The organism is Schaalia sp. ZJ405, assembly GCF_011038885.2.
Lineage (GTDB): Bacteria > Actinomycetota > Actinomycetes > Actinomycetales > Actinomycetaceae > Pauljensenia.
The window spans coordinates 229,599-287,269 of sequence record NZ_CP064952.1; the positions used below are offsets into that span (position 1 = coordinate 229,599).

Genomic DNA, 57,671 nt, shown 5'->3' on the forward strand with positions numbered 1-57,671 from the left:
GGTTGAGGTTCGTCATGGGGTCTTGTGGAACCAGTCCGATGCCGGATCCGCGCAGTTTCACCCAGTCTTTCATCGACAGGTTCGTGATGTCCTGGCCGTCGAACTCGACGGATCCGCCGGTGACTTTACCGGTTCCGGGTAGAAGACCAATGATCGCTGCCGCCGTTGTTGATTTCCCGGAGCCGGACTCGCCGACGATGGCAACTGTCTGTCCCGGGTAGATCGTCAAATTCGCGCCGCGCACGGCAGGAACGATGCCCGTGGATGTTGTAAACGTGACTTCCAGGTTCTCGATCTTGAGCAGAGGATTCTGATCGTCGGGATGAACCTGATCCGACGTGGTGTGTGCGTCGCTGTCAGGGGACGAGGACGGACGCTGCTGCGCATCGTCACCGAGCACCGTACGGGTCACCGCGTCTTCGAGGGCGGCCTCCTGCGGTGTGGGCTGAGTGGTTTCGTCGTGTTCGCTCACTTGCGTGCCTTCGGGTCAAGAGCGTCGCGGACCGCGTCGCCCATCATGATGAAGCTGAGAACGGTCATCGCCAGCGCGAGCGCCGGGTAGAAGAGCACCATCGGGCTGGTGCGCAGCGACGCGCGAGCGGCGGAAATGTCGTTACCCCATGAGACAACTGTGGGGGGAAGACCGATGCCCATGAAGGACAGGGAAGCTTCCGCAACGATAAAAGTACCTAATGCGACCGTCGCGTAGACGATGATCGGAGCCATTGAGTTGGGGATGATGTGGCTCATGAGGATACGGAAACGCGAGGCACCCGTCGCTCTAGCCGCGGTCACAAACTCTTCGTTCTTCGCCGTCATCACGGCGCCTCGGGTGATACGAGCGATCTGGGTCCATCCGAACGCAGCCAGCACGATGACAACCATCCACACATTGCGGTTTTCCTTGAACATCTGCATGAAGACAATCGCGGCAAGCAGCAAGGGGATCGCGAAGAAAATGTCGGTGATACGCGAGAGAAGTGCGTCGAACCATCCGCCGAAGTAGCCGGCAAGAGCACCGATTGTTGCGCCGATGAGCACGACGCATAGCGTGGTGACAACACCGACGGTGACCGAGGCGCGAGCTCCGTAGATCACGCGTGAATAGACGTCGCACCCTTGGCGGTCGAAACCGAAGGGGTGTCCGTCTGTGGGGCGTCCGAGCGAGTTTGACAGCTCACAGAATCGCGGATCCTGGCTGGTGAAAAGACCGGGGAAGAGCGAAATGATGATCGCGCTGAGAATAATGACTGCGGCAATCCAGAAGAGTGGTCTGCGACGGAGATTCTTCCATGCCTCGCCCCACATGGATGCGGGAGCGGAATCGTCGGGGACGGCATCGACTGCGCCAAGACCGGTTTCGTCGATGTCGGAGACGTAGTGCGCCTGCCCGGCGCGTGTGCGCTGAATGCTTGCGGAAGGAATGAGCTCACTCATAGCGGATCCTCGGGTCGAGAACTGCGTAGAGCAGGTCGACAATCAGGTTGGCGAAAATGTAGACAAGAACAAGAACGGTGGTTACCGAGACAACGGTTGCGGGTTCACCCTTGATGATGGCTTGCCACAGCGTGCCACCGACACCGGAAATGTTGAAAATTCCTTCGGTAATGATCGCGCCACCCATGAGCGCACCCAGGTCGCCTCCAAGGAACGTGGCGACGGGAATCAGTGAATTGCGCAGGACGTGACGGGTCATGACCTGTGATCCCGGAAGGCCTTTTGCTCGGGCGGTACGGACGTAGTCCGCGTAGACGTTCTCGGATACGGCCTGACGGGTGAGTCGGATGACGTAGGCCAGCGATACACCACCGAGCACGATGGCTGGCATGGTCAGGGACTGCCACGAGACGTTGGCCCCGACGGTCGTGGGGAAGATCTGCCACTTGACACCCAGAAGGAACTGCATGACAAAGCCCAGGACGAACGTCGGAACGGAGATCAGGAGGAGGGAGAAAACAAGGATTGTCGAATCAAAGATTCCGCCGCGTCGAACACCGGCGATCGTGCCCAGGATGATGCCGAAGACTGCCTCAATAGCTAAAGCGTAGACCGCAAGCTGGATAGTGATGGGGAATGCGTGTGCCATGACCTGGGAAACTGGCTGACCCGAGAACGTTGTCCCGAAGTCAAGCGTGAAGACTCCCTTGAGGTAGAGCAGGTATTGCATCCAGAACGGCTTGTCTAAGTTGTACTCGGCGCGGATAGCGTCAGCGGCCGCTTCGGTGAGGCCGCGGTCGCCACCGAGAGCTTGGACAGGGTCACCTGGCATCAGGTAGACCATCGCGAAGATCAGGAACGTAGCTCCGAAGAAGACCGGAATGGTCTGCAAGAGCCTCCGTCCGATATAGCGCAGCATGGACAGTCCTTCTCAAGATATAGGCGGAGTTTTTACTCCGTAACGGGCACTGGTGCGAGTGGGCACCAGGGGTGTTCAATCGTCTTTTGGAGATGACCACTCTGAATCATCATAGGGTAAACAAACAGCAAACTGCCTAATCGTCGAGTAAATGTCCTGATCAGGCGGTGTTGTGGTGCAGGGCGATTCTGCGAATTTCCTATGAAATACGGTGCTTGACCGCGATGGATGTGGGGTGTTCGACCTATGTGCGTGGCGTGGACTGATCTGCCGAGGATTTCGTCGATGAGTCCTTCGACAACATGAGTCAGCGGTGTGTTTCTCCGCAACTGATTCGCGTGAGGAAACCGAGGTCTTCTTCGACGACGTATTGCCAGAGGCGACATGAGGGAACACCGAAGAATTCGGATCTGGTGTATGTGTCGCATGAGACGGACGATGACCACGGCACACGGACTACAACACAAGGACCACGGCACATGCCGGGCGTTGAAAACCACGTGTGGCGAGTGGGATCACTCCCACTCGCCACACAGTGATTCAGTCACGAGTTTCCTTGACGGTCATCGCCGCAAAGAAGCACTGCCGGGGTGCTCAGTTGAGCGAACCCCGAGTATTCAGTTCTTCGTGATATCGGTGTAGACGGGGACTGAGTGCCAGTCGAAGGTGACGTTGTTCACGCCCTCGGCCCAACCGCCAACAACGTTGGCGTACCACAGCGGGATCACCGGGAGATCCTTGAGGAGGACTTCCTGGGCCTTGTAGAGGAACTCGTTGGCCTCGTCGACGGTGGGAGCTGACGACGCCTGTGCGAGGAGTCCGTCAAATTCCTTGCTTGAGTAGTCCGTGTCGTTCGAGCCTGCGCCGGTGGCGTAGATCGGGCTGAGGAAGTTCAACATGCTCGGGTAGTCGGCCTGCCAGCCGGTACGGAACGCGCCCTTGATGGTGCGGTTTGTGATATCGGTACGCAGCGACTTGAATTCGGGGTAGGGATTACCCTCGGCTTCGATGCCCAGCGCGTTCTTGATGGAGTTCGTAGCAGCATCGACCCATGCCTGGTGTCCGCCATCGGAGTTGTAGGCGATGGTGAACTTACCCGACCACGGGGAAATCGCGTCGGCCTTCTCCCACAGTTCCTTGGCTTTCTTCGGGTTATAGGTCAGGACATCGTTGCCGGAAATGGAATCCATGAAGCCGGGAATGACCGGGGAGGAGAAGTCCTTAGCCGGGGTACGGGTGTCCTGGAAGACCTTCTTCGTGATGGTCTCACGGTCGATCGCGTAGGAGATTGCCTCGCGACGGAGCTTGCCTTCCTCGCCGGAGAAGTGCTCAAGCGACTCCGGAATCGCGAAAGACTGGAAGATTGCGGCCGGCTGGTTTACGGAACGGCCCTTGAGATCGCCCTCGTAAGTGGAGAACGCTGAGTCCGGAATGGCGTCAAGAACATCGAGGACACCGGACTGGAGATCAGCGAACGCCGCATCCAGTGAGGCGTAGAAGACTACCGTGATTCCGCCGTTCTTCGGCTGACGCTCACCCTTGTAGTCGGGGTTAGCGACCAGTTGGATTCGGGAGTTGTGTTCCCACGCATTCTCGTCCTTGAGCTTGTAGGGGCCGTTAGCGATGGGCATTTCGCCGCCAGCCTCGGGGTTTTCCAAGGTGGAGTCGGGGAGGGGGTAGAACGCCGAGTAGCCCAGGCGCAGACCGAAGTCGGAGGTCGGCTCCTTGAGGGTGACGGTAAAGCCGTAGTCGTCCTCGTCAGCCTTAAGGCCGGTGAGCATACCAACACCTTCTTTGTCAGTGCCCTCGATGGGGACGAAGAAGTTGGTGTTGAGCATGGGGCTCTTGGGATCCGTGACCTTGTTCCACGCTTCGATGAAGTTGTGAGCCTTGACCTCGGTGCCGTCGGAGAACTTCTGGCCCTTCTTCAGCTTGATGGTCCACACGGAAGAATCCTCGTTCGGCTCAATGGACTCGGCCATGTCATTGTGAGCCTCGCCCTTGGCGTCGTAGTAAATGAGTCCGGCGAAGAGCAGGTCAACAAGCTTGCCGCCACCGACTTCGTTCGTGTTACCTGGGAGCAGGGGGTTCTGCGGTTCCGAGCCATTGACCGTGATGATTGCATCCGGTGTTGCTTCGACGGTGCCGCTTTGGGAACTGGAGCTACTGCCCGCGTTTCCTCCCGAGCATGCGCTCAGGCCGAGGGCGAGGGCGGCTGGGACAACCAGCCAGGTCCTCTTGAGGTTCATGGAAGAGTCCTCCTGTTGAATGGTTAACGTTCTGCACAATGCTTTGCAGAACATGTGAGGAAGATTAACCTGATTGTCTTGTGAAAGCCTTTCCTGTCCACCATATGTGCATTACGGTTTGGTCACGAAAGGTTACGAAATGGTCAAGTTGTGGTCTGGATCGCGGATGTGCGGCGGCGCACGCAGATTGTGACAGTGCCAGACGGACAGCACACACGCGTTGTGGGGCTCCGAAAAGAAAGGGAACCCCACAACGAAGAAGACCCGGTGTGTAGCCGGCGTTAGGACTCAGACGTCGTGGACGACCGGTGCCTCGTGGAATACGCTTCGCCCTCAAGCTCCGTCCCCGACGGTGCAGAAGCTGGGGTTGCGGCCTCAAGATTCGTGCCGCGAAGCTTCGAGATCCACCGCATGAGGTGGTAGATGAGGATCGCGGAAATCGACCCCAGCGCAATACCGGAGAAAGTCATCTGACCGGCAATCAGCGTGTAGTCAGCGATCGCAACAACCATCGCAACGGCGGCGGTGTTGAGGTTGACCGGATCGGAGAAGTCAACGCGGTTCTGAACCCAGATACGCACGCCAAGCATGCCGATCATGCCGTAGAGAATCGTCGCGGCACCGCCGAGGACGCCAGCGGGAATCGTGGCAATGATCTGACCGAACTTCGGCAACATTGACAACCCCAGCGCAGTGACGGCGGCGACAATGTACGCGGCGGTCGAGTAGACGCGAGTTGCTGCCATAACGCCAATGTTTTCAGCGTATGTCGTTGTGCCGGAGCCACCGCCCGTGCCGGCAAGGATCGTTGACAACCCATCAGCGGCCAGAGCGCGGCCGGTGATGTCGTCGAGGTTCTCCCCCGTCATTGCCGCCACAGACTTGACGTGACCGATGTTCTCCGCAGCAAGAACAAGAACAACCGGTACGAAAAGACCAAGCAGAGTGAAATCGAAAGACGGCGCTCTAAACGGAGGAAGCCCAATCCAGTCAGCTGACGCAATCGCATCAAAATTCACCTCGTTGCGAATGCAGGCGGTGATGTACCCGATGATGACGCCGATGAGGATGGAGAGGCGACCGATGATGCCCTTGAAAAGGACCGTGATGAGAAGAATGGACACAATCGTCACAACAGCCGTGACCGGAGCGGTCTTGACGTTATTCCACGCCGATGGGGCCAGGTTGAAGCCGATGAGCGACACAATCGCACCGGTCACCACCGGAGGCATCAGGCGGTCAATCCAGCGCGCACCCGCGAAGTGAACAACAAGACCCACGATGAGCAGCGAAGCCCCAGCGAAAATCACGCCACCTTGAGCAAGAGAGGCCTTCGCCTCGTCGAGAGTGCCACCACCGCCAGCGACATAGCCCGTGACGGCACCGATCGGAGCGATCAATGCAAAGGAGGAACCGAGGTAGGAAGGGAGGCGGCCCGACGTGATTCCCAGGAACAGGATCGTTCCAACGCCGGTGAAGAACAGCGTCGTTGACGGATCGAAACCCGTGAGAAGAGGAACAAGGAAGGTTGCGCCGAACATTGCGACGACGTGCTGAACACCAATGCCAATGGTGCGGGGCCACGACAGGCGCTCGTGAGGAAGAACAACTTCGCCCGGTTCAATGGACGTGCCATTGCCGTGCAATTTCCAGCTGAAAAAGCCAGACTTCTTTTCGCTCATGTGGGAGCAACTCCGATCAGGTTAATGGGCATGGAGCCGGTGAACCGGTCGGAATCTCAGGTTAGCCCGTCTACGGGTCAATCCAATGAATCCCTGAGATTTTGTGAGCCGTTCCCCATGTGATCATCGCGTATGGGATCCTAGAGGCGATGAGTGCATCACAATCACGCGACACAATGCCGACGAGCCGCCACGGACGCCGCTCGTCCTCGTCCCCTGACGACCCCTACGCCGAAGGGGCGCGGACGCGGGTGGAGAACGTCCCACTCGCGGAAGAATCCTCCCAATTTCCCGGAACGGAAAACGTCCCCCTGGCTCAAGTTTTCGAGGGGCCCGGGTATACCTCGCCAGCGCGGGTAACAAACGCGCTTGCTTACCACGCCCTCAACCTGACGATCGCCGGCGTGATCATCGCGGTGCTTCTGCCGGTTTCGCTCATCCTCGGGGTCGTCGCATTGATCAAAGCGCAGCGTCTTCCGCAGAAAATTGGTGAACGAGCCGCGCTCGGAGCAACCGTCGTGTCTGCGATCGCCCTCATTCTGTGGGCTCTCGTCATTTATCTCGGCATCGTTATGTGAAACGCCTCACCGGAAACATCGCTTTTCACGAAAGTACAAGTTCTCTACAGTACAGGTATGAAACCGTTCCTCCTGGTGTCCACTCGTCCCGAAGACGAGGCAATTGAATCCGAATATCGTTCATTCCTTGCGGCAACCGGCCTGGGGGAAGAGCAGCTTGAGCAAGTCCGTATTGACATGCTCGGCCTTCCCGACGTTGACGTCACCGCTTACTCCGGGATCCTCATCGGAGGGTCGTCCTACGGCACCACAACGCGCGACGAACAAAAAACGCAGACGCAGAAGATGGTTGACAGTGAGCTTGAGCGGCTCTTTGGTGAAATCCTGCGTGCACACACCCCGTGTTTCTCCAGCGGATACGGCACAGAAGTTGCCACCGTGTACATGGGTGGAAAAGTGTCGCGGAAATGGGCAGAAGACCCGCAGATCGTCGACATTCTCCTGACAACAGGATCGTGGGATGACCCGATCTTTGAGGGAATGACCCACGAATTCACCACCTTCGTTCGCCACAGCGAGGCCGTGGAAGTCGCTCCCGAGGGCGCGGTCGTCCTTGCGAAGTCCCTGAGTTGTCCCATCCAAATGATGCGCCTGACTCCGAGCTTCTATGCGACTCAGTTCAACCCCGAACTGGATTCTCCAGAAATCGAACGCACATTGCAGCGATACTCTGACGCGGGATACCCCGGAACAGATGACCCAGAAGAGCTTCTCCACATCGGACGCACGGGATACGGTGACCATCCAGCTGCGCAACTGCTGAAGAACTTCGTGAAAATTTTCGCCAGCGCCGCGTGACGCCTCGTCAGTGATTCGTGACCAATCCCATCGACTGAGCATCCACGCTGGTTCGCGTTTTTGGTGCAGCTCCGTTTAGGATGATCCGGTGCGCTCTTACGAACGCACATAGGAGGATTCGCCTAGTGGCCTATGGCGCACGCTTGGAAAGCGTGTTGGGTGCAAGCCCTCGGGGGTTCGAATCCCCCATCCTCCGCCCCGGCCCCCGGTTCTCGGTTGAGAATCGGGGGTTTTCCGTTGCAATCATTAGGAAAAGTCCTGGGTTAGCGGACTTTTCGTGTTGGTTTTTGGGTTGTTTTTCGTTGGTATGGCGGGGGAAAGTCGGTGTTGAAGTTGGTGGTTTCCAACTTGCGTCGCGGACATTTTGTGTTGGTCGGTGGGTGTGTTTTGGTTGTGGTTGCAGTGAATAGTTGGCGTTGAAGTTGTTTTTTCTGATCGTTGAGGAATGAATATTCCTCGATGTGAAGTTTGTGGTCTTGTGATGACGCGGTATGGGTACACGTCTCGTGGAACTCAACGGTGGAGGTGTCGCGCGTGCGGCGTGTCACGGGTGGGGCGCATTGATAACACCGCGAAGCTTCTTGAGCGGTTTTTGAAGTGGCTGACATCGGGTGAACTTCAAAAGAACATGCCAGGGGCGGGACGAACGTTTAGGCGTAAGAACGAACGCTTGTGGCAGTTATGGCCTTTTTGTCCCGTCGTTGACGAAGTCCACCCAGTCGTCTTCGTTGATGGCCTGCATTTGGGCCGTCAAGCGGTCGTGTTGATTGCCTGCACCAACGAACACGTGCTGGGCTGGTATGTGGCTCGTAGTGAGAACTCCAGGGCGTGGGGTGCGCTTATGAGCCGCATCGCCCCACCCGATGTGGTTGTCACTGACGGCAGTGGTGGTTTTGAGAAAGCTCGCCGCCAACATTGGCCCGACACTAGTGTCCAACGATGTGTCTTTCATGTATTCATGAACCTGACCACAGCCACCACACGCCATCCACGCCTACCAGCCTCTCAAGAGCTTCGCCAGCTCGCCCTAGCGCTGTTGAAAGCTAAAACACCCCAATCGGCACGCCAATGGATCCGCGACTACATGGACTGGCTTCGCCGCTGGGAGGCATTCCTTGCCCAACGCACCGCAACCCCCAATGGAACCCTCGAATACACCCATGCGCGCCTGGTTAAAGCCCGAAACTCCACCAACAAAATCCTCGCAGACAAACGCTTATTCACCTTCCTTGACGACGAATGGGACATCACCATGCCATCAACCAATAACCGCATCGAAGGAGCCATCAACGCACCCCTACGCCAAATGCTGCGCGATCACAGAGGCATGAGCCTAACCCGACGCATCAAAGCGATCTTCTGGTGGTGCTACATGCACAGCCCAAACCCGCTACCACCAGCACAACTCCTCAAAACCTTCCCCACTGACAGCGACATCGAAAACACCTACCACCACGCCAGACAACACCACCAAACCGCCACATCAATCCCCCAATGGGGCGACGCAATCGTCTGGGCAGAAATCCACCACACCACCCCATACACAAATCGATGGGACTAAAGCCCCAACACAACAATTGAAACCTAAACTACCAACACATTTTGTCCGCTAACCCAAAGTCCTGGTCCCGTGTTCTCTCTTGGTCACGTGTAGTCACGCGTGAACACAAAACTTGTGTCTACCATGTGGGTATGGCACGGTCGCTCCTTTTTAGCCCCATCACCGTTGGCGGCATAGACATTCCTCATCGTCTGTGGATGCCCCCGATGTGCCAGTACTCGGCGGCAGCTTCCGGCGACGAACTCGGTCGCCCCAACTCCTGGCACCTGGTTCACTACGGCTCGCGCGCCCAGTCAGGTGTCGCCGCCGTCATCGTTGAAGCAACGGGGGTTGTTCCCAAGGGGAGGATCTCCATCAACTGCCTGTCACTGCACAGTGACGATCAGATCCCCAGTTTTGCCGCGCTGGCAACGGTCATTCACGAGGCCGGAGCCGCGGCATTCATCCAGCTCAGCCATGCCGGCCGTAAGGCATCTGGCCGTCCCATGTGGGAAGAAGATCTGGGCCCCGTCCCTCACGAGTGCGGCGGGTGGACGCCGGAGGCTCCCTCGTCAATCCCCTTCCAGGAGGGGACAACCCCGCCACGTCAGCTTGACGAGGACGAGGTCGACGCGATCGCGGACGCTTTCGCCCAAGCTGCGAGGCGAGCAATGGAAGCCGGCTTCGATGGCGTGCAAATCCACGGCGCACACGGGTACCTCATCCATCAGTTCCTCTCTCCCGCATCGAATACACGTGACGACCAATGGGGTGGCGACTTTGAGGGGCGAACCCGATTCCTCCGCGAAATTGTTCGTCGCACGCGTGCGTCCGTTGGATCGGGAGCGCTGATGGTTCGACTGTCAGCTACCGACTGGGTCGAGGACGACTCCCATCCTGGTTCCCATTCATGGACGCTGGCGGATACTCTCCGCTTGGCTCCGCTTCTTGTCGAGGACGGTGTTGACATGTTGAACATGTCAACAGGTGGGAACGTCATCACGCCTGTCCCAGCCGGACCGGGATACCAGGTGGAGTCCGCGCGAATGACCCGACAGGCGCTCAGGGACGCGGGCCTGAACACTCCGATTGCCACGGTTGGTCTGATTCGCTCGGCGATGCAGGCGGAACAGATTCTCGTTGGAGGTGACGCGGACGTTGTTGAAATTGCTCGCCCGTTGCTCACTGATCCGATGATTGGGCATGTGTGGGCGGGCCAACTCCGGGCGGAGGCAACGCCGCTGCCCGCCCAGTACCGTCGCGGGGTCCGGCGGTTCATCTAGCGAGATCACGTGTACACTAAGACTCGGTCCTCCGCGTGACGGAATGATCCGAACCTCCCCAGGGCAGGAATGCAGCAAGGATAAGGGTCCGCTTTCGGGTGCGCGGAGGATCCTTGTTTTCGCGGACCTGGGGACGGTGCTCTCACTCGCCTAAGACATCGGATCAGTTCAATTCTTAGATCGCTGCTGCACGTGAATGCGTGTCGATTCGCGCAAGCTCCTCATCGCTGAAGTCGAGGGCATTCAACGCTCCGACGCTGTCGCGCAACTGCTCAGGCGACGACGCACCAACAAGAACCGTTGTGATCCGGGCGTCACGCAGCAGCCAGGCCAACGCCATTTGAGCCAGAGACTGTCCGCGTTCCTGAGCAATATCGTTCAACGCCCGCAGATGGGTGATGCGCTCATCGGTGAGGCTTCCGGCATCTAAATACCGCTGATCAGCAGCTCGGGATCCGGCGGGAATACGATCCTCCCCGAGGTACTTCGACGTCAGGAGTCCCTGAGCGAGTGGGCTGAAAACAGCCATGCCCAGCCCCAGATCACCACAGGTCTCAATGAGGCCGTCCTCGACCGTGCGATCAAGCATGGAATACCGAGGTTGATTGACGATCAGTGGCAGGTGAACCTCGCGCGCCAACTCAACTGCGCGACGAGTCTGCTGCGGGTTGTACGACGAAATCCCCGCGTAGAGCGCCTTGCCAGAGCGGACCGCCTGATCGAGGGCGCCGATTGTTTCCTCCAGCGGCGTTGTTTCGTCAAAGCGATGTGAGTAGAAAATATCGACGTAGTCGATCCGCATCCTCTTCAATGACTGGTCGAGCGAACTCAGCATGTATTTGCGACCGGACCCTCCTGCGCCAATGGGCCCCTCCCACATGTCGTAACCGGCTTTTGTCGTGATGATCATTTCGTCGCGATAGGGCCGGAAATCGTGGTCCATGTGGCGGCCAAAGTTTGCTTCGGCGCTGCCGTAGGGAACGCCGTAGTTATTTGCCAGGTCAAACTGGGTGATTCCCAGATCAAATGCGGTTCGCAGGATCGCTCGTTGACGTTCGATTGAGCGTTCATCACCGAAGTTGTGCCACAGTCCCAGCGAGATGGCGGGCATATCGAGGCCGGATCGTCCCGTGCGACGATACACGGCTCCGGGCGCGTTGTAACGGTCGGTAGCTGCCTGCCAGTGCGGGTCGAATTGCTGCTGCGCGACGGGGGTTCCAAGTTCGTCAATCGAGTGCGCCATGAGGATCCTCTTCTTCGTGGATGTTCATGCTGGGGGTGGTCAGCATGTGCTCTGGTGACATCAGTGTAGATGCTGGTCAGGCGGGGTGCCGTCCGGACATCTGCGGCGTGACCCATCCGCGATCGCGTCGACCTCGTCCTCGTCAAGTGCCGCCCGGGCATCTACGGCTTGACCAGTGGTTTGAGCCAAAATGAGGGCGCTTGTTGGTTCACCCACTGAATCCCATGATGACCGCGGCATGTATTCCCAGGAGGGCAGCGACCAACGACAATCCCCATGTGCCCAATCCCAGGACGACACCGGGGAGGATCTTCCCGTTCTTCCAAAGAGTCCACACGTCCATGACCGCTGTGGAAAAGGTTGTGAATCCGCCAAGGAATCCCGTCGATATAACCAAACCCAGAGGGAGCGAGGACGCGAGGACAACGCCGGTGAGTCCGGCGAGGAAACATCCGAAGACGTTGACAACGATGATGCCCAAATAGGGGGCGAGGGAGTGATCCTCGCGGCGCTTTAGCGCGAATGCTTTCACTGCGGTGTCGAGTTTCCAGCGACACACAGCCCCAAGGCCTCCGGCGAAGGGGAGAATGATCCATGCGATGACTGCGTTCACGACTGTTGTTGCCCTCCCTTTGAGGCGAGTGCGAAGCCGAGCCCCGCGCATGCAACCCCCGTGAAGACGAGGATGAATGAATGCAGGTAGGTGGCGGCGTCCAGATGTGAAGTCGCTGCGAGGATCATCGTTCCGTACGTTGTGAGGCCTCCGGCGAACCCTGTGGTGAGAAGGAGTCGAAGGCGCTCGTGCGTCGCCGAGGAAGGCGGGGACGAGGGCGAGGCTGACAGTTGTTCAATTGACGAGGACGGACCAGCCTGTTCACCCTCAGACGTTGAGGTTGACGTTGATGCCGGCGGTGCCGTGCAAACGCATCTGACGCAGCGGCATCGGATGATTGGGCCAATCGTGCAGAAACGGCACCTAAAAAGAAGGCGCCCGCAAGGTTGACTGCGATCGTTGACCATGTAACGAATGTGTGCGTATTCCATGCGGTGTGACGTGCGGCCTCGTCAAGAATGGCTCGAAGGAGAGTTCCCAGGCCTCCGCCAACGGCCACACACGCCCACGGTGGAAGGTTCACTATGCCGATGGGTATTCGATGGGCATTCGACGAAGACAGCATGCACTCAGTGTACGAAGCCGCTGCTCCGGGGCTGTCGACGATGACGCGCACCCGAATGAGGCTGTGATGTCGGATTGCTGTGAGCACGCGGCAGGAGAAGGACTGAGGGGTGCCTGCGAGAGATAATGTCTGAGTGAGCGAGCAATACGAATTCGATCAATCGGAGGGACACAACACCGTGATCGTGGGTGCGGGACGTTTTGCGCCGTCGCCAACCGGTGATTTTCACCTGGGTAATCTCCGCACGGCGATCCTCGCGTGGTCATGGGCCCGACTCACAGATCGGCGATTCCTCATCCGCATGGAAGACATCGACGCGCAGCGTTCCACCGATCAGGCCGCGCAGCGCCAGCTTGAGGATCTTGACCGCATCGGCCTCGATTGGGACGGCCCCGTCCTCGTCCAGACGACGCGAGCCGAGGCACATCGGCGTGCGCTTGCCACACTGCATGAGCGTGGACTTGTTTTCGAGTGCTACTGCACGCGCAAGGATATTCGCGAGGCCGCGTCAGCTCCGCATGTTCCCGCGGGTCACTATCCGGGAACCTGTCTTCATCTGAACGAGGACGAACGACAAGAGAAGCGTGAACAGCTAGCGGAACTTGGACGAGCTCCCGCTCTTCGTTTCCGCGCTCCAAGGGATCAATGGACAGTGGTGGATGAACTCGCCGGGGAGTATGCGGGCACGGTTGATCATTTTGTTGTCCAGCGGGCTGACGGGGTTCCCGCGTATAACCTTGCAGCAACGGTTGATGATGCGTTTGAGGGGATTGACCAGGTTGTTCGCGGTGATGACTTGCTTGCACAGTCGCCCGGTCAGGCGGCTTTGCTCTGGGCATTGGGAGCGCCTGAACCGACGTACGTTCATGTTCCTCTGGCTGTGAATTCATCGGGGGAGAGGCTCGCAAAACGCGATGGAGCGGTGACTTTAGCTGAACTTACCGATGAGGGATGGTCGGTTGGTGATGTTGTCGAATGGATTGGGGAGTCCCTGGGGGTTTCGAGGGCGCGGTGCGCCGCTGACATCGCGGAGGCTTTGGGGATTGAGGGGCTTCGAGCGATGTCGAGGGACCCGTGGGTCGTTGTTCCACCACGCGGACGGCGCCGCTGAGCTGCAACGCATCCCGCACCATCGGCCCCATCGTTGGTCCCCTGCGCGTGGAGGCGCTGACTCTCATGTTGAGGCATGAGGCTCTTGAACCGGGTGTCCTCTAACCGCGCACTGATTTTCCTACCTCGTCCTCGGCGCGCTTTCCACCAGGGAAAGCCGCTGTGACGTGGGTACGCGCGGTGAAGGAAACATGGCACACTGGGGGCGTGGATTTCTTTCAGAAACTTTTCGGAGTGCACGAGCCGACGCTCATGGTCATTGAGTCGGATCGGTGGCTGACGATCCCGCAAAGCGCAGAAGTTGACCGCGCGATCGAGCGGCGCGCGCGTAAAGAACGATGGAGCGATCATCGCGAGAAGCCCGGCCATGAGTTCCATTCCATCGCCTCGATCCGCGGGGGCGGGACTTCCGGATATCTTGAGATCCAGTCCCTTGGATATGTCCTGTGCAGCCTTTCGCACGAGGATTCTGCATCTGCGCTTGAGCAGATGCGTGCCGACAATGGCCTTCGGGCAACGTCCGTGCGTTGTCGTGCTTTTCTTGACGAGGACGAGCGCTGGTTGGTGTCGCTGAATCTTTGATCGGGCGCCCTTTGACGTTCTACGGAGTGCGGCAGATGCGGCGGCTGCCTAGTTTTCGGCACTTGTAATACTGCCTACTAGGTAGTATTATTTTCTTGTTGGTAGGAAACTCTGCCGACAAAGTAAACCCCCGGCGGCAACCGGGGGTGGTGAAGAGGAAGGAATACTGATGATGATCGAGATCATTAGAATTCTGATTGCTCTCCCAGCTTCAATAGTAGCACTTGTCACTCTGGTAGGTCTAGTCCTACCAGGTAAGGGTCGCCATCGTCGCTGATGAGTAATCCCCTCACCCGTCATGCGTCATGCGGTGGGTGAGGGCCTCATCGCCAATACCGAGGGAGGGGCCATGACGGTTCGGTATTTAGGTATTTCTGATCTAGCGGAGATCGCCGGCATTACCGTGGGCACAGCTAAGCAATACGGAAAAGAGGGGCGCCTCCCAGCCCCAGATGTACTGGTTGGGCTCGGTGATCGCGCGGTACGCGGCTGGAAGCACGAGACTGTCGAGGAGTGGATGAGTAACCGGCCTGGGCGTGGCCGTCGGGCCCACTAGCGCCGTCTGCTTTCGAGTATCTGGACTGATCCTCGACGCCTCTGGGTAGACGGGGTGACACGATGACGATTGCGAGACAAAAACGTCACACTGAAAGAATTCATTGCTACCTAAAGTGCTCAGAATGGCCAAAAAATGGCCTTTTTCGACCAAAAATGTCACAACGAATAGATTCACTGTGACGTCTGCGCCGTCTCGATATGCGTGAACAGCGTGAGTTAGGTGGGTCTGTACCGGTGTCACAGTGATGACATGCGCCATATGTAGAACTGATGTTGATGTGCTGAATCTCGGAGTATAGTCAAAACTACACACATCTATTCAATATCTTATACACTTTGAGCCATGAGCAACGCACTAGTTCAAGAGAATGTTTCGCTGTCTGAGATCGTCGCCGGGAATGTCCGGGCTGAGGCGGCGAGGCGTGGTTTCACACAAAAGACGCTGGCAACGGCAATGGGACTGCCGCGAGCAACAATGTCGGGAAGATGGAACGGACGCTATCCGTGGTCGATCGATCAACTGGGAGAACTCGCGGATATTTTCGGGTTGTCCGCCGATGAATTTTTCAACGTGCACAGTGGTGAAATACGCAGAACCCCGTCCGGTGGATCGCACCGAGCGGGGCCGCTGCGCGCTCGAAGGGACTCGAACCCCCAACCTTCTGATCCGTAGTCAGATGCTCTATCCATTGAGCTACGAGCGCATCGCCGTTTGGCTGATGAATACTTTACGCGTGTCAGGAGCAAATGAGCAAAACGAGATCATAGGCGATCCGTCACACCGGCTACTGTCGTTGAAAAAACATAGACGTTCTGTCAACCAGGGGTGTTGAGGGACTAACCGGGAGAGTGAAGCGGCCTGTTCCCCAGTCCAAACCGTGTGCACCTCAGACCTGTGCGAGGCAGTCGCAAACGAGCAGGTGGCCACGATTTGAGGCAATGTAACACGAAATTTGGGGCACTCTCATGCGCAACTTATGCTTGGGATGCTTGTGTCCCACACCGACACTTCCCACACGGGAACGGTCCTGCCACAAGTCCACGCATATCCGAAAACTCACGGAGAACGACATGATTGACCTTCAGGGGGTCCGTAAGGTCTACCCCGTCAAAGGCGGCAACGAGGTCGTCGCCCTCGATAATGTGACGCTGCATGTCGAGCGCGGCTCCATTCACGGAATCGTCGGGCAGTCCGGCGCAGGCAAGTCGACACTCATTCGGTGCCTCACTGCCCTTGAACAACCAACGGACGGATCGATCATCGTTGACGGACTCGACCTCGCCCGCCTTCGAGGGCAAGAATTGCGCGAAGCACGCCGAAGAATCGGCATGGTTTTCCAATCCGCTAACCTGCTCGACGCTCGCACCGCAGCTGAGAACATCGGCTACCCACTCAGACTTGCGGGAGTAAAGACCGAGCAACGCAGTGCGCGTGTCAACGAACTCCTTGAGCTTGTCGGTCTTGCAGGACGCGGTGACTCCTACCCGTCCCAGCTATCGGGCGGTCAACGTCAACGCGTCGGAATCGCCCGAGCGCTCGCGGACCAGCCGAAAGTTCTCCTGTGCGATGAGCCAACGAGCGCCCTCGACACAGAATCGACCCGTCAGATTCTGTCGCTCATCCGCGAGGTCCGCGAGGTCGCCGGGGTGACGGTTGTTGTCATCACCCACGAAATGGCCGTTGTTCGCGAGATCTGCGATTCGGTGACCTTGCTCGGCCACGGAAAAGTCATCCAGTCAGGAACGGTTGAAGAGGTCGTTGAAGACCCGACCAGTCCTCTCGCAAAAGAACTCGTCCCCGCGCCGTCTGTTGACGACGCCGACATGCGCCCGGACACCACTCTGCTCGACGTCATCTTCACGTCACATCCGGGTGTGCCCACGGGCGCGACGGTCCTGAGTCTGGCCGCTTCAATGGGCGCTGACGTGACCGCTGGAACTTTCGAATCGATCGGAACGACGCAGGTTGGGCGGCTCGCATTGTCGGTCCCGAGCTATCACACAGACAACATCATTTCCCAGTTGCGCGACAACAAGATCCACGCCGAGGTGAGGCACTCGTGATCGCAATGGACACACTTTTCGCTACGGCGCCCCGAATTTCTCACACGCTGGTGCACCCCGCGTCCGCCCTCGTTCATCACAATGAGACACTGACGCAGGTGAGCACCACATTGACGACCCTCCTTGGAACCGGCAAAGGGGACCCAACGTGGTTGGATAACCCGGCGCTCACCAAGCAGTTCGTCCCCGCGATCTACGAAACCCTACTCATGCTGGGCTTCTCCACCTTCTTCACGGTACTCATCGGTCTGCCCCTCGGTTTGCTACTGGTGTACACGGGAAAGACAGGGCTGACACCGAATCGCCCGGTCTACGAGGCACTGAGCCTCATCGTCAACGTCGTCCGATCATTCCCCTTCATCATCGGAATCATCGTTCTCATCCCATTAACTCGTCTCATCATTGGCAAAGCACTGGGCTGGGAAGCAACGGTTTTCCCCCTGACCGTCCTCGCGGTGCCATTTTTTGCCAGGCTCGTCGAATCAAATGTCCTCGCGGTGGATTCGGGCAAAATCGAAGCCGCCCAAATGATGGGCGCCTCGAACCTGCAGATCTGCTGGGGTGTGTACGTGCGCGAAGCGCTGCCGACGATCATTCAGTCAGTGACGACTCTGGCGATCACACTCATCGGCTACACGGCGATGGCGGGCGTCGTCGGCGGTGGCGGCCTGGGCCAGATGGCGATCAACTACGGCTACAACCGGTGGCAATACGACGTCATGGTGTCGACGATCGTCGTCATCATCCTCATTGTTCAGATCGTGCAAATGATCGGTGACCTGATTGCACGGGCCGTCGACCATACGCGCGGCTAATGTCGACCATACGCGCGGCTAGCGCGCTTCGCGGCGCGTGTTACACAGTCCTGAAATCTGCACCTCTCGTGGGATGAGTGCGCGAAGCGTCGCATGATAGGTACATGACGTCGCGTCGCATCCCACTCTGGGACGCACTCACCGCGCGGCGACGATCCCGATGGGTGTTCATTGAATCCCCAAAGGGACAACCAATCCAACCGGCTTTCGGGCCGGACACACAGAAGAGGAAAACCCATGCGTTCCATTCGTTCCATCCAGACGGCTGTTGCGGCCGTTGCTGCTGCGTCCGTCATCGCGCTTGCCGGCTGCTCCGGATCCTCAGGTGACACCCCCGCCAAAGGTGCAGACTCCTCAGGGGCCGAGGCCGGCGCTGTCACACTCAAAGTTGGCGCATCGCCCTCGCCGCACGCGAAGATCCTCCAGTTTGTCAAGGACAACCTGGCGGCCGACGCCGGCCTGAACCTCGAAATCGTTGAATACACCGACTACATTCAGCCCAACACCGCGCTCAATGACGGTGACCTCGATGCCAACTACTTCCAGACCGTTCCCTACCTTGAGTTGCAGGAAAAGGAAAACGGGTACGAGTTCGAGGCCGGTGCAGGTATTCACCTTGAACCGCTGGGAGTTTTCTCCTCAAAGATCAAGTCTCTTGACGAACTCCCCGCTGGCGGAGAAATCGGGATCATCTCCGACGCTTCCAACCAGTCGCGCGCCCTGGCTCTGCTGGCAAAAGAAGGCCTCGTTGAACTTCCGGCCGATGGCACTGAGGCAAATGTCAACAATGTGAAGATCCTCAAGGACTTTACGTTCCGCGAGGTCGAGGGCCCGCAGCTGGTGCGTTCCCTTGAGGACGTCGACGCGGCCGTTATCAACGGCAACTTCGCTCAGGAAGGCGGTCTCAGCCTGGCCAAGGACGCGATCGTTGTTGAGTCGCCTGAGAACAACCCGGCTGTCAACGTCCTCGTGTGGAAGACGGGTGGAGAAAACGTGGATGCGGTGAAGAAGCTTGATGAGCTGCTTCGCTCAGACGAAGTGAAGAAGTACATCGAAGAGACGTGGACAGACGGCTCGGTCATCGCCGCGTTCTGATTCGGCCCAGTCGTCCTCGTCCCTCCTCGAAGACCCGCGTTGTGTGCTGCTCTCACCAAATGGTGAGGCTATCCCCAGGGAATTCACTGAGAACGCCAGTATCTTCAATCATCGGCGTGGATGTCGGTCATGCAGGAAGGACGATGATGCGCCGGAGTTCAGCGTCAATCACGCAGAGAACCGCTCGCTGAACACAACAAAGCCCTTGTGAGGTTGTCGGTCAACAACCCCACAAGGGCTTGTTTGTGTCACGGGAGTGAAGGTATCGCGGCCGTTCTGCCGCGTTCGTTCCTGACCTCAGTCGACGATTCCGTAGAGACGATCCCCGGCGTCGCCCAAGCCCGGGACAATGTAGGATTTCTCGTTGAGTTTCTCGTCAACGGCCGCAACGAACACGGACACGTCTGCGCGATCACCGATTGAACGCTCAAGTTCCTCAATGCCCTCTGGAGCTGCGAGCAAGCACACGCAGGTGACATCGCGTGCGCCGCGTTCGAGCAGGTAATTCGTGGCCGCGACCATCGTGTGTCCGGTTGCGAGCATCGGATCGAGGATGAAGCACTGGCGTCCCGACAAATTGTCTGGCAAACGGTTCGCATAGGTTTCAATTTCAAGGGTTTCGTCGTCGCGACGCATTCCGAGGAAGCCGACCTCAGCAGTTGGCAGCAGACGCGTCATCCCCTCAAGCATCCCCAGTCCAGCACGAAGCACAGGAACAACGATCGGGCGCGGTTCAGCGATTTTCTTCCCAACCGTCGGCGCGACAGGAGTGTTAATCGCCGTATCAGAAACAGCAACCTCGCGTGTTGCCTCGTAAGCCAGCAGCGTGACCAGTTCGTCGACGAGCTGGCGGAACGTTGCCGACGGGGTATTGCGGTCGCGAAGAACCGTGAGCTTGTGTGCGATAAGCGGGTGATCAGCAATAAGTAGACGCATGGTGTAAGGCTAACGCGTTTTCGCCCCCAGCGTGCCTATTGACGAGGACGGACGCGCGTCCTCGTCCCTCTCCCTCACCCGTTAACGGATGGTCAGTGGGAAGCGGCACGCGATCGAACTCCCGGAAGCACTTTGAGGCAGAGGAAGTGAGGAAGGAATCCCCTCACACGTGACGGTGAATTTTCGTTACCCTAGTCACGTGACAAACATTGAGCTGTACCGTGAAGCAATGAGTCGAGCCCTGTTCCTGGCGAATCGGGCGCGCGAGTTCGGCGACGTCCCCGTAGGAGCGGTCGTCATTGATTCGCTCGGTCGGATCATCGGACGTGGGTGGAATAAACGCGAGGCCGATCATGATCCGACGGCTCACGCTGAGGTCGTTGCCCTTCGGGAAGCGGGTGCTCGGCTTAAACGGTGGAACCTGGTTGGCTGCACGCTGGTTGTGACGCTCGAACCGTGCACGATGTGTGCTGGCGCGATCCTCGCATCCCGTGTCGACCGCGTGGTCTTTGGAGCGTGGGATCCGAAAGCTGGTGCTGCGGGATCTCTTAGGGACGTCCTGCACGATTCCCGGATGAATCACCGCGTCGAAGTGATCGGCGGAGTGCTGGGGACCGAGGCAACGGTGCAGCTTAAAGCCTTCTTCGAGGGGAAACGCGGAGTGTCCGCTGAGCTTCCCGGTCACGAGGCTCTCGCCGAAGAACCCGTTGTTGAACCACATTTCGACACCGTCGCCGGGTGGGTGCGAGACCCTGATGCTGAAGTTCACAGGGGTGGCAGCGCAGATTCCTCCGTTCCTTTTGCAGCACCGGATGCTCCGGACCAGTTGGCCACCGTGGCGGTTCCTGCACCGATGCCCCCGCAGAGCTCTCACGTTCACGCTGAGTCGGCGCACGAGGGGTCTGGGCCTGATGAGCGCGGACCTCGAGGCCCACACGAGCAGCGTTCCGAAGCGGAGCAGGCGGGTGGAGACGCTCAGGTCGAGGAGGAGCAGGCAGGTCTGGTTGCTCATGCTGAGGTTGACCAGACGGGTCTGGTCCCTCAGGTCGAGGCGGTGTCGCCGCGCCTCATCGCCGGTGTTCCGATCCGTACCCGCCGGCGCCACTCAGGAAAGCACTAAGAAACCGGACGAGTGCGACGCGCGAGAACCGGTCGGGGTTAGTGCCTCCGACCGGTTCTCGCGGTTTTCACGCCCTCTTCTTCTTGCGTTCGTTGTAGAAACATCCGATTCCGGTGATCGCCAGAACGGGTGCAACGATGAAGTTGATGATCTGTAGGAACATGAAGGGGAGATAGTCGGCGTAGGCGACTCCCAGAGTTGCCACCATGTACACGCCGGTCGTTGTCCACGGAAGCATCGGCTCAATAAAGGTTCCATAGTCTTCAATGGAACGCGAGAGCACCTTGCGAGGAATCTTCGCCTCGTCATACTTCGGTCCGAAAGCAGAACCCACAATGAACGCCGTTGCGTACTGGTTCGACGAGAAGCCGTTGATAAAGGCCGAGGCAACAAGAGACGACAGGATGATGCCCGCGCGCGACTTAATTCGTGAGAATGCCTTGTTGACCACGGTCTGCATTGCGTCAATGACATCCATTGAACCAATGAACATGAACACGGCCAGGGTGATGAGAACCGCCGAAGCCATTGAATACAGGCCGCCGCGCGTCACGATCGCCTGAGCTTGATCATTGAGCGCAGCACCACCATCGGCCAGCATGTCGGGGGTGAAGCCATTCATCAGTGTTGACACGATGTTTGTGAATGATGTCCCTTGAACAAAGACCGCGAGGAGAGCTGCGGAAGCAATCGAAAAGAACAGCGTCGGGAGAGGAGGCTTGCGCCAAATCGCGCCGACGATGATCACGAGGATCGGAATGAGGATCAGCGGGTTAAAAACGAACTCGGAGGACAGTGCGTTTGCCGTGGGTTTGGTGAACTGGGAAATATCGGCATCGGTTGACGCGGGAACAATGAAACCTGCAACCCCGTAGAGCACAGCGGCAATGATGTACGACGGGCCGGTGGTGTTGAGCATGGAGCGCACATGGTCGTACACAGGAATCTGCGCACCCATTGCCGCCATATTTGTTGTGTCCGACAGCGGCGACATCTTGTCGCCGAAATACGCGCCGCCAATGATTGCTGCTGCGAGAAGCCCCATATGTGCTCCCGTTGCTGTGCCCACGGCAATGAGGACAACACCAATTGTTCCCGCAGATCCCCAGGACGTGCCGGTTGCCAAAGAAAACACCGACGTGATGAGGAAAGCAACGAGGTAAATCCACGCGGGGTTGATGATTTCCATGCCCCAGTACACGAGCATCGGAATAGTGCCCGACGCTGTCCACGACCCGATGAGCAGTCCGATGGACATGAGCATCCAAATTGCGGTGAGCGCCGTGAGTGTGCGCGCCCCCATCTTGTCGACGATCTGGTCGAATGAGAACCCGAGGAAGAACAGCAAACACCAGGTGCACAGCGCCCCCAGCGAGAACGTGAACTCCAACGGCCACGCTTCCAGCTTGAAAACCAAAGGTCCAATGACCATGCCCCACAGAATGAGGACGATCAGCAAAATAATCGGAGCCAGGGCGTGCCAGAACTTCACAGGCTTCTTTGGGCCAACGTGAGTTTTGTCAGAGCGCGGCTCTTGGGTGGGAACAGTAGCCGACAGGACATCGTCCTGCGGCACCGAGTTCTGCGGGTTACTCATAGTGACTCTCCATATGTTTTCGGCGTCATTGCCTGTTGTGTCCGCTGATCCCGTGTCACAGCGGCGGGGCATGTCATGATCCGCATGACATGTGATGGTCTATGTGATGAGCTGTTGCTCGGTCGTGTTCCGAAGTGGGAATTACTCTGCGCGTTCGTGATGAGCGTTGAGCGCAGTATCGACTGCCTGTCCAAACAGCGCTAGTGTCCAATGGTGATCGCCACAACCGTGGGGTATTCATCGTGTCGACCCTTCGGTGACGTGAACTCAATCCCCAACTCCGAAGTTAAACATTCAGTGTTATTCGGGGAAGACTCCTGGGCGCAGCGCGCCTCGTCCTCGTTAATGAGAGAGAAAGATACGGACTCGCCCGAGGCGAGGTTTACTGCCGAAACTGGGCGAATGTCGGCAGGCAAACTGAGTTGGACCCTCTGCTGTCCGCCCTCAACGATGGCAAAAACACGGTCATCTTTCGATGTCAGGTAGGCATTCTCCGAAGCGACCCAGCCGTTGGCGGGGCTTGTCTCGTAGATTGCCTCACCGTATTCATCCAGCCACGCCCCGATCTGGAGAAGACGTTCCTGCTGGAGAACGTCAATGCGACCATCCGCAGTTGGTCCAACATTCAACAGGAAATTTCCGCCCTGAGACACCGTGCGGACAAGCAGGTGGATGAGTTCAGGTGCCGTTGCATAGTCCTCAATGTTCTCCGCGCGGTTGAAACCATAAGAACCACCGATCCCTCGGGATTCCTCCCACGGATGATTCGTTCCGAAACCCTCAATGTCCTGGTATTCCGTCGAGTAGTAGTCGCCGTGGTTGCCCGGCATCCCCACATGCATCCGGTCATTGACAACCACGTCATCCCGGTTGGGAGCCTCGTTATACAGCCAACCGAGCAGCTGACGAGTCTGCGCGTACTCTTCGCTGAGATCCCACTCCCCGCCATCTGTGTAAATCAGCGATGGGGCATAACGCGTGTTGAAGTCTTTCCACTGCTCCTCGAGGATTTCCGTGGGATAGCGCTCCTCTGGGATTCCAAACATGTCGGCATCTTTTTGAGGAATAAAGAAACCACCGTCGCAGCGATGAGAGCGGTTCGTCTCCCAATCGATCATCGAATAATAGAGACCCATCTTGAGGCCGGCCCGGCGCACTGCCTCGGTCAGATCGCCAACGAGATCGCGATGCGGGCCGACATCCCCTGCGTTCCAGTTCTTCTTATGCGGGTTCTTGGTTGGCCACAGGCAATAACCCTCATGATGTTTCGACGTGAGAACGACGTACCTCGCGCCCGCACGCTTAAAAAGTTCAGCCCACTGATCCGGGTCGAAAAGCTCAGCCGTGAATTGCGAGGCGAAATCCCGGTAAAGAGCATTGCCGTAATGGCGCTCGTGGAAGTCACCGTCTGCGTTCCGATACGGACCATAGACGCTCGCGTAGTACCACTCCGCATAGGAACCAAACTGTTCGTTCGACAGCGTGCGCCACGCAGGAACAGAGAACACGCCCCAATGAATGAAGATCCCGAACTTTGCTTTGGGGAACCACGGCGGGCATGGGCGCGCATCGAGTTCCTCCCAACTGGGTACATCTGTCATCGGATCCGCTCCTTTGCGTGTTCATGCCGAGTCATCGTCGTCGCGAGGCAATTAGTTCAATTATGTACTGTTTTGGTCGAGATACGAAATAAGGGTTCCTCAAAAAGAGTGGAGAAAGGTGGACTGAGCAGCAGTTTCAGTCGAAGTGGTCGCCTGTGTGTGATGTGCGAAGGTGGGATGAGAGGTGTGCGTGCGGTCCGTTGTCGTCTCTGTTTTCATCCCTGGCTCCGGCTTCGTCCATCCTCCTAGTCCTTGCGGCCGTCGCTGTTCTCGTTCCTGCTGCCGTGATCCCCTCGCTCGTCTTCGCTTGGCGAGGCTGAACTGTGGAACTGATCGCACACGGAGACTGGAATTAGCGCCGCCTGAGCCTGTGGGTTAAACTTCCATCTTGTCTGGTGACGTGTCCGAGCGGCCGAAGGTGCAGCACTCGAAATGCTGTGTGGTTAATAGCCACCGTGGGTTCAAATCCCACCGTCACCGCAGTGTGATGTCTCGCGACATAGTTCCGGCTGTGTCGCGAGATGTTTTTTATTTTGTGTTGGTATGTCTGACTTATTGACTTATTGGCCATTTGGGGGTTCGGACAGTTTCTTGGAGTGAACCCCTGTGGTTGGACAGTGCTGATGTGAAGGGACTGTTATGAGTCAGAGGAGTAAGGAGCGGCGCTTGAAGGTGCTGCGTTTGTATGCCAAAGGGGTTTCTATTAGTGATTGCGCGCGTTTGGCTGGGGTAGCGTATGAAACTGCGCGTCGTTATTGTCGAGAAGCTGATGTGCATGGTATCGAACACGCGCGAAAAGTCCCGTCGTTTCGTACGTGGCCCATAGAATTGAAAACAGAAGTTGGATCACGTTGGCTTGATGGTGAGAGTGCGTCGGACTTAGCTCGCGAGTTTAAGTTGCCTTCAGCTTCGTATCCAGCGTTGTTTGGGCGGTGGTTGGAGCGTCAACATATGATTGATTATGAACAAAGAGCGCGAGCGGCAGGTGGGCGGGTTGTTCGGGCTCAAAAGGCTGGAATGGGGATTAGCCAGTGGGGTAAGTGGTTAGCTGAAGTTCGTCAACACATCGAGTCCGCCAAGCAGCAAGCAACTTGTGATGCCAAGCGTCAACAACTTGACGCGTTGCATGTGGAGATCTTGGAAAAATCTTGCGCTTTGAGGGAGGAGACTGACACGTGGCAAGCGTTCTTGATCCGCTTGGTCACAACCCTTAAAGCACACCATCGAGTATCAAGACTTTGTCGGATTGTTGGACTGGCCCGTTCAACGTACTACTGGGCGTTGAAGAATGCCTGTCGGATAGATGCTGATCTAGAGCTAGTCCAAGAAGCATATGCCTATGCTCATGGGCGTTATGGGTATCGGCGCCTCACCGACCTGATACGCATTGGTTTTGGGACTCATCAAGGGCGTTGCATGAACCATAAGAAGGTTGCACGTCTGATGCGCCGTGTCGGGTTACAAGGAGCCCAGCCCAAACGCAAACACTATAGGTCTTTCGCAGGAACACTTGCGTGTATTCCCAACCGTTTACAACGCCGCTTTAGTGCCTCAAAGCCTGGGCGATGTCTCGTCACAGACATTACACAGATTAAGTGGGGTGGAACCTGGTACTACCTTTCACCATTGACTGATCTGTTCAACAATGAAGTAGTGGCATGGCGTTTGAGTACCTCCCCAGACTCTGCTCTTGTCACAGGGATGGTTCGTGACTACAGCAAAACAAGGAATCTGCGTGAAACGATCATTCATACCGATCAAGGGCGCCAATACTTTTCTGAAGACTACCGCAAGCTCCTGCAAACCTTAGGTGTACGACAGTCAATGTCTCGGAAAGGAAACTGTCTGGATAACTCGCCAGCAGAAGCCTTCTTCGCCCGACTAAAAATCGAGCTTGGACTCTCCACAGGCACACGCGCCGGACAAGCAAGTCTGCGACGAATCATCACCGAATACATCCACTGGTCAAACACCCAACGAATCGTCAGCAGACTACACACCAGCCCACTAAAATACCGACAACAATACGAACTCGCTGTCTAACAAACAGGGTTCAGTCCAAACCAACACGCTTTGGCCAATAACCCCCGAATCCTTGCTGTGCGGGGGAACCTTGTGAGATACTAAATTATGACTATCGCTGAATGGATTGTGCTCGCGGTTCTCGTGCTAGTTGGATTTGCCATTTGGTGGCATTTCTCTCTGCGAAGGAGAATTGACAAGAGAATGCATGAAGCTCCGCCCGAAGAGCGTGAAGCTTTGATGAAAGTTCAACGAGATATTGATCGTGGCAAGGCGGCGCGCCAGGGATTCTTCTTCTAGGTACCGTAGACTGCGACTCGTCTACAAGGAATGTCTGATGACTGGGCTTGGCCAGGATCGCGCTAACCAGAGACCTGTGGCAGCCAAATTAGTTGATCCGTCTGTGTGAGTATTCGGTAGTCACGATAGGGCGCCCAACGCATGAACTTTGGGTTCGGACACGAGAGTTCTTCTCGGAGGTCTCTTGATACCCTAGTCTGCGCTCTGTGGGGCTACTCGTTCGAGAACGAGATCCGGGTCAAGGCCGGACGCACTCACTTCGATGAGTCTTTCACCACCCTCTCAGCACAATTGAATCGAGTAGTTCTTAGTGAGTGCTGGGATCTGTGCAGAGCTCTTCCCGATCGCATCCATTATCACTTCTTTCAACTGGACTCCGAAAACAAGCCAGATAGATGTTCGGCGTTGTCTACGCTTGCAGGGCAGCGTTCTCACATTCAAGACTTGGCTATTTGAACTCGAGATCCTGTTCTCCTTCATCCTCACGTAGGTCGACCAAGAGTCCAGGTCTGTCTGCTTCATCATTAATGCCGAATACAAGTTCGGTCGCATCGTCACGGTCGAAGTGCGTGGTTGGTGTGACGTCGGTGTTGTGACTTATTGGCCATTTGGGACTGCGGACGTTTTTTAGAGGGTTTTTGTGGTTAACGTTTTTGCGCGGTAGGCCCGGATTGTTAGCCCGCCGAGTTCGGTTTTGATTCTCGTGTTGTTGTACCAATCGACGTACCAGTCGATAGCTTCTTCAATTTCGGTGACCGTGGTTCGAGGCTACGTACTTTGGGTATTAAGCCTGAAACTTGCTGTGGAATAGGCGCTGACGAGCAAAGATACCTATGACGAGATGACTCACCCTAAATCTCAATCAAAGAACACTTGACAGCTGAGTGAGGGTGACTTAATGTCAAGGTATCCACGTTGAATTGGATACGTTGTGTAATATGAGCAAACGTCGCTCAACCTGCTACGTGCTTTCCCGTCGATGGTGATGGTCAAACATGAAAGGAAATGGCCGATGTTATATGTTCGATCGACGCCGCTCGTCACGATTATTCTCAAGAATAAGACTGTTATTGCTCAGGCGTTGAAAGCTGTGGGTGCTGTAGCTGCGGCGCACGTGCTTTTATACGGCGACTCGCGGCAATAGTGATTTTTCGGGAGGGGTCGATGGGGAATTTGTCGCGCTGGAAGCAGGCGTTGACTATCACCATAATGTCTACAATCTTTGTCTGGTCGATATTTATTGCATCCCATTATTCGATGGGTGTGAGACTGACTGCTCTATCGTATATCGTCTCCTTTTTCGTATATTTGCTCTGGAAAAAGGAGTCGTTGATTAAACTCACGCCTACGTGGCTCGCAGTTCTTGCTGTTTCTCTTGTTCTGTCAGTCTCCCTCTATCTTTTTTCTTCAGATGGGATATTTCGACTGCTGTCTACTGCTTCATCCTTGCTGACATTAATGCTTTTGCCACTTGCTTTCCTTTTTAATCAGCATAGTGATAAAAAGGATGATTCTCAAAGAGATGAATGAGCCGATATCGCATGATTGATGAACATCTCTCGCGCCTGCGTCTTCCCGCATCCCGGTGGGATGTGCGGCGTTGGCACAATTGACGTGTTGATGCCTCGGAAGATGCGGTGCGGCGGGAGCCCTATGGGTGCCGGTGCCACGCAGTTCGAGAGACTACGTGTTTGGTCGCCATTTCATAGCAGTGGGCCCGCACCCCATTTTGGGGTGCGGACCCACAGTTCTCATCGCCTAGAGGGATTTCTTCCCCGAATGACGTGTATGAGACGTGAAGATCAGGCGTTGACCAGGCCTGTGTAGTGTGCGCGAGCACGGTCGAAACGTTCGGCGACGTTCTGCCAGTTGACAACGTTCCACCAGGCCTTGACGTAATCGGCCTTGACGTTGAGGTAATCAAGGTAGAACGCGTGCTCCCACATGTCGATCATCAGCAGCGGAACCGTAGCGACGGGGATATTGCCCTGCTGATCGGTCAGCTGGAAGGTTACGAGACGCTGTGCAACGGTATCCCATGCGAGGACCGCCCAGCCAGAGCCCTGCAAACCGAGAGCCGCAGCTGCGAACTGTGCTTGGAACTTCTCGAAAGATCCGAAGAATTCGGTGATCGCGGCGGCAAGCTCGCCTTCGGGACGGCCGGACTCTGGCCCCATGTTTGTCCAGAAAATCGAGTGGTTGACGTGGCCACCGAGGTTGAACGCGAGGTTCTTTTCATGGAGGTTGATGGCGGCGAAGTCACCAGCCTCGCGAGCAGCTTCGAGCTTCTCGAGGGCGGTGTTCGCACCGGCAACGTAGTTTGCATGATGCTTATCGTGGTGCAGCTCCATGATCTTGCCAGAGATGTGAGGCTCAAGAGCTGAGTAGTCGTAGGGAAGCTCGGGAAGCGTGTAGATCGTCATGTCGCTCCTAACAGTAAAGATGATGGTGAGAAAGCAACCTCAAAGTAGGTTGTTCAACCCGGTCACAAATCTAGGTTATCGCCCTTTAGTCCTATTTGCCCAGGGTGGGGACGTGTTATGGCACTTGACACGTCTCCTCCGAGCGCGCCCTCGATACGTGTACACAATGAGTGTGCGCTTACCGGGCCGTCACATCCTGACGCGCCTGAATGAATGCGGCAACGCACGCCTCGACATCCTCGCGCGAATGCGCGGCTGACAACTGGACACGGATGCGCGCCTGTCCTCGGGGAACAACGGGGAACGAAAAAGCGGTGACATAGACACCAAGATCGAGCATCCGGTTGGCAATGTGCCCCGCGAAGCGGGCCCCGTCCTCGCCAGGGAACATCACCGCGTGGATCGGGTGGGTTCCGGGAAGAAGCTCAAATCCGGCCGTGGTCATCAGCGAACGAAATAGCGCAGACATGTTGTTGAGGTGGGTTCGCAAGTCATCGGATTGCGCGGCGATCCGCAGAGCCTCACGTGAACCCGCGACGATGGCTGGAGCAAGCGTGTTGGAAAACAGGTAGGGGCGTGCTCGCTGACGCAGCATATCGATGATCGCCTGATGGGCAGCAACGTAGCCACCCGAGGCGCCACCCAGGGCCTTCCCTAAAGTGCCCGTGAGAATGTCGACGCGATCCTCGACGCCGAACAACTCGGGGGTCCCACGGCCATGTTCGCCAACAAACCCCGTCGCATGGGAGTCATCCACCATGACGAGAGCACGGAATTCCTCCGCCAGATCGCAGATGCCCGGAAGCGGAGCATAGGAACCGTCCATAGAGAACACACCGTCGGTGACAATGACGACCTGTTCAGCACCGCCGTCTCGCGCCGCCGTGAGCTGGGTTCGCAGATCCTCCAGGTCGGCGTTGCGGTAACGGAAACGCGCGGCCTTGCACAGGCGAATGCCGTCGATCAGTGATGCGTGATTGAGTTCGTCGGAAATAATTGCATCCGACGCGGTGAAGAGAGCCTCAAAAATTCCACCGTTCGCATCGAAACAGGAAGAGAAGAGGATCGCGTCATCGGTCTTCAGGAATTCGGCGATGTCCTTTTCGAGGGCGAGGTGCTGGTCCTGTGTTCCGCAGATGAAACGGACTGATGACATACCAAATCCCCATCGATCAAGGGCGTCTTTGGCTGCTTGGGCGGGTCGGGGATCGCCGGCCAACCCGAGATAGTTATTGGCGCAGAAATTCAATGCCTCCCCCGCGGGCGTGCGAACCTTGGGGCCTTGGGGGGAGACGATGGCGCGTTCATGCTTGTAGAGCCCAGCGGCCTCAATGTCATCAAGAGCGAGGGTGAGTTTCGATGTCAGTGTGTCCATGAGATGTCCTTGGTGGTGAGGATGAATATGGGATGAACGGGGAAGTCATGACTTGAACGCGAAGATCAGGATTCCCAGTCGATGATGACTTTCCCCGCGGTTCCTGAAGCAGCGGCTGCGAAGGCCTCGTTCCATTGTTCGGGGGTGAAACGGTGCGTGATGATTGACCGCACGGCATCGCGTAGCTCCTTCGACGTTTCCATCATGTAGGTGGCCAGATACCATGTGTCGAACATTTCGCGCCCGTACACTCCCTTGATCGTCAACATCCGCGTGATGACGGCGTTCCAATTGATCGGGAAAGGCCCCTTGGGAAGTCCGAGCATCGCGATCGTTGCACCGTGGGTACACGTTGAAATAAGGGTGTCGAGTCCGCCGGGCGCCCCAGACATTTCAAGACCCGCATCGAAGCCCTCACGGATGCCCAGCCGATGCATGACCTCCGTTAGGCTGTCGCGCCCAATATCCACGGTGGCATCCGCACCTGCGCCTTTCGCTAAGGCGAGACGATCAGCCTGCATGTCTGTGATGACAACGTTGCGCGCCCCCGCGTGCTTTGCAATAGCGACGCACATGATCCCGATAGGGCCAGCACCTGTGATGAGGACGTCCTGGCCGGTGATTTCTAACTGCTGACAGGAATGGACGGCGTTGCCCAGCGGATCGAAAAGTGCCCCGAGTTCCGCGTCGATTGAATCGGGTTGCACCCAGACATTGCCTGCGGGAACAACGACATAGTCGGCGAATCCGCCGTCGCGGTTGACGCCGATGCCGATGGCGCGGATGCACATGTGTTTGCGCCCTGCCCGGCAGTTACGGCACCGCCCACACACAATGTGTCCCTCGACTGAGACCTTCTGACCAACGTGCAGCTCGTCGCGCTCGAATCCCGTGACCACGCCCGGGCCGATTTCAACGATTTCGCCAAAAAACTCATGTCCTAGCGTCTGCGGGGGAGTGAGTGATCCCGGAGCGCCGCCGTCCCAGTTGAATAGGTGGACGTCGGTTCCGCACAGCCCCGAACGCATCACGCGGATCTTGACCTCGCCGAAACCCGGGGTCGGTTGCTCAATGTCGAGCAGTTGCAGGCCGGGGCCGGCGGTCACTTTACGTAGGGCGCGCATGACAGCTCCTCTGTAGCCGTGTGGCATCGTCGGGAATGATATGAACATCATTGTCCTCTATCCCGGGTGCATCTGCGTCACGCGCGTGCTCGTCCTCGTCAATGACTCTCGGGGGACGAGGACGAGTCCGGCTCGCCCTGCTCACCGGACCACGGGGGCGCTGCGCGCGTAATCTTCGTAGGCTTGAGCGTATGAGTGAACAATCCGCACCCGTTCCCGCCCTCAACGTCGACCTTATTGCGCGACTGACAACGGATCTTCGCGCATCGAATTGGACTGTTGAGACACTTGACGGAATGCTCAGCCAGGGCGCGCGCGACGCGATGATGCGTGACCTGCGGGTTCCCGCACTGGTGGAACTTGAGGGGAAAGATCACCCTGCGGCGACGCTCACTCGCTTCTTCGTTCTGGGATCGAACGAACCCCGGGAACTCCTTTCTCAGGCGCTCCCGACCTTGGGAGCCTCGGGCCTCGTTGACCTGGGACTAGCGAGGCCGGTTGACTCCGCCGGCTGCACCTTGACCGCGCTCTTTGATCTACGACCTCACGCCGCAACGCTGCCCAACTCGAATGACGCAGACAACCCGCAGGCGGAACGCGACCACCACTGGTGGATCGTCTCAGACCTCTCAGAGGCGACTACCGGTCAACCACTTCACCCCGATCATGTCCTCGGGATTGGAGGGGCAACGATCAGTTTGCTCGGTCTGACGATGCGGACGCATGTTCAACGAGCCCTCGACGTGGGGTGCGGCTGCGGAATTCAGGCACTCTACCTGGCCACCCACTGTGACCACGTTGTTGCGACGGACCTGTCTGCCCGCGCATGCGCCCTCACTCAGTTCAACGCTGCGCTCAACGATGTTGATATTGACGTGCGCCAAGGCTCTCTTTTTGACCCCGTCAACGGCGAGGACTTCGACCTCATCGTCTCGAATCCCCCCTTCGTCATCACGCCGGAATCGGTGCGCTCCGCCGGTGCCGCTGGGATGCTTGAATACCGTGACGGCGGAATGGATCGAGACAACCTGATCCGCGAGATCATCAGGCAGTCTCCCACTCACTTGGCTCCAGGTGGAGTTCTTCAGATGCTGGCAAACTGGGAAATCCCCGCCGACTGTGATCCCGACACCGAATGGTCGCAGCGAATCGAGGAATGGCTTGACGGGCTCGGAGTCGATGCGTGGGTCGTGCAACGCGATGTCCTTGACCCTGCTCGCTACGTCGACATGTGGATCAGAGATTCCGGTGGACAACTGGTGTCACGCGAATTGTTCGAGGACACGTTTTCCACGTGGCTTCGCGACTTTATGCGAGCCGGAGTTGGAGCGATCGGCATGGGTTTTGTCGCTCTGCGACGCCCGCGTCATTCCGGCAGTGATGTCACGACTCGCACGGTGGGGGACCCGGTCCATCTATTTGAGTCTGAGCTGTCGGGAAAAGCCCCGCGGGGCCAGGACGTGGCGCACGTGCTCGGTTGTTTGCACCTGCCTGAAACACTGTGGGATCTGCGACTTGAGCGGGCGAGCGACGTGCGGGAGGAACGACACTATGTTCCCGGAGACCCCGATCCTAGTGTGCTGATCCTTCATCAGGGAGCGGGTCTTGGGCGATCGATCCGGGTGGGGAGTGCGACAAGTGCCGTCGTCGGGGCGTCCGATGGGGAACTTACTGTTGGACAAATCACCACGGCCGTCGCCACGCTCAGTGAGCGCGATATTGACGAGGTTCGCCGCGAAGTCGATCCGTCGGTGCGCGAACTCATTCGTGCGGGAATGCTGGAGATCGTCGAGGACGAGCTGCACCATTCACGCCCCCGACGCGCGATGGCCTGACGGTGACATCGATGAATGGGAGGACGTGAGTCGTCGTGGAAGACGTTGTTGCCCAGTTCGCGACGCATTGATGAACGAAGCGAAACCCCCAGGCGTCTGGATGGGTGCTGGAGTTGTCGGTGGTTGGTTGTATTGTCTCAGTGACAAGTCATCGCGGTGACGGTCGCTGCTCACACCCGGTGTGACGAGTGCCGCTGAGGTGGTCCTCGGCGTGACTCGGGGTAGCCTGTGGGCTGAATGTCGAAATCCTGTCACCATCGATTCGGAAGGCGAAAAATTATGGGAGCGTCGAAGCTGGTTATCGTGGAGTCCCCCGCGAAGGCAGCGACTATCGAGGGATACCTCGGCCCCGATTACCATGTCACCGCGTCGATTGGGCATATCCGTGACCTGCCGCAGCCAAAGGACCTCCCAGCGGATATGAAAAAGGGTCCGTATGGACGGTTCGCCGTCAGCGTGGACGATGGTTTTGTTCCGTACTATGCGGTGAATCCGGATAAGAAGAAAAAAATCACGGAACTCAAGCGTGCCCTCAAAGAGGCAGACGAACTCTATCTGGCCACTGATGAGGACCGTGAAGGAGAGGCGATTGCCTGGCATCTCCTTGAGGTTCTCAAGCCGAAAATTCCCGTGAAACGCATGGTGTTTCACGAGATCACTCGGGAGGCTATCGCCCGGGCGCTTGACAACACGCGCGAACTCGACACGGACCTTGTGGACGCTCAAGAGACCCGGCGTATTCTCGATCGACTCTACGGGTACGAAATCTCCCCGCTGCTGTGGCGCAAAATCCGCCCCTCCCTGTCCGCCGGTCGCGTGCAATCCGTTGCTACACGACTTGTGGTTGACCGTGAACGCGAACGCATGCGTCACATCAGCGCCGAATACTGGTCAATTGATACGGTCATCGAATCTGGCGGGCAGAGTTTTGCCGCCCGCGTTGTCTCCGTCGACGGGCATGCTGTTGCTACCGGATCAGATTTCTCTGAGCAGGGACAACTCTCCGATAAGGCCGTGAAAGCCGGCGCAACGCATATTGATGCCCAGCGCGCTCAGGCTCTTGCCCAGGCATTAGCGGCGTCGTCCTCGTCAATGATTGACTCCGTCACCCAGAAGCCCTACCGACGTCGGCCCGCTGCCCCGTTTACCACGTCAACGTTGCAGCAGGAGGCCTCGCGAAAGCTTCACTGGAATGCCGCGTCGACCATGCGGACCGCCCAATCACTGTACGAATCGGGTTACATCACCTACATGCGTACCGACTCCACCGCTCTGTCATCCCAGGCGATCTCGGCTGCCCGCAGTCAAGCGGCGGAACTTTATGGACGTGACGCTGTGGCTCAGTCGCCGCGGGTCTACGGCAAAGTAGCGAAAGGGGCGCAGGAAGCGCACGAAGCGATTCGTCCCGCGGGAGATCACTTCCGCACACCCGATGAAGTGTCCGGGATGCTCAGCCGCCAGCAGCTTGCCCTCTATGACCTCATCTGGAAACGAACTGTTGCCTCTCAGATGGCTGATGCCGTTGGCTTCACCGCAACGATTCGTGTCCTCACCGGGGTGTCAGTTGACGGGGAGCGTTACGATGTCATCTCCTCTGCTTCCGGCACGGTCATTACCGCTCCCGGATTCCGCTTAGCCTACGAAGAAGGTCGAGACAAAGGGCGGTACGACAAAGAAAGTGCCCGATCTGAGATCGTTCTTCCGCAGGTTAACGAAGGAGATGAAGCCAGCGTCGAGGACGCAACGGCCGAAGGACATCAGACGCAGCCCCCGGGGCGGTACACCGAGGCAACGCTGGTTAAAACAATGGAAGATCTGGGGATTGGCCGTCCCTCAACGTATGCCGCAACGATCCAGACCATCGGTGACCGCGGATACGTCACACATCGCGGTCAATACCTCGTGCCAACGTGGCTTGCTTTTTCGGTGACACGTCTCCTGGAAGACAACCTCGCCAACCTCGTTGATTACGACTTCACGGCGTCAATGGAGACGGATCTTGACCGGATTGCCGCGGGTCAGGAAGACCGTACAGAGTTCCTCACCCACTTCTTCCTTGGCGAGGACGGAACAGGAACCACCGGTGGTCTCCAACACCAGGTTGAGTCACTGGGAGACGACATCGACGCGCGAGCCGTCAACTCCATGAGCGTTGGCGAGGGCGTCGTTGTGCGTGTTGGACGCTACGGTCCCTACCTGGAAAAGACTGACGGTACACGGGCAAATATCCCCGATGGGATCGCTCCAGATGAGATGACCGATGAGAAGATCGCCGAACTTTTCACTCTCGCTGCTGATGATGGGCGTGAACTGGGACTTGACCCTGTGACCGGGCATATGCTCATCGCAAAGAATGGCCGATTTGGTCCCTATGTCACGGAGATTCTCCCGTCGGAAGACGATGCGGAAGAATCTGCGTCGGACGCCACAGAACAGGCAGCAAAGAGTGCGGGGACCAAAGGAGCGACTCGGCGGAAGAAGACCGCAGTGAAACCCCGTACGGCCTCGCTGTTTAAGTCGATGGACTTGGCCACCGTTACCCGTGATGATGCCGTGAAGCTCCTGTCCCTTCCCCGTGAAGTCGGTGTGGATCCGGTCTCCGGTGACGTTATCACCGCCCAGAACGGTCGCTATGGGCCGTACCTGAAGAAAGGAACGGATTCTCGGACGCTCTCGTCTGAGGAACAGCTCCTGACGATCAGTCTCGATGAGGCATTGGAGATTTATTCGCAACCCAAGACTCGCGGTCGGGGAGTGGCGAAACCTCCTCTACGTGAATTCGGTGAGGATCCGATCTCCCAGCGTAAGGTCGTTGTCAAGGACGGTCGATTTGGCCCGTACATCACCGACGGCGAAACCAATGTCACGGTTCCACGAGCGGAGACCGTTGAGGATCTCACTGAAGAACGAGCGTTTGAGTTGCTTGCCGATAAACGTGCGAAGGGGCCTGCGCCGAAGAAACGGGCAACAGCCCGCAAGACGACGACTCGTCGGACTGCTGCGAAGAAATCAACGACGCGTAAAACCAGTTCGCGAACAAAATGAAAAAATAAAAGTTCGTCGCGGATCGTCACCGCGGTGACCCAAATGCAGGTCCTCCGTGCGAGGATGTCATCATGGATCTAACGGAGGTAGGACAAACCATGACAGCCAGCGGGGTGTTCATTACATTCGAGGGCGGCGACGGTTCGGGAAAGTCCACGCAGATCCAGCGCGCTCGCACATGGTTTGAGGAACGCAACTTCGCGGTCATTGTCACGCGTGAACCCGGGGGGACGGACCTGGGGACACACCTGCGTCAGCTCGTCCAGAACGGTCCGGAGGATATTGACCCGCGCACTGAGGCTCTTCTGTACGCAGCTGATCGTGCCTATCACGTGTCCACAGTCATTCGCCCGGCGCTTGCACGTGGCGTCATCGTCCTGGCTGATCGCTACATTGATTCGTCGCTGGCTTATCAGGGTGCTGCACGTGAGCTGGGTACTGAAGAGATTCGGGCCCTATCTGCCTGGGCAACGCAGGATCTCAAACCCCATCTGACATTCCTCATTGACCTTCCCCCGGAGGTCGGCGCTCGGCGTAACACGGACGCCCCGGATCGGATGGAACGAGAATCAACAGACTTCCACGAGGCTGTGCGGCACGAATACCTGCGTTTAGCAGACGCTGAACCAGAACGCATTGTTGTGATCGACGGTGTTGGAACTCCTGATGAGGTCTTCTCGGAGATCCGCGGAGTCCTCAATGAGCGTTTCCCCGAGGATTCGAGCGCAGAAGATACGGAATCTGTGGAGCCAGGTCATCAGCAGCCGGGTGAAGAAAAAGCCATGCACACGCAGCAGACTGTTGAATCACCAGCGGATCGCAAGGACATCGGGTCACGCACAGAGCAACGTAAGCGACGGTCATCCCAAGCTCCGACGATGGTCGGATTCCTTGACGGTGGGGCGCAGGCAACACTGTGGGAACCCGCTGAAGATGGCACGCTGATATGACTGGTGAGACCTACGGAGTATGGAACGGCATCGTTGGTCAAGACGAGGTCGTCGCCACTTTGCTGAGTGCAGCCAACGCGGCGAGAGAACTTCTTCCGGAGGCAGGGAACAACGGTGATCACAGGCGAGAGTCGTCCTCGTCAATGAGAACGCCGGACGACCACGCGATGACACATGCGTGGCTGATCACTGGCCCCCCGGGTTCGGGACGTTCCGTTGCGGCCGCGGCGTTTGCGGCGGCGCTTCAATGCACGGGAGAGAAACCCGGCTGCGGAGAGTGCGCGGGATGCCGAACAACAATGATCAAAACCAATGCGGATGTTGCCTTCGTTGCCACCGAAAAGATGATCATTGATGTGAAAACGGCGCGAGGGCTGGTTGACCTCGCCCAGACATCGCCGTCGCAAGGACGGTGGCGTGTGATCATTGTCGAGGACGCGGACCGGCTGAATGAGGAAGGCGCGGCCGCACTACTCAAAGCCATCGAGGAGCCACCCGAACGCACAGTCTGGCTCCTGTGTGCGCCGAGCACAGAGGACATGCTTGCCACGATCCGGTCCCGATGCCGGCGGGCCACGTTACGGATTCCCCCCGTTGACGCTGTTGCTGATCTTCTTGTCACTGAAGGGGTCGCTGATCCGACGGTTGCTCTTGAAGCAGCACGTGCAGCGCAGTCCCATATTGGTCTTGCTCGGGCTCTTGCTCGCGACCCCGAAATGCGGCGCCGACGTCGGGAAATCATCACCGCACCCGTGCGCGTCAGGTCAGTTGGCGAGGCCGTTTACGCCGCGGAGCAGCTCCATAAAACGGCTATTGATCAGGCGAAAGCCCATACCGAGGAACGTAACGCAAAGGAAAAAGCCGAAGCGCTGCGTCAGCTGGGGATGGACCAGGATGACCAGGCCACAAAGCAGTCACGTGCTGTGCTTAAGGATCTCGCGGAAGAACAGAAACGACGCGAGAAACGATTGATTAATGACGAACTTGACCGAGCGATGCTTGACCTCATGTCGATTTATCGCGACGTGCTGATGGTGCAGCTAGGAACCGGTCAGACGCTGATTAATACCGATCTCGCCCAGACCGTTGAAGAGATCGCCGCAGATTCCCAGCCGGCACAGACAATTCAACGAATCTCGACGATCGAAACCGCCCGACGCAGGCTCATTGCTCATGGAAATGTCCTCTTGGTTCTTGAGGCGATGATCGTGTCGCTACGTCCGCAGCTCGAAGAATAGGCGGATTCTCAGGAGGGAAAGATGAGTAGACCAATCCCTCAATTCGATTGCGGTACGTCCATATCGTGTCCTTGAGCTACACCCCGTAGGCTGGTCACATGAATTCGCGTCGTTCGCTGCGTCTGGCCATTGGTGTTGCCGTTATTGCTGTCCTCGTTGTCGTCGCTATCGTGAGTACTCTGATTTGGCAGGGATTCCTTGCGACAGGTCAGGGGAAAGCACCAGGAGCTGGGGAAACGGACCATCCTGCTGATCCCGCGCAGGCGAAGACAATTACTGCAACACGGGTTGAGGATTTCTATAAGCAGCCGGTTGCGTGGCATCCCTGTACAGCCCAGCAGGTGACGTCGATGGAAGAGCAAGCGCCGCGCGACCTCGATCAGTACGAGTGTGCAGCACTGACTGCTCCGAAAGACTGGGATGATCCCGCTGGTGAACAGTTGTCACTGTCAGTCGCCATTCATCGATCTGGGAAAGAAGATGCGCCCGCGTTGTTCTTCAACCTGGGTGGCCCCGGAGGTGCTGCGGTCAGCTCGATTGTTCAGCAAGTGACATCAAGCATGGGAGAGGCTCTCGTCAAGACGTACGACATCGTCGCCCTCGATCCCCGAGGAGTTGGAGCCTCAACTCCCGTTGTCTGCATGACTGACGAGGAGCGCGACGCATACAACTCCGGAGACGGCGACGAAGCGATCGACAAGGACTCAGAGTCCCCCGATGAGATTGTGAAAAAGGCAGCAATCGAAGCCAAGAAGATCGCTCAGGGATGCGAGACCCATTCGGGTGATATTTACAAGCATATTGACACGGTGTCGGCCGCGAAGGATTTCGACATGACGCGGGCGCTGCTGGGCGAAGAAACCCTCAACTACCTCGGATATTCCTACGGGACATTCCTTGGGGCAACATATGCGGGACTGTTTCCCGAACGTGTCGGACGCTTCGTCCTCGACGGGGCGCTTGATCCGGCCGTTGACATTAACACGCTGTCGGACCTTCAGATGACCGGTTTCGAAGCGTCAATCGGGCATTGGGTGCAAGACTGCCTCGCGGGGGGAAGCTGCCCCCTCAAAGGAACCGCCGAACAGGGAATTACCCAGGTCTCGCGCTTCCTCAAAAGGCTAGAAACAGCACCGCTACCAACCAGCGATGAAGAACGCCCACTCACACAGTCCCTGGCGCTGACCGCGGTGATCGGAACGCTATATTCCACTCAGACCTATTCGGTACTGACGCAAGCACTAGATCAAGCAATGAACGACAACGACGGGTCGATGCTGCTGTACCTGGCTGACCTGTTCAATGAACGCAATGCCGACGGCACGTATGCCAGTGCATCCACGGATGCGCTCATCGCGATCAACAACCTGGACTACTCACCCAGCGGAACAGTGGATGAATGGGCGGATTCCGCTGAGAAAATTCGCAAGAAGCTGCGAGTTTTTGGCGAATTTGCCGGCTATGCGTCCGCTGGACTGTCCGCCTGGCCCACAGATCATGCTGCGCGCGCAAAGATCACAGCTGATGGTGCTGCCCCAATCGTTGTCATCGGAACGACCCATGACCCTGCAACGCCATACGTCATGGCTCAAAGCCTGGCCGAACAGCTGTCGTCGGGAGTGCTTGTGACCAACGAGGGATGGAACCACACGTCGTACTCGAAGTCCGCCAACGCGTGCGTCGTTAAGGCGGTGGAGAATTACTTCGTTCACGGATCAATTCCCGAGGACGGGCTTGTCTGTTCGGACTGATCCTGTGTGCTTGCTCTTGATGTTGGTGGGCTTTGGCTGGTTGGCTTAGTCGACTTAGCTGGTGAGCTTTGTTGGTTGACTACTTGGGTTGTTGGCGCTGCGCTGGTTGGTGTTGCTCCGACCGGGCCTTGACCAAGTTCTTTCATGACATTCGCCAGCATGTGACGGGATGCATTAGTTGGGAAGGTGCTCGTCGTTTGCCCGGACGCGGTCTGGCCTATTACAGTAGGCACGTTGCCTGAACGCCTCTCCTGTGGGGAACGGCAGGCGCCGCCACCTTAGCTCAGTCGGCAGAGCGATTCACTCGTAATGAATAGGTCGAGAGTTCGATTCTCTCAGGTGGCTCGAAAAATCCCGGAATATCAACGAAAAGTCGCTGTTATTCGCGAATTTATGAGCGCATCTTCCTATACATTTCAAGTCACCGGAACCAGTCCCAGGATCTGGACTCCAGATCCGCACATACTCTTCGACTGATGTGATTTATCTCCAGGGTACGATGACTATGCTTTCCGAAGCTTCCGCTTGTTTATGTTCGTCGTCACATTCCTCTGAGCAATAGGTTGATGTATCGAGCGCTTCAGGGTGATGATGGGGTACCTTCCGGACCTATAGGCCGCTGTACATGGAGTGTGAGATGACGAAGCGGTTCGCGGTTGTTTCTTTCACGGTGCTCGTCGGGGTGCTCACTCTCATCATTATCGGGTCGAGCCTGGTGAGTGCTGGAGACAATGATGTCCATAGTGTTCCGGCTGAATATGAAACGGCTGTTCTTAAAGCCGGGTCGGTGTGTCACGAGATCACCCCTGCGCTTATCGCCGCTCAGGTGGAAGCGGAATCGGGGTGGAATCCGCATGCGCGGTCACCAGCCGGAGCTCAAGGCATTAGCCAGTTTATGCCGACGACATGGGCGACCTACGGTAAGGACGGGGATGGTGATGGGGAGGCGGATATTTTCAACCCAACCGATGCGATCTATTCCCAAGGCGTGCTCATGTGTTGGCTCATTGATGAAGTTAAGACCTATAAGGTTCAGAGCAAGATCAGTGGTGATCCTGTATCGCTTGCCTTGGCTGCCTATAACGCTGGAATCGGAGCCGTTCTCCGCTACGAGGGAGTTCCTCCGTACCGTGAAACCCAGGCGTACGTGAAGAAAATCCCAGCCGCTGCGAGGAAGATCGAGTTGTCTATGACCAACACCGACCGGGAGTCTTCGGCCCCTCAAAGATGAACTCATTGTGATCAGTGCCGTGCAGCTTCGTCAATGGGTCAAAAGAAGTCATGAGAACCTCCCACGGACATGCCTTCACCCCTGATAGTGGATGCCTTACTCATACGAGGTGCGTGCTCCCACACCTCTGGCTACTACAACACTTGGCCGCGACTGTTTGTGGGGCCTTGACGTTTCACTGGCGAGGTCGACGTGCTGGGTTGGGATGACTGTGACAGATCAGGTTGTCCCCCACACCGGGGAGGACGATGGTTGTCTATAAGGAGGCTCGAATGTCTTGCGCCCAGGTCAAGCTTGATGAGCGGACGTCCTCAATGAGGTGATCGGACAGGTCGTAGTCTCCGATACGCCAATTTGAGACTACCTGAACCAGCTCAAGCTGGTTAGCAAACATTTCCAACTCGAAACCCGGATCACGCTCTTGGGTGAGCTCAAGGAGTTTGTCATCTGAGAATGGGCCGTTCTTGCGGATGCTGTAGACGTCAAGATAATCACGTGACAAGCGACGCGAATATAAGGCGCTAACCTTCGATGCGACAGCATCCTCGATGGAGATGACGGGGCCAACATCACGTGTTGTTGGGTTGGTCGAACGCCAGTCAACACCAAAATCGGCTTCCAACACTGTTTCGTTGCGCTCGAACTTCGCTTGCGCAAACGTCGACTGGATCTCACGAAGGAATGTCACTTTCCACCCTGCTTGTTCAACATGGGGAATGAGCGTTGAGAGTGCCTGCTTGAACAGTTCGGGTGAAAGCGTCGATGCGCCGAAGATGTCAATATCGCGTGTAGGGCGGTCCGTTAAACCGTATTCACGGATCGCACATGACCCAGCCAAAGCAAACGAATAATCAGCAAGATGCTCAAGAAGGAGCGTGGCGAGTTCTGTTTGGTTATCGGCTGACATCGGCCAGCTCCGGAAACTTAGACTCCCACAGGTTCCTTACACGATCAGAGGGGTGTATCAGGTGCCACAGTCGTCGAAGGTGTTCCTCGTTAAGAAACTCGCACAGTTCTTCTTTCGTTCCGCGATAGATGACCTCTTGGTATGCGCAGATCAAATCGTTATCTGTGTTGATCGGCAGTCGGCTTGTTGGTCCCCAATACACACTGATCGGCAGATCTAAATAACCCGACTTGGGGCCTTGAAGATCGCTGAGTCGATCAGGAGTCTCAATCGGAATTAAGTCCGCAAAGAAAATACGCGGAGCTTCACGTGTAGTTGTCATGTTTTGTCCTCCTTCCACTTCTCCACCCTTACAACTCAGGTTAAGTCATGTCACCCGCATTTGCGACCCCTCAAGCGGCTTCATTTCCACGCATCCGTCAAGCCTTTCGACCGCCATGTCGCGGCGCGCGCCGAGCAAGCACACGGGTTCAAGACCCGCAGGTGCTTTCCTAGGGCTATTGGCCTGTAGGTGAGGGAGTCTGAGTGAGCGCCATTCACGGCGCATATTCTTTAGGGAATGGCAGGACCGTTGACGGTCCAGGATCCGTTTTCGTCGGGGTAGACACGGCAGTGAACGACTCCATCCACATCGGTGACGGTCTGTGAGCAGTCAACTCCACCGCTGATTCCGTTGGGGTTGTAGTTGGGATCCCAGGTGCCAGAAGAACCACCGCCTCCGGTGTTTCCACCGTTGGTGTTGCCTCCCCATGAGCCGCCTGCGGTGTTTCCGCCCCAGGTGTTGCCGGTTGTGTTGCCGTTCCATGTGGTTCCACCGCCGCCCGTACCCGCACCTGTAGCACTGTTGGTGCCGGCTTGGGTTGCTTGGGTGTCTGCTTGTGCCTTCTCCCATGCGACTTTCGCGTCGGTGACCTTCGTGATGGCATCCTTGGCTTGCGTGGTCTTTTCACTCAAGGCCTTGGCGTGGTCGGCCTTGGTCTTCCACGACGCGTCTTGACCGACTTTCTTATTCACGAGTTTTTGTAGGTCATTGATGACGGTTTGTGCGCTGGTGCGGACCTTGTCGTCAGCGACTTTCTTTTCTGCGGCTTTGATCGCCTCATTACCTGCGGTGATTTGGTTGGTGGCGGCTTTTACTGCTGCGTCAAGCCGTGCTTGAGCATCCTCGTTTACTGCGGCGGTGAGATCTGAAATGGCTTTGTTGAGGGTTTTCGTGGCTTTCGTGCACTTATGAGCCTTGGTGGTGAGCGCGTCGGCCTCGTCAAGGCGCTCAGCTCGTGATGTGGGTGCTTCACCTGGTTTCACTGTTGGCATGGCTGCTTGTGCGTCTTTGACTTTGGCAACCACAGTCTGATCTTCGAGGGCGTCGCCGGTTTTGAGGAGAGCGTCAAGATCGTCAGTGGCGTTAATTGTGCAGGTTTTGACTGCCCGGTCGTGGGCTTCTTGCCACGTATCGAGTGCTTGATGGTCAAGGTGAATGTTCCATGCCCACACCCCAGCGGCTGTAGCCAAACCAGCCAACACGATGCCAGCAATTCCGATGGGCACCCACCGACGCTTCTTCACCGACGCACCCACGCCAGTGTCCACAGTGTCGCCATCCTGTGTACCTAAGAGTTCGTTCTCCATTGGTCCTCTATCGCCTCTGAAACATGCCTGTGATCGGAGTGAAGATGACTGAGCTGGAATGTCAAGCCCTCGGCGTGAAACTGTGCTTCGCACCTGTGTCTGTGGACAGAGATTTTCCTATCCACAGGGCGCTACGGATGGCTTCAAATTGACGAGGGCGATTGATAGTTTCGCATAAATCGGTGCACACAGACGCAACCGGTAAGCGATGGAACGAGGGCGGTGACGGAGCCGCGAGCGTCACCGTCGTTGCTGAACACGGGAAACACTCTCGGTGCTCGGCGTCCGAATCAGCACACGGAAAGGAATGACATGCCTCAATATGAACTCAAGAGGGGAGAACGCAGACCTCGTCAAACCCGTCAGTCACCTCAGTCCGATCAATCCCACGAGGCCCATAAACCCCGGCGACCGCAGGGGTTATCGCAGCTGAGGCAACGGTGGCGACGATGCTTCTCTCTCGTGTCTCGACTTGTGTCGATAACGATCGCGGGATTGAGTTGCCTCGGAATGATTTTCACCCTGTTCCTCACATCAGCTCACACAGCTCATGCGGATCTCATCGACGGGCCGGATGCCGGTCGCTACATCAGTGGCGTGGGTCCGGCGAACACAGGGATGTTTTTCCTCGGTGCCTTCGAGTCTCCGCGAAACGTTGAGTCGGGCTATCCGTCGTGGTGCATTCATATGTGGCGTCTTTTCCCAGATTCCTCCGACACAGCGACGATCACGACACTCTCGTCCTCGTCCCAGTGGGGACCGCCGGAATTGGACCTGACGACGGCGCAGATGGCGTGGCTTCTGGCGAAGTACCAGGCAGATACGACACCGAATGTTCGTGCGGCCCTGTCGTATCTCATCCACGTCAACTTCGAGCATGAACATCCCGGAAAGGACACTCGGCAGTCTGTTGCCCTCCTTGTCTCACTGGTACGTGACCAGGTGCCGGATGTCGATGCTCTGGCTCGCACCTACGTTACTCAGGCGCGCGCAAGCGCAGCGACGAAGTACATGAGCACTGTCATCACCGGTGAGGAACAGCGCGAAGGAACTATTGACAACATCTCTGCTCTGGGGGACTCGGGAGAGCGTATCGCGGGAGTCCCTGTGACGGTTTCTTTGACGGGCCCCGCTGTTTTCACCGAGACGGGCACGCAGACATGGACTGGAAAAACCGCAGCCTCGCCCCTGAGTTTGGCATGGCGTGCAACGGGCACCGGTGATGTCACGTATCAGGCGGAGTTCACACTTCCGGCACGAACAACGCTTTCCGTTGCCTCTGTTGCCAGAGACCGACAGGACACGGTGTCGTATGGGAATCGGCCGACAAGTGACGAGTCGGTGCTTAAAGACGTTGGTCGGACATGGAAAGTCGTTGGAGATTTCCAGCCGGTTGCGCAGTCGAGTGTTGGAGTTTCGCGCATCCTCGACCCGGGGCAGGAGTTTTCCGATTCTCTGACTGTTTCGGCTGATCCTTCGTATGGGAATGGCCGATGGATCGAAACTGACAGTGGTCCGGTGCCAGTAACTTTTGAGGGAACGGCATATTGGGTACCTCTCGTCCCGCCGGAAAAGACCACGGACATTCCTGAAAATGCCATGAAGCTAGGGACAGCGTCGCTGACGTTTACGGGGCCGGGAACGCTGAAGGCAACTGTGCGAAACACGAACGTTTCGTCGGGTTTTGTGACGTGGGTGTGGACAATGGTCAAAGCCAACCAGAAGGACACAGTGACTGACCACGGTAAACAAGTCCCAGCCTCCGAGTTCATTCATTCGGATTGGTCGGATAGTTTCGGTCAGGACGACGAGATTTCTTCCTTGCGGTGGCCAATCGACATTGATACGTCCATTGCCCCGAGGAAAACGAAGAGTGGCATCTATCTAGTGGATGACGTCTGGGTGCATGGATTCCCATCGGATCACCCGGATTTCTCCGGTGCGCGGGGGTTTGCGCCGGATGAAGCCTCGATTGTTCAGTCGTTGCTGTTCTTCCCCGAGGATCTTGAGGTGACAGAAGCGAATAAACCGCAGGCCCAGCTGATCGCCACGACAACTCTTCCGGCGAAAAACGGCTTCTATCCAACGGTGGGGAGCGGTGAATTTAAAGTTCTCCCCGATCACGTTGGCACCTACGTGTTCGTTACGTCATTTTCCGGGGATGACCGTGTGAAGGAGTTTGTCACGTCGGTGGAGGACGCAACAGAGCAATTCAGGGTCGAGGGCGAGGTCCCGACGGTACGGACAACGGCAACAGATCTGGCCGACGGTGATCACGAGATTGCTTCCGGCGGTCCGGTGACCATTAGGGACCGGGTGTGTTATACCGGGCTCCGCCCGGGCAAAGAATACGTTTTTGAGGCCTCGCTGATGGACCAAGAAACAGGCAAGCCAGTGGTTGATGGTCAAGGCGTCCCAGTATCGCAGACGGTAACGCACGCCCCAACGGCTTCGGATGACTGCACAAACGTTGACATCACAGTCAACGGCGCGATGCTTGTCGGTAAGTCGACCGTTGTGTTTGAGAAAGTCATGCACGAGGGACTCACCGTTGCAATTCATGCGGATATTCACGATGAAGGACAGACCGTCACAACGCCGAAACCCACGATCGGTACTCGGGTGAAGGATGCCTCAGACGGTGACCGGGTCATTGAAGCGAAACCGGGCGTGAGAATCGACGACGCCGTGTGTTTCTCCAGATTCCCTGAAGGCACCGAAGTGGAACTGCGGGGAACGCTGATGAATAAGTCGACGGGGAAACCTCTCGAAGTGTCGGGGAAGCCGGTGACGTCAACGACAACATTCACTGTTGACCACAGTCAGGGATGTCGGGATGTCTCGTTCACTTTCGATGCCTCCACCTTGGCCGGTGAAACGATCGTTGTCTTCGAGGAAGCATATATTCAGGGGCAGAAGTTTGCCTCCCACCGAGATATCAACGATCGTGAGCAAACGGTGACGGTCGCATCAAAGTCGGATCTTCCGGTGACGGGGAGTGAAGCACGGATGCTTCTACTCACTGCAATTCTTGCGCTCGCGGCAGGACTTGGCGCGAAGATGGTTCGTTCGCGAATGTCCTCCCTCGGGAAGTAGGTCCCGCGCATGTCACGAGATGATTGATGGGGAACGAGGAAGAGTCCGCTCACCGGTGTCGGTTGGATGAGGTGTCTGTGTGCGCCCGATGAACGAGGACGTGAGGGTGCCCTGACGGATGAATCAGGGCACCCTCACGGGGCGGAAAAATTCTGACGAAGCGTCGTCAAAGCAGTCGCGAGAGTGCATTAGCCTGAGGGGGTGTTGAGTGAAGAAACCCGACCGGTTGTCGTGCTGGTTAATCTTGGGACACCGAAGTCCCCAACGGCGAAAGATGTGCGGATTTACCTGCGTGAATTCCTGTCGGATCGACGTGTCATTGAAATGCATCCGCTGGTGTGGAAACCGATTCTTGAGGGAATCATCCTCAGGGTCCGTCCTCGACAATCGGCCGAGAAGTATCGGACGGTGTGGCTCGATGAGGGGTCGCCGCTACTGCATTACACCTCGCGCCAGGCCGAGCTGCTGGCTCAGGAACTCGGCGATGGGGTCAGGGTTGAGGTTGCGATGCGATACGGTGAACCGTCGCTTCGTGATGTCCTGGATCGCGTGTGCTCCCAGGGGCATCGACGTGTCGTGATTCTTCCTGACTACCCGCAGTATTCGGGATCGACAACCGGATCGATTAACGACGTTGTTGCGTCGTGGATTCACAAGAATCGCGATCACATGGAGTTCCGTTTGGTCCGATCATTCCCCACATCGTCGGCGTACATCGAGGCGCTGACCAACGCTCTCGAAGATCATTGGCATCGTCAGGGGCGACCGGATTTTGCCTCGGGTGATCGGGTGCTCACATCCTTCCATTCGATTCCCGTTGCCATGCATGAGGCGGGGGATCCCTATCGTGCGGAGTGTGAAGCAACGCGTGACGCGTTGGTTGAACGTCTCGGTATTCCAGCTGATGGGCTGCTTGGCACATATCAGTCAGTGTTTGGACCAGCGCAATGGCTGACACCGGCAACAATCGACACTGTGGAGCAGCTTGGAAGAAGCGGCGTGCGACGCGTCGACGTGATCTGTCCCGGATTCGTGGCAGATTGTTTGGAGACACTTGAGGAAATCAACCAGCTGAACCGTCAGACCTTCATTGATGCGGGTGGAACAGAATTCCACTACGTGCCGTGGGGGAATGAATCACCCGGGGCGGTGGCAACGTTGGCTCAGCAGGCACGTCGCCATCTTTCTGGCTGGCTCTAAACAACGGGCAGCTCGCGGGTCAGCGAGCTCAGAGGGTCTGTTGATTACGGGTGCCGGCACCCGATGACAGGCCAGGTCAATGCACGTCCCGTTGCCGCAGGGTACTGACGGGAGATGTTGATTATGGGTACCGGCTCTCAATGACGGGGAACGCCGATTTGGTTGGAAGTCGAACAGTTGAGTTGAGTGTCGCAGTGTTACACATGACCGATGATCGAAAGGCGGATCCTGTCAGGAGCGAGCCGATTTTACTCTGGAAGCATGAGCACGACGACCGATTCATCCAACCGGTGCTTCTCCGACGAATCTGCGTGTACCGGCCACCCACATTCTGCAACCCAGGTTTGGGGAACACGTGAATTCGCGTTCGAGACTCGGGCGATTCACGAGGGTTTCGCGCCCGACCCATTAACGGGGGATGTTGTTCCCCCGCTGCACGTGTCCTCCACTCACGTGCAGAATGCACCGGGTGACCTCAAGGAAGGCTTCGAGTACGGCCGCTGTGGGAATCCGACGACGAATGCCTTTGCGTCGGCTCTTGCTCGTCTTGAAGGGGCAACACACGGTTTTGTGTTTCCTTCGGGGATGAGTGCGGAGGACACCGTGGTTCGTCTGCTGACGCGTCCGGGAAGTCATATTGTTCATTCGACGGATGTCTATGGGGGTACGCATAAGCTCTTTTCAGTGGTGAAACCTGCGGAAGGATGGACGTCAACCAGCGTTGATCTGTCGCAGGGGGACGCGGCGCGAAAGCGTCTGGAGAGTGAACGACCGGACCTGGTGTGGGTGGAGTCGCCCTCGAACCCCTTCCTTACGGTGACGGATATTCGCTCCATCGCGGAAGTCACGCACAGGATCGGCGCGCTCTTAGTTGTTGATTCAACCTTTGCGACACCGTATCTACAAAGACCCTTGGAACTGGGCGCCGACGTCGTTGTTCACTCAACAACGAAGTACATCGGCGGTCATTCAGACATCGTCGGAGGAGCAGTCATTCTTCGCAACGGTCTAGAGATTCCGTCCTCGATCACCCCTCTGTTTGGTTCACGTGACGCAGCGGAGGAACTTCGATGTCTCCAGATGGCAATCGGTGCCGTTCAATCGCCGCGTGATGCTCACTTAGCCCATCGCGGCTTGAAAACGCTGGGGCTTCGCGTTGCCCGTCACTGCGACAACGCACTGGCGGTTGCACAATTTCTTTCAGCCCATCCGCGAGTTGCGGCAGTTCATTATCCAGGACTTTCAACAGATCCGGGCTACGACGTTGCTAGCCGCCAGATGCCTCGTGGGTGCGGTGGGGTTGTGTCACTCCAGCTGCGTTCCGAAGCCGAGGCACTTGCCCTGTGTACATCGACCCACGTGTTGACGCTTGCAGCATCGCTGGGGGCCGTTGAATCTCTCATCGAGCATCCGGCGATCATGACGCATTCGACGCGTGCGGGTGGAGGTGGGGGAGTGCCTGGGACGCTCGTTCGCCTGGCGGTGGGCTTGGAAGATCCCTCAGATCTCATTGCGGATCTTGATCACGCGTTGAATTCTCTGCCAGCATGATATTGACGAGAACGAGGCCGCGCCTTCCGTGGCGTTGTGCTATCCCGTTGCCTGACCTTGGGAGGATGGACAAAGAGCCTATTCGCACGTGATCCGGCATTTTCGTTGGACAGCTCATTGATTGAGAAGGAGAACAACATGATAACAATCGGTCTTTCTGACCTCGATGTTGCGCCGCTGGCGCTGGGTGGAAACACTTTCGGCTGGACGTCCAACGCCCAGGAGTCCTTTGCAGTTCTTGACGAGTTCGTTTCGCAGGGCGGATCGCTCGTGGACACGGCGGATGTGTATTCGGCGTGGGCCCCGGGAAATTCCGGTGGCGAGTCTGAAGAAATTATCGGGCGTTGGTTTGCGCGTTCAAGACGTCGTGACGATGTCGTCCTCGCGACGAAAGTTGCGAAGAAACCGGGCCTTGAGGGATTGGGTGCGCAGACGATCGCTCAGGCGGCGGATGAGTCGCTGACGCGTCTGAGAACGGACCGCATTGACCTGTACTATGCCCATGCCGAGGATCCAAACACCCCGGTGGAAGAATCGGTAGCAGCGTTCGCGGCGCTCCAGGCTGCGGGTAAAGTCCGCCACGTTGCGCTGTCGAACTTCTCCCCCGAGGCAATTGCTGCGTGGGTGTCAGCTGCGGATGATCAAGGGGTGGCACGTCCCGTTGCGCTCCAGCCGCACTATAACCTCGTCTTCCGCGCCGACTACGAGGGAGCGCTGCGTGAGGCGGCGCAGGAGTATTCGCTCGGGGTTATTCCGTATTTTTCGCTGGCGAGCGGCTTCCTGACGGGGAAGTATCACTCAGCCGCTGATGTCCAGGGAGCACGCGGCGGCATGGTTGAAGGTTATGCATCAGATCAGGCGTTTGCTGTGGTCGATGCGCTGCGAAGCATCGCTGCGAACCATTCGGTTGCCCCCGCGTCCGTTGCCTTGGCTTGGTTGGCCTCTCAACCAACGATCGCGGCTCCAATCGCGTCGGCGCGAACGGTGGAGCAGCTGCCCTCGCTCATTAACTCACTGTCTCTGACCTTGGATCCGTCTGAGAGTGAGCGCCTGACCTCGGTATCTCAGGGGCTGTAGTACCGGAAGATTCAAGGATTGTCTGCTGTGGCGGCTGTTCTTCAGTAGCGTCAGTATCTTCCGTATCGTCAGTATCTTCCGGAGCTCAATGCCCTGAGCATTGGCCGACGGGAGAACACGATCGCCGGCTGTGAATCGGGCTGCGTGCACGCGGCCTACGTGTCGGAGGTTGCGGATCGTTGCGCCCATGCGGTCGCGGCGACCGCACCTCCGATAGCCACACATGCGGGCACAAGAAGCTCGGCTCCCTGGTGAGTGAATTCAATCACGAGAATCAACCCGGTGAACGGGGCTTTCATTGAGGATCCAAGGAACACAGCTGCCCCAATGAAGACGAAGGCCGCAAGGGAAGTCCCCGGCCACATCAGGCTCCACAGCATCCCCGTGACGGCACCCAGACCCGCACCCAGAGCCACCGACGGAGTCAGAGTTCCTCCCCACCCTCCTGATCGGATGGTCACAAGTGTGGTCACGGCTTTTGCCAGCAGAGTAACGAGGGCGACGCGCAGCCCCAAGCCGCCAAGCCAGGCAGCGTCGAATTGTGTTTGGGCACTGGCTTGTCCATTGCCGAGGACGGACGGCACCCATATGGAGATCACGCCAACAGCAGTCAAAGCTAGAGGAAGCGTCCACAGGAGATGCGAGGATCGCGGTCGGGCGTTCTCGAAGGAATGGACGATCCGGCGGAATTGCAGCCCCGCCCAGCCGATGAGCGGCCCACAGATCAGAGCCCAGACGGTGAGTGAGAGCGTCGCAGAAACAGAAGGAACAGTATAGAAAGCTGCGGGGCGTTCCCATCCCGTTGTCACCAGCACAGCAATTGCACAGATCGTCAATGCGGGGGCAACTGTGCGGGCATTGAGCGTGACAAGCAGGATTTCGAGGGTATAGACCGCACCTGATAAGGGAATGGAATAGACGGCAGCGAGGCCGGCTCCGGCTCCACAAGCAACGATGATCCTGCGGTCACGGGAATCAAGGCCGAGGGTGTCGGAAATCCATGCACCCAGTGCGGCACTGACCTCTCTGGGCGCGACTTCGCGACCAATCGACGCTCCCAACCCGACGATGATGATCTGTGTGATCGCATGCCAGAGAGTGCGGAGCACAGGCATTCGCCGCCCGTGAACAGCCTCGGAAACCGAGACAATCGTGCGGTTTTTGCGGAAGAACAGGGTCCACGATAGCGCCGCGATCAGTCCGGCGAGAGCCAAGACGGTGACGCGATGAATGGGAGACGAAGCGGTGACCGCCTCAAGCAGTGTCCCAGAGGTCACGCCCCACGCGAGATATTCGACAAGATGTAGGAGGTGAATGCACACCCAGCCGACAATTCCAGCGACAATTCCGGTCAGGACAATCGCTGCGGCGAAACGCATGTTCGCACGCGTGAGTGATGAGTCTGCGGAACTGGGCATGGAACAACGGTATCGGAAGGACGCCAAGGGAGATGCCAGGACGTCCATTCAGCTTGATCAATCGAGAAAATGCGCAACGCGGGATCGACAGGGGCCGTACTTCCACAGGGCGCACGGATGACCCGTTGGAGAACGGCCGCATGTCGTGGGCCGCGTATTCCTTACAGATGTGACACAGGGGTCCCCGCGTCGGCGGCATCAAGTTGTGATGCAATTCGCTCGAAGATGCCGTGGAGGACCGCGAGCTCGTCCTCGCTCATCCCATCGAGGACGAAAGTACGGACGATGGATCGCTGAGTCTTCGCGGCAGCGCGGAGGGTCTTGCGCCCGGTTTCGGTGAGATGGACGAGGCCGCCTCGGCGATCTCCTTCGCATGCGGATCGAGCGACGAAGCCGCGGGCAACAAGGCGGTTGATTGTGTGGGTGAGGCGTGACGGACTAAAAACAACCTCGTGAGCAAGTATTGAGAGACGAATCCCCTGAGTGCCAGCTCGGGACACTTGCAGGAGCACGTTGTATTCAGGTAGGGACAGCTTGTGTGATGCTTTCAGTGCGGACCCGATCCGCTCGGTGAGCCTGTTTGTTGTGGTGAAATAGGCGTCCCACGCGCGTCCTTTGGCGTCGTTTCTCATCGCGTTTTCCACTCTGTCGTGTGGCCCGATAGTGCCGGTGCCACGGATCCTGTAGTCGATGGTGTCACCCAGAAACTGGATAATTAGTAGGTAATGGTTAGTTTAATACCACACAACCTCATGTTGAGAACCGATCCCCTTGTCATCTCAAGGGGAGAATAGTTGTTGACAAATCAGTCAAATGTCCTACATTATGCGCCGGTGAGTTCTTGGGGGGGGGGTGGATGTGGTCATCCTTTATGACTCTGACCTGCTTATTCGCACTTTTGTGTGGGCGTGAGATCCATCCTGCGCTGTGTTGCTGCCCCTGAGTGATGGGCCCAAGAATGTGGCGCTGTTCATTGTGCGGGCTACGGGATGTGGTGCATGGGTCGCGATGCGATGCGTGAGTCAGCGTGGGTGGATCGGGAGGGTGCGTGGCTCAGGAGACCCTCTTGGTGGAGCGATTAAATTGGCAGATAGTTCTGATCAATTGATTGATTGAAAGAAATGGAATAGTCCGATAGAATTCCCGCAAGCAGTCGGATGGAAAATCAATCACCAAAGAATAGACATCGAGGAGGATCAGAATGAAGAAGACGATCGTGGAGCTCATTGACGATATCGATGGAACCGTTGCGGAAAGGACAGTGCCCTTTGCCTTTAACGGTGTGACCTACGAAATCGATCTGTCATCGGAGCACATCGCCGAGTTCACTCAGGCGATGGAACGCTGGATCGGTGCGGGACGTCGTACCGGCGGTCGCGTTGTGGTGCGTTCGGGACAGCCGGTTCGTCAGTCGGAGGCATCGAAGATTCGTGAGTGGGCAAAAGACAATGGTGTTGAGGTGAACGAACGCGGCAGGATTCCCGCCGCCATCGTCGCTCAATATCGCGCATCGCAGAGCTAATTCACCTGCGCCCCATCAGGCGTGCGGCCACCCATTTTGGGGGGCCGCACGCCTTTTTGTTGCTGCATCGATTCCCATGTTTCTTCCCTAAGCAATTGCTCCGGACAATTACTCATCGCGCCGAGTGAATAGACCCCGGCGATTCACCCTTTGGGAAACCCGTGGTGCAGATGCGTGTCGTCGTCTTTTTCCTCGGATCGTGCGTGGTCACCATCGGTGGCGACGTGAGTTGCCTCCACGGGGTCTGGGAACCGCGGCGCATCTGAAACAGGTCCGGGCAATGGCGGGTGTTGTCTTCACTGGGACTGGGAACCGCGCGGCCTGAGGGGACAGATCTTTTAGCCGATGACAAGCGACACCTTTCGATGGAACAATAGAGGCATGACCTACACATTGGTGCTGCTCCGCCACGGCGAGAGCGAATGGAATGCAAAGAATCTGTTCACCGGATGGGTTGACGTCCCGCTGTCTGACAAGGGCCGCGCGGAAGCGTCCCACGGTGGTGAACTCCTCAAGGAATCCGGTGTCCTTCCGGACCTCCTGTTCACATCGATGCTGCGTCGCGCGATCATGACCGCGAACCTGGCTCTCGATGCCGCTGATCGTCACTGGATCCCCGTTGAGCGTTCATGGCGCCTCAACGAGCGCCACTACGGCGCTCTCCAAGGCAAGAACAAGAAGGAGATCCGCGACGAATACGGCGAGGATCAGTTCATGCAGTGGCGCCGTTCCTACGACGTGCCGCCACCGGCGATCGAAGCTGGATCGGAGTTCTCCCAGGATCAGGATCCGCGCTACGCCGGCGAACCAATCCCGATGACCGAGTGCCTCAAGGATGTCCTTGAGCGTCTCCTTCCCTACTGGGAGGAAACAATCGTTCCGGCAATCAAGACGGGCAAGACCGTGATGATTGCTGCCCACGGAAATTCGCTGCGCGCGATCGTCAAGCATCTGGATGGAATCTCAGATGACGACATCGCCGGTGTCAACATCCCAACGGGTATTCCGCTGGTTTACGAGCTGGACGAGGAAACCCTCCAGCCCGTGAAGAAGGGCGGTACGTATCTGGATCCCGAGGCCGAAGCGAAGATCGCGGCTGTCGCTAACCAGGGCAAGTGATCCCGGGGGCTGTGCACCGTCGGTGTGACAGCCTTCCGCGTTGAACATTTTGCGGGTGGTGTCCACGTGAGAACTCACGTGGACACCACCCGTGCTTCTTCTACGTGCGGAGGCCGCGCACTCGTCCTCGTTCAGTCAGAGGGATTCGGACGCCAGGTCCCCCATTGACCAAGAGGCGTGGTGTCGAGGACATCCCCGACACCGGCCTCAACGAATGCCCGATACGTATCATCTGGGCCTTCGGTAAAGTGCACCCATTGCGTGTTGTGCACGACGACTACCTGACGTGCCCGAAGAATCGTTGCCGCCTGGGCTGCTTGGGCTCCCGTCATTGACAGCGGCTGCCCAGCAAATTTCGATGGAACACTCGCACGGCCCGCATGAATGATTGCACCATCACACGGACCAAAACGTTCCGCGATATCACGCACAATATCCATCGAGGTGTTGTCGCCGCTGATGTACAGGCGCTGAGTATCGGATTCCAGGACAAATCCGATGACCTCGCAATTGACGAAACCTCTTTCGTCTCGCGCGCCGTCTTCGGGGCCGTGAATCGCGGGAACGGCATGGATCGTCACTCCACCAATGACGAGGTGCTCACCGGCAGCCAGGCCGAACGCATGCTCCCCGACAACAGCCGTCGCGTGATGTGGTGACACTGCATGACGTGCTCCGCGAGCAACATGCAGGCCCAAGGTATCGAGATTATCGCGATGATCGTGGTGACTGATCAGCGCGACATCAATGGGGCCGAGGTCGTCGACCTCCACTGCCGGGCCCTGCGTTTTGCGAAGGAGTCCGTAGTCCGTCGGCGGATCGAAAGTTGGATCGGAAATCCACCGGAGCTCACCGCAGTCGAAAAGTACGGTGGGACCACCGATGAGAAGGAAACCGGGTGTATGCATCCGCGTCTACCGTCCTGACAGTGAATGATTCATTTGAGCGATACCAATGGTGAGGTGGACCCGCAGCGAGAGAGTCCTTTGCGTCCTCCCTTTGGGAAGCACTGATTGTATCGGGAGGAATCAGAGTTCACTCGCCAGCCAGTCAATGATGTTTTTCGTGGGTTCCGACCGGGCACTTCGCCAACCCGTACCCGCCCAAAGAGAGAGCCGGTGAGCATCGTGTCGCTTCGCAGCTTCCTTGCGTATAGGCAGCGTTAATTCGCTGAGCGTTGGGAACTCCGATGGAGCGTCACGGTGACGATCGATAAAGCTATTGCGCAAAGACCGCGCAAGTCTGCCGGTGAATGCCCGTGTGAGAACCGTTTCAGTGAACTGGGCATCCCCCACAGCATCCCGATACGTCTGTGAAGTCCCCGCTTCATCTGCCCGGAGCAAAAGCGTCCCAACGGCCACGGACTGAGCACCCGCATCAAGCAGTTCTCGCACCATGAACGGCCCGTCGACACCGCCGGTTGCAACCACAGGCAGCGTTGTGCGCGACGTAATCGCCAGTACGAGATCGCGAGTGGAACAGTCATGAATTGGCCGCGACACATCGAAGGTTGCGCTATGCCCGCCCGCCCTCGGCCCCTGAACAATCAACCCATCGACCCCGAGCTCCTCCGCTGACTGCGCCTCGTCCACCGTCGTCACGGTTGCCACAACCGTGGACCCGGCAGTTTGTAGTGCTTTGATGCTGTGCGCATCCGGAAGTCCAAAAGTCAGCGACACCACGGGAACGGGGTTCTCAATGAGCATCCTGAGTTTCTCGGACCAATGGTCGTCACCGCTGCCGGAAGGAAATGCGAGAGAAATTCCCAGATCCTCGGCGTCTTCTCGGAGCTGGTCACGGTACTTCTCGACTTTTGCGCGATCGACCGGCACAGACGACGGAACGAAAAGGTTAACGCCGAAGCTCACGCCGAATTGACGCACCTGCGTGATCTCGTCATCAAGAGCTTGGGGTGTTTTGTATCCGGCAGCAAGGAAAGGAAAAGCACCTGCTTCAGCGGTGGCGCGCGCGAGCGCAACGGTGGAGATTCCGCCTGCCATCGGGGCGGCAATAAGTGGGAGATCGGAGTGAAAGAGAGAATGAGTATGCATGAGTCCTCCCGGGGTGAATGAGAATGTTTCCGCGCAGTCAACAACGGGCACTTTTGAGATTAGAGAATGTGTTGACGGGAAGGAAATGCCGGGTGGACATGACCTATGCTCAGTGAGTATGACGGTGAATCGTGAGGGAGATGTTGAACTCAGGCATCTGCGTGCCTTTGTTGCCGTTGCGCGCACACTGTCGATGACCGCTGCCAGCCGCGAACTCCACATCACGCAGCCGGCGCTGACACGGACGATTCAACAACTTGAACGCGTTCTCGGTGTGCAGCTCTTCGACCGATCGCCGCAGCATTTCGCGCTCACTCAATCAGGTCAATTCCTCAACGAAAAAGCTCAGCGGATCCTTTCCGACGTCAACGCGATGATTGACGGTGTGCGTGGGTTTCAGCGCGTACGCATCGGATTTTCCT

Annotated in this window: 49 protein-coding genes, 4 tRNA genes and 1 other RNA gene (2 of these 54 cut by a window edge); 32 read left to right on the plus strand and 22 right to left on the minus strand. The window is 57.3% G+C overall.

Annotation, left to right across the window (positions count from 1 at the left end; all coding sequences use genetic code 11):
• From G7Y41_RS00950 to G7Y41_RS00970, 5 genes are all read right to left on the minus strand, one after another.
• Positions 1 to 472, minus strand: the start of a protein-coding gene (locus tag G7Y41_RS00950; RefSeq protein WP_231367327.1) for a dipeptide ABC transporter ATP-binding protein. Its footprint begins 1,490 nt before the window's first position; only the first 472 of its 1,962 coding nucleotides appear in the window; the start codon lies at positions 470 to 472; the stop codon falls past the left edge of the window.
• Positions 469 to 1,437 (minus strand): ABC transporter permease, encoded by a 969-nt coding sequence (locus G7Y41_RS00955; RefSeq protein WP_165315724.1) that lies wholly within the window; start codon positions 1,435 to 1,437, stop codon positions 469 to 471. Before G7Y41_RS00955 ends, G7Y41_RS00950 begins: the two co-directional genes overlap by 4 nt.
• Positions 1,430 to 2,356 (minus strand): ABC transporter permease, encoded by a 927-nt coding sequence (locus G7Y41_RS00960; protein WP_165217202.1) that lies wholly within the window; start codon positions 2,354 to 2,356, stop codon positions 1,430 to 1,432. Before G7Y41_RS00960 ends, G7Y41_RS00955 begins: the two co-directional genes overlap by 8 nt.
• A 617-nt stretch (positions 2,357 to 2,973) precedes the next feature.
• Positions 2,974 to 4,605, minus strand: coding sequence for a peptide ABC transporter substrate-binding protein (locus G7Y41_RS00965; RefSeq protein WP_165315725.1), 1,632 nt, complete (start codon positions 4,603 to 4,605; stop codon positions 2,974 to 2,976).
• A 281-nt stretch (positions 4,606 to 4,886) separates the two neighbouring features.
• Positions 4,887 to 6,287: a uracil-xanthine permease family protein gene (locus G7Y41_RS00970; protein ID WP_165315726.1), complete on the minus strand. Its 1,401-nt coding sequence runs from the start codon at positions 6,285 to 6,287 to the stop codon at positions 4,887 to 4,889.
• Positions 6,288 to 6,436: 149 nt separating this feature from the next.
• Between G7Y41_RS00970 and G7Y41_RS00975 the strand changes: the two genes are divergently transcribed.
• From G7Y41_RS00975 to ffs, 6 genes are all read left to right on the plus strand, one after another.
• Positions 6,437 to 6,865, plus strand: a complete 429-nt coding sequence (locus G7Y41_RS00975; RefSeq protein ID WP_165315727.1) for a DUF4190 domain-containing protein — start codon at positions 6,437 to 6,439, stop codon at positions 6,863 to 6,865.
• Positions 6,866 to 6,922: 57 nt separating this feature from the next.
• The gene (locus tag G7Y41_RS00980; protein ID WP_165217210.1) at positions 6,923 to 7,663 is read left to right on the plus strand and encodes a glutamine amidotransferase-related protein; all 741 of its coding nucleotides are present in this window, start codon (positions 6,923 to 6,925) and stop codon (positions 7,661 to 7,663) included.
• 111 nt (positions 7,664 to 7,774) lie between these two features.
• Positions 7,775 to 7,859: transfer RNA gene (locus G7Y41_RS00985), tRNA-Ser, on the plus strand.
• Positions 7,860 to 8,108: 249 nt separating this feature from the next.
• On the plus strand, positions 8,109 to 9,224 hold the full coding sequence (locus tag G7Y41_RS00990; RefSeq protein WP_196819463.1) for an IS1249 family transposase: 1,116 nt from the start codon (positions 8,109 to 8,111) through the stop codon (positions 9,222 to 9,224).
• Positions 9,225 to 9,355: 131 nt separating this feature from the next.
• On the plus strand, positions 9,356 to 10,486 hold the full coding sequence (locus G7Y41_RS00995; RefSeq protein ID WP_165316434.1) for an oxidoreductase: 1,131 nt from the start codon (positions 9,356 to 9,358) through the stop codon (positions 10,484 to 10,486).
• 22 nt (positions 10,487 to 10,508) lie between these two features.
• Positions 10,509 to 10,604, plus strand: an RNA gene (gene ffs / locus G7Y41_RS01000) — signal recognition particle sRNA small type.
• A 57-nt stretch (positions 10,605 to 10,661) separates the two neighbouring features.
• Here the strand turns inward: ffs and G7Y41_RS01005 are convergent.
• Together G7Y41_RS01005 and G7Y41_RS01010 are read right to left on the minus strand one after the other, a co-directional pair.
• Positions 10,662 to 11,729, minus strand: a complete 1,068-nt coding sequence (locus G7Y41_RS01005) for an aldo/keto reductase (protein WP_165316433.1) — start codon at positions 11,727 to 11,729, stop codon at positions 10,662 to 10,664.
• A gap of 208 nt (positions 11,730 to 11,937) precedes the next feature.
• A complete protein-coding gene (locus G7Y41_RS01010; RefSeq protein WP_231367328.1) occupies positions 11,938 to 12,342 on the minus strand; it encodes a fluoride efflux transporter FluC in 405 nt (134 codons plus the stop codon).
• Between the two features lie 746 nt (positions 12,343 to 13,088).
• Here G7Y41_RS01010 and gluQRS point away from each other — a divergent pair.
• The 4 genes from gluQRS (at position 13,089) to G7Y41_RS10190 (ending at position 15,830) form a co-directional block, all read left to right on the plus strand.
• Positions 13,089 to 14,018 (plus strand): tRNA glutamyl-Q(34) synthetase GluQRS, encoded by a 930-nt coding sequence (gluQRS, locus tag G7Y41_RS01015; protein ID WP_165316436.1) that lies wholly within the window; start codon positions 13,089 to 13,091, stop codon positions 14,016 to 14,018.
• Positions 14,019 to 14,224: 206 nt separating this feature from the next.
• The gene (locus G7Y41_RS01020; protein ID WP_165316431.1) at positions 14,225 to 14,599 is read left to right on the plus strand and encodes a hypothetical protein; all 375 of its coding nucleotides are present in this window, start codon (positions 14,225 to 14,227) and stop codon (positions 14,597 to 14,599) included.
• Positions 14,600 to 14,948: 349 nt separating this feature from the next.
• Positions 14,949 to 15,155: a helix-turn-helix transcriptional regulator gene (locus G7Y41_RS01025; protein WP_165316430.1), complete on the plus strand. Its 207-nt coding sequence runs from the start codon at positions 14,949 to 14,951 to the stop codon at positions 15,153 to 15,155.
• A gap of 345 nt (positions 15,156 to 15,500) precedes the next feature.
• Positions 15,501 to 15,830 (plus strand): helix-turn-helix transcriptional regulator, encoded by a 330-nt coding sequence (locus G7Y41_RS10190; protein ID WP_165316435.1) that lies wholly within the window; start codon positions 15,501 to 15,503, stop codon positions 15,828 to 15,830.
• On the opposite strand, the gene G7Y41_RS01035 is transcribed toward G7Y41_RS10190, so the two are convergent.
• A tRNA-Arg gene (locus G7Y41_RS01035) sits at positions 15,789 to 15,861 on the minus strand. The genes G7Y41_RS10190 and G7Y41_RS01035 overlap by 42 nt on opposite strands.
• Positions 15,862 to 16,228: 367 nt before the next feature.
• Here G7Y41_RS01035 and G7Y41_RS01040 point away from each other — a divergent pair.
• From G7Y41_RS01040 to G7Y41_RS01050, 3 genes are all read left to right on the plus strand, one after another.
• A complete protein-coding gene (locus tag G7Y41_RS01040) occupies positions 16,229 to 17,221 on the plus strand; it encodes a methionine ABC transporter ATP-binding protein (protein WP_165316429.1) in 993 nt (330 codons plus the stop codon).
• A 98-nt stretch (positions 17,222 to 17,319) separates the two neighbouring features.
• Positions 17,320 to 18,036: a methionine ABC transporter permease gene (locus G7Y41_RS01045; RefSeq protein WP_231367329.1), complete on the plus strand. Its 717-nt coding sequence runs from the start codon at positions 17,320 to 17,322 to the stop codon at positions 18,034 to 18,036.
• Positions 18,037 to 18,273: 237 nt separating this feature from the next.
• Entirely contained in the window at positions 18,274 to 19,131 is an 858-nt protein-coding gene (locus tag G7Y41_RS01050; RefSeq protein ID WP_165316428.1) for a MetQ/NlpA family ABC transporter substrate-binding protein, read from the plus strand.
• A 297-nt stretch (positions 19,132 to 19,428) separates the two neighbouring features.
• Here the strand turns inward: G7Y41_RS01050 and upp are convergent, their stop codons facing one another.
• The gene (upp, locus tag G7Y41_RS01055) at positions 19,429 to 20,067 is read right to left on the minus strand and encodes a uracil phosphoribosyltransferase (protein ID WP_165217271.1); all 639 of its coding nucleotides are present in this window, start codon (positions 20,065 to 20,067) and stop codon (positions 19,429 to 19,431) included.
• 199 nt (positions 20,068 to 20,266) lie between these two features.
• Between upp and tadA the strand changes: the two genes are divergently transcribed.
• On the plus strand, positions 20,267 to 21,187 hold the full coding sequence (tadA, locus tag G7Y41_RS09995) for a tRNA adenosine(34) deaminase TadA (RefSeq protein WP_231367330.1): 921 nt from the start codon (positions 20,267 to 20,269) through the stop codon (positions 21,185 to 21,187).
• A 67-nt stretch (positions 21,188 to 21,254) separates the two neighbouring features.
• On the opposite strand, the gene G7Y41_RS01065 is transcribed toward tadA, so the two are convergent.
• Together G7Y41_RS01065 and G7Y41_RS01070 are read right to left on the minus strand one after the other, a co-directional pair.
• Entirely contained in the window at positions 21,255 to 22,784 is a 1,530-nt protein-coding gene (locus G7Y41_RS01065; protein ID WP_165316427.1) for a Na+/H+ antiporter NhaC family protein, read from the minus strand.
• Between the two features lie 200 nt (positions 22,785 to 22,984).
• The gene (locus tag G7Y41_RS01070; protein ID WP_165316426.1) at positions 22,985 to 24,385 is read right to left on the minus strand and encodes an alpha-L-fucosidase; all 1,401 of its coding nucleotides are present in this window, start codon (positions 24,383 to 24,385) and stop codon (positions 22,985 to 22,987) included.
• Positions 24,386 to 24,779: 394 nt separating this feature from the next.
• On the opposite strand from G7Y41_RS01070, the gene G7Y41_RS01075 reads away from it, so the two are divergent.
• Together G7Y41_RS01075 and G7Y41_RS01080 are read left to right on the plus strand one after the other, a co-directional pair.
• Positions 24,780 to 24,865: transfer RNA gene (locus G7Y41_RS01075), tRNA-Ser, on the plus strand.
• A gap of 159 nt (positions 24,866 to 25,024) precedes the next feature.
• The gene (locus G7Y41_RS01080; protein WP_231367313.1) at positions 25,025 to 26,428 is read left to right on the plus strand and encodes an IS3 family transposase; all 1,404 of its coding nucleotides are present in this window, start codon (positions 25,025 to 25,027) and stop codon (positions 26,426 to 26,428) included.
• A gap of 906 nt (positions 26,429 to 27,334) precedes the next feature.
• Here G7Y41_RS01080 and G7Y41_RS10195 read toward each other — a convergent pair.
• A complete protein-coding gene (locus G7Y41_RS10195; protein ID WP_165316157.1) occupies positions 27,335 to 27,454 on the minus strand; it encodes an IS3 family transposase in 120 nt (39 codons plus the stop codon).
• 265 nt (positions 27,455 to 27,719) lie between these two features.
• Here G7Y41_RS10195 and G7Y41_RS10140 point away from each other — a divergent pair, with 265 nt between their 5' ends.
• Entirely contained in the window at positions 27,720 to 27,851 is a 132-nt protein-coding gene (locus tag G7Y41_RS10140; protein WP_269207957.1) for a hypothetical protein, read from the plus strand.
• 658 nt (positions 27,852 to 28,509) lie between these two features.
• Here the strand turns inward: G7Y41_RS10140 and G7Y41_RS01095 are convergent.
• The 3 genes from G7Y41_RS01095 to tdh all read right to left on the minus strand — a co-directional run bounded on the left by G7Y41_RS01095 (position 28,510) and on the right by tdh (position 31,629).
• Positions 28,510 to 29,130 (minus strand): superoxide dismutase, encoded by a 621-nt coding sequence (locus tag G7Y41_RS01095; RefSeq protein WP_165217277.1) that lies wholly within the window; start codon positions 29,128 to 29,130, stop codon positions 28,510 to 28,512.
• Between the two features lie 178 nt (positions 29,131 to 29,308).
• A complete protein-coding gene (locus G7Y41_RS01100; RefSeq protein ID WP_165316108.1) occupies positions 29,309 to 30,505 on the minus strand; it encodes a glycine C-acetyltransferase in 1,197 nt (398 codons plus the stop codon).
• A 65-nt stretch (positions 30,506 to 30,570) separates the two neighbouring features.
• Positions 30,571 to 31,629: an L-threonine 3-dehydrogenase gene (tdh, locus tag G7Y41_RS01105; RefSeq protein ID WP_165217281.1), complete on the minus strand. Its 1,059-nt coding sequence runs from the start codon at positions 31,627 to 31,629 to the stop codon at positions 30,571 to 30,573.
• A 40-nt stretch (positions 31,630 to 31,669) separates the two neighbouring features.
• On the opposite strand from tdh, the gene G7Y41_RS10145 reads away from it, so the two are divergent.
• From G7Y41_RS10145 to G7Y41_RS01140, 8 genes are all read left to right on the plus strand, one after another.
• The gene (locus G7Y41_RS10145; protein WP_269207958.1) at positions 31,670 to 31,801 is read left to right on the plus strand and encodes a hypothetical protein; all 132 of its coding nucleotides are present in this window, start codon (positions 31,670 to 31,672) and stop codon (positions 31,799 to 31,801) included.
• Positions 31,802 to 31,820: 19 nt separating this feature from the next.
• Positions 31,821 to 33,464, plus strand: a complete 1,644-nt coding sequence (locus G7Y41_RS01110; protein ID WP_165316109.1) for a methyltransferase — start codon at positions 31,821 to 31,823, stop codon at positions 33,462 to 33,464.
• Positions 33,465 to 33,743: 279 nt separating this feature from the next.
• Entirely contained in the window at positions 33,744 to 36,509 is a 2,766-nt protein-coding gene (gene topA, locus G7Y41_RS01115) for a type I DNA topoisomerase (RefSeq protein WP_165316110.1), read from the plus strand.
• Between the two features lie 98 nt (positions 36,510 to 36,607).
• Positions 36,608 to 37,459 (plus strand): dTMP kinase, encoded by an 852-nt coding sequence (gene tmk, locus G7Y41_RS01120; RefSeq protein WP_165316158.1) that lies wholly within the window; start codon positions 36,608 to 36,610, stop codon positions 37,457 to 37,459.
• Positions 37,456 to 38,697, plus strand: a complete 1,242-nt coding sequence (locus G7Y41_RS01125) for a DNA polymerase III subunit delta' (RefSeq protein ID WP_165316111.1) — start codon at positions 37,456 to 37,458, stop codon at positions 38,695 to 38,697. The genes tmk and G7Y41_RS01125 overlap by 4 nt, the downstream gene beginning before the upstream one ends.
• 98 nt (positions 38,698 to 38,795) lie before the next feature.
• Positions 38,796 to 40,448, plus strand: a complete 1,653-nt coding sequence (locus tag G7Y41_RS01130; RefSeq protein WP_165316112.1) for an alpha/beta hydrolase — start codon at positions 38,796 to 38,798, stop codon at positions 40,446 to 40,448.
• Positions 40,449 to 40,720: 272 nt separating this feature from the next.
• A tRNA-Thr gene (locus G7Y41_RS01135) sits at positions 40,721 to 40,793 on the plus strand.
• Positions 40,794 to 41,085: 292 nt separating this feature from the next.
• Positions 41,086 to 41,679 (plus strand): lytic transglycosylase domain-containing protein, encoded by a 594-nt coding sequence (locus G7Y41_RS01140; RefSeq protein WP_165316113.1) that lies wholly within the window; start codon positions 41,086 to 41,088, stop codon positions 41,677 to 41,679.
• A gap of 256 nt (positions 41,680 to 41,935) precedes the next feature.
• Here G7Y41_RS01140 and G7Y41_RS01145 read toward each other — a convergent pair whose 3' ends face one another.
• The 3 genes from G7Y41_RS01145 to G7Y41_RS01155 form a co-directional block, all read right to left on the minus strand.
• A complete protein-coding gene (locus G7Y41_RS01145; protein ID WP_165316114.1) occupies positions 41,936 to 42,586 on the minus strand; it encodes a nucleotidyl transferase AbiEii/AbiGii toxin family protein in 651 nt (216 codons plus the stop codon).
• Positions 42,573 to 42,908, minus strand: a complete 336-nt coding sequence (locus tag G7Y41_RS01150; RefSeq protein ID WP_165316115.1) for a hypothetical protein — start codon at positions 42,906 to 42,908, stop codon at positions 42,573 to 42,575. The genes G7Y41_RS01145 and G7Y41_RS01150 overlap by 14 nt, the downstream gene beginning before the upstream one ends.
• Positions 42,909 to 43,138: 230 nt before the next feature.
• Positions 43,139 to 44,215, minus strand: coding sequence for a hypothetical protein (locus tag G7Y41_RS01155; RefSeq protein ID WP_165316116.1), 1,077 nt, complete (start codon positions 44,213 to 44,215; stop codon positions 43,139 to 43,141).
• Positions 44,216 to 44,725: 510 nt separating this feature from the next.
• Between G7Y41_RS01155 and G7Y41_RS01160 the strand changes: the two genes are divergently transcribed.
• The 4 genes from G7Y41_RS01160 (at position 44,726) to G7Y41_RS01175 (ending at position 51,139) form a co-directional block, all read left to right on the plus strand.
• On the plus strand, positions 44,726 to 47,311 hold the full coding sequence (locus G7Y41_RS01160) for a VaFE repeat-containing surface-anchored protein (RefSeq protein WP_165316117.1): 2,586 nt from the start codon (positions 44,726 to 44,728) through the stop codon (positions 47,309 to 47,311).
• Between the two features lie 204 nt (positions 47,312 to 47,515).
• Positions 47,516 to 48,511: a ferrochelatase gene (hemH, locus tag G7Y41_RS01165; protein WP_442984257.1), complete on the plus strand. Its 996-nt coding sequence runs from the start codon at positions 47,516 to 47,518 to the stop codon at positions 48,509 to 48,511.
• A 261-nt stretch (positions 48,512 to 48,772) separates the two neighbouring features.
• A complete protein-coding gene (locus tag G7Y41_RS01170) occupies positions 48,773 to 50,062 on the plus strand; it encodes a PLP-dependent transferase (protein ID WP_165316119.1) in 1,290 nt (429 codons plus the stop codon).
• Positions 50,063 to 50,200: 138 nt separating this feature from the next.
• Complete coding sequence (locus tag G7Y41_RS01175) at positions 50,201 to 51,139, plus strand: aldo/keto reductase (protein WP_165316120.1); 939 nt, start codon at positions 50,201 to 50,203, stop codon at positions 51,137 to 51,139.
• Between the two features lie 155 nt (positions 51,140 to 51,294).
• Here the strand turns inward: G7Y41_RS01175 and G7Y41_RS01180 are convergent, their stop codons facing one another.
• On the minus strand, positions 51,295 to 52,557 hold the full coding sequence (locus G7Y41_RS01180) for a chloride channel protein (RefSeq protein WP_165316121.1): 1,263 nt from the start codon (positions 52,555 to 52,557) through the stop codon (positions 51,295 to 51,297).
• A gap of 161 nt (positions 52,558 to 52,718) precedes the next feature.
• Positions 52,719 to 53,189: a MarR family winged helix-turn-helix transcriptional regulator gene (locus G7Y41_RS01185; RefSeq protein WP_165316122.1), complete on the minus strand. Its 471-nt coding sequence runs from the start codon at positions 53,187 to 53,189 to the stop codon at positions 52,719 to 52,721.
• 569 nt (positions 53,190 to 53,758) lie between these two features.
• Between G7Y41_RS01185 and G7Y41_RS01190 the strand changes: the two genes are divergently transcribed.
• Together G7Y41_RS01190 and G7Y41_RS01195 are read left to right on the plus strand one after the other, a co-directional pair.
• On the plus strand, positions 53,759 to 54,079 hold the full coding sequence (locus tag G7Y41_RS01190; protein ID WP_165217317.1) for a histone-like nucleoid-structuring protein Lsr2: 321 nt from the start codon (positions 53,759 to 53,761) through the stop codon (positions 54,077 to 54,079).
• A gap of 381 nt (positions 54,080 to 54,460) precedes the next feature.
• Positions 54,461 to 55,198 (plus strand): phosphoglyceromutase, encoded by a 738-nt coding sequence (locus G7Y41_RS01195; protein WP_165217319.1) that lies wholly within the window; start codon positions 54,461 to 54,463, stop codon positions 55,196 to 55,198.
• 131 nt (positions 55,199 to 55,329) lie between these two features.
• Here G7Y41_RS01195 and G7Y41_RS01200 read toward each other — a convergent pair whose 3' ends face one another.
• Both G7Y41_RS01200 and G7Y41_RS01205 read right to left on the minus strand, forming a co-directional pair.
• Positions 55,330 to 56,106, minus strand: a complete 777-nt coding sequence (locus G7Y41_RS01200; protein ID WP_165316123.1) for an MBL fold metallo-hydrolase — start codon at positions 56,104 to 56,106, stop codon at positions 55,330 to 55,332.
• Between the two features lie 120 nt (positions 56,107 to 56,226).
• Complete coding sequence (locus tag G7Y41_RS01205; RefSeq protein WP_165316124.1) at positions 56,227 to 57,249, minus strand: NAD(P)H-dependent flavin oxidoreductase; 1,023 nt, start codon at positions 57,247 to 57,249, stop codon at positions 56,227 to 56,229.
• On the opposite strand from G7Y41_RS01205, the gene G7Y41_RS01210 reads away from it, so the two are divergent.
• A protein-coding gene (locus G7Y41_RS01210) for a LysR family transcriptional regulator (protein WP_165316125.1) crosses the window boundary here: on the plus strand, positions 57,248 to 57,671 show its beginning. It continues 605 nt past the right edge of the window; 424 of the gene's 1,029 nt are visible here — the first part of the coding sequence; the start codon lies at positions 57,248 to 57,250; the stop codon falls past the right edge of the window. The genes G7Y41_RS01205 and G7Y41_RS01210 overlap by 2 nt on opposite strands.

Bases quoted from the DNA above. Each gene is read 5' to 3' on its own strand.
- G7Y41_RS00955 (WP_165315724.1), bottom strand. From the start codon at position 1,437: ATGAGTGAGCTCATTCCTTCCGCAAGCATTCAGCGCACACGCGCCGGG.
- G7Y41_RS00960 (WP_165217202.1), bottom strand. From the start codon at position 2,356: ATGCTGCGCTATATCGGACGGAGGCTCTTGCAGACCATTCCGGTCTTC.
- G7Y41_RS00965 (WP_165315725.1), bottom strand. From the start codon at position 4,605: ATGAACCTCAAGAGGACCTGGCTGGTTGTCCCAGCCGCCCTCGCCCTC.
- G7Y41_RS00970 (WP_165315726.1), bottom strand. From the start codon at position 6,287: ATGAGCGAAAAGAAGTCTGGCTTTTTCAGCTGGAAATTGCACGGCAAT.
- G7Y41_RS00975 (WP_165315727.1), top strand. From the start codon at position 6,437: ATGAGTGCATCACAATCACGCGACACAATGCCGACGAGCCGCCACGGA.
- G7Y41_RS00980 (WP_165217210.1), top strand. From the start codon at position 6,923: ATGAAACCGTTCCTCCTGGTGTCCACTCGTCCCGAAGACGAGGCAATT.
- G7Y41_RS00990 (WP_196819463.1), top strand. From the start codon at position 8,109: ATGAATATTCCTCGATGTGAAGTTTGTGGTCTTGTGATGACGCGGTAT.
- G7Y41_RS00995 (WP_165316434.1), top strand. From the start codon at position 9,356: ATGGCACGGTCGCTCCTTTTTAGCCCCATCACCGTTGGCGGCATAGAC.
- G7Y41_RS01005 (WP_165316433.1), bottom strand. From the start codon at position 11,729: ATGGCGCACTCGATTGACGAACTTGGAACCCCCGTCGCGCAGCAGCAA.
- G7Y41_RS01025 (WP_165316430.1), top strand. From the start codon at position 14,949: ATGACGGTTCGGTATTTAGGTATTTCTGATCTAGCGGAGATCGCCGGC.
- G7Y41_RS10190 (WP_165316435.1), top strand. From the start codon at position 15,501: ATGAGCAACGCACTAGTTCAAGAGAATGTTTCGCTGTCTGAGATCGTC.
- G7Y41_RS01040 (WP_165316429.1), top strand. From the start codon at position 16,229: ATGATTGACCTTCAGGGGGTCCGTAAGGTCTACCCCGTCAAAGGCGGC.
- G7Y41_RS01050 (WP_165316428.1), top strand. From the start codon at position 18,274: ATGCGTTCCATTCGTTCCATCCAGACGGCTGTTGCGGCCGTTGCTGCT.
- upp (WP_165217271.1), bottom strand. From the start codon at position 20,067: ATGCGTCTACTTATTGCTGATCACCCGCTTATCGCACACAAGCTCACG.
- G7Y41_RS01065 (WP_165316427.1), bottom strand. From the start codon at position 22,784: ATGAGTAACCCGCAGAACTCGGTGCCGCAGGACGATGTCCTGTCGGCT.
- G7Y41_RS01070 (WP_165316426.1), bottom strand. From the start codon at position 24,385: ATGACAGATGTACCCAGTTGGGAGGAACTCGATGCGCGCCCATGCCCG.
- G7Y41_RS01080 (WP_231367313.1), top strand. From the start codon at position 25,025: ATGAGTCAGAGGAGTAAGGAGCGGCGCTTGAAGGTGCTGCGTTTGTAT.
- G7Y41_RS10140 (WP_269207957.1), top strand. From the start codon at position 27,720: ATGTTATATGTTCGATCGACGCCGCTCGTCACGATTATTCTCAAGAAT.
- G7Y41_RS01095 (WP_165217277.1), bottom strand. From the start codon at position 29,130: ATGACGATCTACACGCTTCCCGAGCTTCCCTACGACTACTCAGCTCTT.
- G7Y41_RS01100 (WP_165316108.1), bottom strand. From the start codon at position 30,505: ATGGACACACTGACATCGAAACTCACCCTCGCTCTTGATGACATTGAG.
- tdh (WP_165217281.1), bottom strand. From the start codon at position 31,629: ATGCGCGCCCTACGTAAAGTGACCGCCGGCCCCGGCCTGCAACTGCTC.
- G7Y41_RS10145 (WP_269207958.1), top strand. From the start codon at position 31,670: ATGAACATCATTGTCCTCTATCCCGGGTGCATCTGCGTCACGCGCGTG.
- G7Y41_RS01110 (WP_165316109.1), top strand. From the start codon at position 31,821: ATGAGTGAACAATCCGCACCCGTTCCCGCCCTCAACGTCGACCTTATT.
- topA (WP_165316110.1), top strand. From the start codon at position 33,744: ATGGGAGCGTCGAAGCTGGTTATCGTGGAGTCCCCCGCGAAGGCAGCG.
- tmk (WP_165316158.1), top strand. From the start codon at position 36,608: ATGACAGCCAGCGGGGTGTTCATTACATTCGAGGGCGGCGACGGTTCG.
- G7Y41_RS01125 (WP_165316111.1), top strand. From the start codon at position 37,456: ATGACTGGTGAGACCTACGGAGTATGGAACGGCATCGTTGGTCAAGAC.
- G7Y41_RS01130 (WP_165316112.1), top strand. From the start codon at position 38,796: ATGAATTCGCGTCGTTCGCTGCGTCTGGCCATTGGTGTTGCCGTTATT.
- G7Y41_RS01140 (WP_165316113.1), top strand. From the start codon at position 41,086: ATGACGAAGCGGTTCGCGGTTGTTTCTTTCACGGTGCTCGTCGGGGTG.
- G7Y41_RS01145 (WP_165316114.1), bottom strand. From the start codon at position 42,586: ATGTCAGCCGATAACCAAACAGAACTCGCCACGCTCCTTCTTGAGCAT.
- G7Y41_RS01150 (WP_165316115.1), bottom strand. From the start codon at position 42,908: ATGACAACTACACGTGAAGCTCCGCGTATTTTCTTTGCGGACTTAATT.
- G7Y41_RS01155 (WP_165316116.1), bottom strand. From the start codon at position 44,215: ATGGAGAACGAACTCTTAGGTACACAGGATGGCGACACTGTGGACACT.
- G7Y41_RS01160 (WP_165316117.1), top strand. From the start codon at position 44,726: ATGATTTTCACCCTGTTCCTCACATCAGCTCACACAGCTCATGCGGAT.
- G7Y41_RS01170 (WP_165316119.1), top strand. From the start codon at position 48,773: ATGAGCACGACGACCGATTCATCCAACCGGTGCTTCTCCGACGAATCT.
- G7Y41_RS01175 (WP_165316120.1), top strand. From the start codon at position 50,201: ATGATAACAATCGGTCTTTCTGACCTCGATGTTGCGCCGCTGGCGCTG.
- G7Y41_RS01180 (WP_165316121.1), bottom strand. From the start codon at position 52,557: ATGCCCAGTTCCGCAGACTCATCACTCACGCGTGCGAACATGCGTTTC.
- G7Y41_RS01185 (WP_165316122.1), bottom strand. From the start codon at position 53,189: ATGAGAAACGACGCCAAAGGACGCGCGTGGGACGCCTATTTCACCACA.
- G7Y41_RS01190 (WP_165217317.1), top strand. From the start codon at position 53,759: ATGAAGAAGACGATCGTGGAGCTCATTGACGATATCGATGGAACCGTT.
- G7Y41_RS01195 (WP_165217319.1), top strand. From the start codon at position 54,461: ATGACCTACACATTGGTGCTGCTCCGCCACGGCGAGAGCGAATGGAAT.
- G7Y41_RS01200 (WP_165316123.1), bottom strand. From the start codon at position 56,106: ATGCATACACCCGGTTTCCTTCTCATCGGTGGTCCCACCGTACTTTTC.
- G7Y41_RS01205 (WP_165316124.1), bottom strand. From the start codon at position 57,249: ATGCATACTCATTCTCTCTTTCACTCCGATCTCCCACTTATTGCCGCC.